Source organism: Micromonospora sp. CA-249363, assembly GCF_050950185.1.
Lineage (GTDB): Bacteria > Actinomycetota > Actinomycetes > Mycobacteriales > Micromonosporaceae > Micromonospora.
Genome location: NZ_CP192020.1, coordinates 6,204,753 through 6,261,387, shown reverse-complemented (window position 1 = coordinate 6,261,387; position 56,635 = coordinate 6,204,753). Strand labels below are relative to the sequence as shown.

Annotated in this window: 60 protein-coding genes and 1 riboswitch (2 of these 61 only partly in view); of the genes, 56 read left to right on the top strand and 4 right to left on the bottom strand. The window is 70.0% G+C overall.

All coding sequences use genetic code 11. The annotated features are described in order from the left end of the window. From rplA to truA, 46 genes are all read left to right on the top strand, one after another. On the top strand, positions 1–177 hold the 3' portion of the coding sequence (gene rplA / locus ACQPZK_RS28025) for a 50S ribosomal protein L1 (RefSeq protein WP_433535770.1). 540 nt of this gene lie to the left of the window's left edge; only the last 177 of its 717 coding nucleotides appear in the window; its start codon lies beyond the left edge, outside the window; it ends in the stop codon at positions 175–177. An 81-nt stretch (positions 178–258) separates the two neighbouring features. Continuing rightward, positions 259–1,125 carry an ABC transporter ATP-binding protein gene (locus ACQPZK_RS28020; protein WP_433535769.1) on the top strand — a complete coding sequence of 289 codons (867 nt, stop codon included), beginning with the start codon at positions 259–261 and terminating at the stop codon, positions 1,123–1,125. Then, on the top strand, positions 1,122–1,811 hold the full coding sequence (locus tag ACQPZK_RS28015) for a hypothetical protein (protein ID WP_433535768.1): 690 nt from the start codon (positions 1,122–1,124) through the stop codon (positions 1,809–1,811). The genes ACQPZK_RS28020 and ACQPZK_RS28015 overlap by 4 nt, the downstream gene beginning before the upstream one ends. A gap of 338 nt (positions 1,812–2,149) precedes the next feature. Then, positions 2,150–2,695 (top strand): 50S ribosomal protein L10, encoded by a 546-nt coding sequence (gene rplJ / locus ACQPZK_RS28010; RefSeq protein ID WP_433535767.1) that lies wholly within the window; start codon positions 2,150–2,152, stop codon positions 2,693–2,695. Positions 2,696–2,749: 54 nt separating this feature from the next. Then, positions 2,750–3,136, top strand: coding sequence for a 50S ribosomal protein L7/L12 (rplL, locus tag ACQPZK_RS28005; RefSeq protein WP_355242181.1), 387 nt, complete (start codon positions 2,750–2,752; stop codon positions 3,134–3,136). A gap of 572 nt (positions 3,137–3,708) precedes the next feature. Continuing rightward, positions 3,709–7,140, top strand: a complete 3,432-nt coding sequence (locus ACQPZK_RS28000) for a DNA-directed RNA polymerase subunit beta (RefSeq protein ID WP_421473223.1) — start codon at positions 3,709–3,711, stop codon at positions 7,138–7,140. Between the two features lie 78 nt (positions 7,141–7,218). Beyond that, positions 7,219–11,106 (top strand): DNA-directed RNA polymerase subunit beta', encoded by a 3,888-nt coding sequence (locus ACQPZK_RS27995; RefSeq protein ID WP_422736968.1) that lies wholly within the window; start codon positions 7,219–7,221, stop codon positions 11,104–11,106. 93 nt (positions 11,107–11,199) lie between these two features. Beyond that, entirely contained in the window at positions 11,200–11,568 is a 369-nt protein-coding gene (locus tag ACQPZK_RS27990) for a hypothetical protein (RefSeq protein WP_433535766.1), read from the top strand. An 842-nt stretch (positions 11,569–12,410) separates the two neighbouring features. Beyond that, positions 12,411–12,782: a hypothetical protein gene (locus ACQPZK_RS27985; RefSeq protein ID WP_433535765.1), complete on the top strand. Its 372-nt coding sequence runs from the start codon at positions 12,411–12,413 to the stop codon at positions 12,780–12,782. 499 nt (positions 12,783–13,281) lie between these two features. Then, positions 13,282–13,656, top strand: a complete 375-nt coding sequence (gene rpsL / locus ACQPZK_RS27980; RefSeq protein WP_007465318.1) for a 30S ribosomal protein S12 — start codon at positions 13,282–13,284, stop codon at positions 13,654–13,656. 1 nt (position 13,657) lies between these two features. Further along, positions 13,658–14,128 carry a 30S ribosomal protein S7 gene (rpsG, locus tag ACQPZK_RS27975; protein ID WP_007465317.1) on the top strand — a complete coding sequence of 157 codons (471 nt, stop codon included), beginning with the start codon at positions 13,658–13,660 and terminating at the stop codon, positions 14,126–14,128. A gap of 76 nt (positions 14,129–14,204) precedes the next feature. Then, positions 14,205–16,301 (top strand): elongation factor G, encoded by a 2,097-nt coding sequence (gene fusA / locus ACQPZK_RS27970; protein WP_421473219.1) that lies wholly within the window; start codon positions 14,205–14,207, stop codon positions 16,299–16,301. 213 nt (positions 16,302–16,514) lie between these two features. Further along, complete coding sequence (tuf, locus tag ACQPZK_RS27965) at positions 16,515–17,708, top strand: elongation factor Tu (RefSeq protein ID WP_433535764.1); 1,194 nt, start codon at positions 16,515–16,517, stop codon at positions 17,706–17,708. A 350-nt stretch (positions 17,709–18,058) separates the two neighbouring features. Next, a complete protein-coding gene (rpsJ, locus tag ACQPZK_RS27960) occupies positions 18,059–18,367 on the top strand; it encodes a 30S ribosomal protein S10 (RefSeq protein ID WP_007073037.1) in 309 nt (102 codons plus the stop codon). An 11-nt stretch (positions 18,368–18,378) separates the two neighbouring features. Continuing rightward, a complete protein-coding gene (gene rplC / locus ACQPZK_RS27955) occupies positions 18,379–19,044 on the top strand; it encodes a 50S ribosomal protein L3 (protein WP_433535763.1) in 666 nt (221 codons plus the stop codon). Further along, positions 19,041–19,691 (top strand): 50S ribosomal protein L4, encoded by a 651-nt coding sequence (gene rplD / locus ACQPZK_RS27950; RefSeq protein ID WP_433535762.1) that lies wholly within the window; start codon positions 19,041–19,043, stop codon positions 19,689–19,691. Before rplC ends, rplD begins: the two co-directional genes overlap by 4 nt. After that, on the top strand, positions 19,688–19,990 hold the full coding sequence (rplW, locus tag ACQPZK_RS27945) for a 50S ribosomal protein L23 (protein ID WP_088998352.1): 303 nt from the start codon (positions 19,688–19,690) through the stop codon (positions 19,988–19,990). The genes rplD and rplW overlap by 4 nt, the downstream gene beginning before the upstream one ends. A gap of 12 nt (positions 19,991–20,002) precedes the next feature. Continuing rightward, on the top strand, positions 20,003–20,842 hold the full coding sequence (rplB, locus tag ACQPZK_RS27940; protein WP_030329891.1) for a 50S ribosomal protein L2: 840 nt from the start codon (positions 20,003–20,005) through the stop codon (positions 20,840–20,842). A gap of 12 nt (positions 20,843–20,854) precedes the next feature. Next, the gene (rpsS, locus tag ACQPZK_RS27935; RefSeq protein WP_007465299.1) at positions 20,855–21,136 is read left to right on the top strand and encodes a 30S ribosomal protein S19; all 282 of its coding nucleotides are present in this window, start codon (positions 20,855–20,857) and stop codon (positions 21,134–21,136) included. A 41-nt stretch (positions 21,137–21,177) separates the two neighbouring features. Beyond that, positions 21,178–21,636 carry a 50S ribosomal protein L22 gene (gene rplV, locus ACQPZK_RS27930; protein ID WP_007465297.1) on the top strand — a complete coding sequence of 153 codons (459 nt, stop codon included), beginning with the start codon at positions 21,178–21,180 and terminating at the stop codon, positions 21,634–21,636. Next, entirely contained in the window at positions 21,636–22,505 is an 870-nt protein-coding gene (gene rpsC / locus ACQPZK_RS27925) for a 30S ribosomal protein S3 (protein ID WP_091402401.1), read from the top strand. Before rplV ends, rpsC begins: the two co-directional genes overlap by 1 nt. A 3-nt stretch (positions 22,506–22,508) precedes the next feature. Beyond that, positions 22,509–22,934, top strand: coding sequence for a 50S ribosomal protein L16 (gene rplP / locus ACQPZK_RS27920; RefSeq protein WP_073834927.1), 426 nt, complete (start codon positions 22,509–22,511; stop codon positions 22,932–22,934). Continuing rightward, on the top strand, positions 22,934–23,170 hold the full coding sequence (gene rpmC, locus ACQPZK_RS27915; protein WP_007465283.1) for a 50S ribosomal protein L29: 237 nt from the start codon (positions 22,934–22,936) through the stop codon (positions 23,168–23,170). Before rplP ends, rpmC begins: the two co-directional genes overlap by 1 nt. Continuing rightward, a complete protein-coding gene (rpsQ, locus tag ACQPZK_RS27910) occupies positions 23,167–23,445 on the top strand; it encodes a 30S ribosomal protein S17 (protein WP_355050759.1) in 279 nt (92 codons plus the stop codon). The genes rpmC and rpsQ overlap by 4 nt, the downstream gene beginning before the upstream one ends. Before the next feature lie 97 nt (positions 23,446–23,542). Further along, entirely contained in the window at positions 23,543–23,911 is a 369-nt protein-coding gene (rplN, locus tag ACQPZK_RS27905; RefSeq protein ID WP_007073026.1) for a 50S ribosomal protein L14, read from the top strand. Then, the gene (gene rplX / locus ACQPZK_RS27900) at positions 23,908–24,228 is read left to right on the top strand and encodes a 50S ribosomal protein L24 (protein ID WP_007465276.1); all 321 of its coding nucleotides are present in this window, start codon (positions 23,908–23,910) and stop codon (positions 24,226–24,228) included. Before rplN ends, rplX begins: the two co-directional genes overlap by 4 nt. Beyond that, positions 24,228–24,794, top strand: a complete 567-nt coding sequence (gene rplE / locus ACQPZK_RS27895; protein WP_124776994.1) for a 50S ribosomal protein L5 — start codon at positions 24,228–24,230, stop codon at positions 24,792–24,794. Before rplX ends, rplE begins: the two co-directional genes overlap by 1 nt. Before the next feature lies 1 nt (position 24,795). Next, complete coding sequence (locus ACQPZK_RS27890) at positions 24,796–24,981, top strand: type Z 30S ribosomal protein S14 (protein ID WP_007073023.1); 186 nt, start codon at positions 24,796–24,798, stop codon at positions 24,979–24,981. 115 nt (positions 24,982–25,096) lie between these two features. After that, positions 25,097–25,504, top strand: coding sequence for a 30S ribosomal protein S8 (gene rpsH, locus ACQPZK_RS27885; RefSeq protein WP_007465270.1), 408 nt, complete (start codon positions 25,097–25,099; stop codon positions 25,502–25,504). A 16-nt stretch (positions 25,505–25,520) separates the two neighbouring features. Continuing rightward, positions 25,521–26,063, top strand: a complete 543-nt coding sequence (gene rplF, locus ACQPZK_RS27880) for a 50S ribosomal protein L6 (RefSeq protein ID WP_433535761.1) — start codon at positions 25,521–25,523, stop codon at positions 26,061–26,063. Continuing rightward, positions 26,060–26,449 (top strand): 50S ribosomal protein L18, encoded by a 390-nt coding sequence (gene rplR, locus ACQPZK_RS27875; protein WP_088998360.1) that lies wholly within the window; start codon positions 26,060–26,062, stop codon positions 26,447–26,449. The genes rplF and rplR overlap by 4 nt, the downstream gene beginning before the upstream one ends. A gap of 33 nt (positions 26,450–26,482) precedes the next feature. Then, complete coding sequence (gene rpsE / locus ACQPZK_RS27870) at positions 26,483–27,097, top strand: 30S ribosomal protein S5 (protein ID WP_013288621.1); 615 nt, start codon at positions 26,483–26,485, stop codon at positions 27,095–27,097. Continuing rightward, on the top strand, positions 27,097–27,279 hold the full coding sequence (gene rpmD / locus ACQPZK_RS27865; protein WP_030329904.1) for a 50S ribosomal protein L30: 183 nt from the start codon (positions 27,097–27,099) through the stop codon (positions 27,277–27,279). Before rpsE ends, rpmD begins: the two co-directional genes overlap by 1 nt. Beyond that, positions 27,279–27,722 carry a 50S ribosomal protein L15 gene (gene rplO, locus ACQPZK_RS27860; RefSeq protein WP_433535760.1) on the top strand — a complete coding sequence of 148 codons (444 nt, stop codon included), beginning with the start codon at positions 27,279–27,281 and terminating at the stop codon, positions 27,720–27,722. The genes rpmD and rplO overlap by 1 nt, the downstream gene beginning before the upstream one ends. A gap of 231 nt (positions 27,723–27,953) precedes the next feature. Continuing rightward, complete coding sequence (gene secY / locus ACQPZK_RS27855) at positions 27,954–29,282, top strand: preprotein translocase subunit SecY (protein WP_355050755.1); 1,329 nt, start codon at positions 27,954–27,956, stop codon at positions 29,280–29,282. After that, the gene (locus ACQPZK_RS27850) at positions 29,283–29,936 is read left to right on the top strand and encodes an adenylate kinase (RefSeq protein ID WP_433535759.1); all 654 of its coding nucleotides are present in this window, start codon (positions 29,283–29,285) and stop codon (positions 29,934–29,936) included. It abuts the gene before it with no gap. 88 nt (positions 29,937–30,024) lie between these two features. After that, positions 30,025–30,876: a type I methionyl aminopeptidase gene (gene map, locus ACQPZK_RS27845; RefSeq protein ID WP_433535758.1), complete on the top strand. Its 852-nt coding sequence runs from the start codon at positions 30,025–30,027 to the stop codon at positions 30,874–30,876. A gap of 61 nt (positions 30,877–30,937) precedes the next feature. Next, entirely contained in the window at positions 30,938–31,519 is a 582-nt protein-coding gene (locus ACQPZK_RS27840) for a DUF1707 SHOCT-like domain-containing protein (protein ID WP_433535757.1), read from the top strand. Positions 31,520–31,835: 316 nt separating this feature from the next. Further along, positions 31,836–32,057, top strand: a complete 222-nt coding sequence (gene infA / locus ACQPZK_RS27835; protein ID WP_007073013.1) for a translation initiation factor IF-1 — start codon at positions 31,836–31,838, stop codon at positions 32,055–32,057. 91 nt (positions 32,058–32,148) lie between these two features. Further along, positions 32,149–32,262, top strand: a complete 114-nt coding sequence (rpmJ, locus tag ACQPZK_RS27830; protein ID WP_012184307.1) for a 50S ribosomal protein L36 — start codon at positions 32,149–32,151, stop codon at positions 32,260–32,262. Between the two features lie 267 nt (positions 32,263–32,529). Further along, positions 32,530–32,910 carry a 30S ribosomal protein S13 gene (gene rpsM / locus ACQPZK_RS27825; protein ID WP_007465236.1) on the top strand — a complete coding sequence of 127 codons (381 nt, stop codon included), beginning with the start codon at positions 32,530–32,532 and terminating at the stop codon, positions 32,908–32,910. 87 nt (positions 32,911–32,997) lie between these two features. Continuing rightward, complete coding sequence (gene rpsK / locus ACQPZK_RS27820; protein WP_007073011.1) at positions 32,998–33,405, top strand: 30S ribosomal protein S11; 408 nt, start codon at positions 32,998–33,000, stop codon at positions 33,403–33,405. Between the two features lie 13 nt (positions 33,406–33,418). Further along, positions 33,419–34,045, top strand: coding sequence for a 30S ribosomal protein S4 (gene rpsD, locus ACQPZK_RS27815; protein ID WP_088987589.1), 627 nt, complete (start codon positions 33,419–33,421; stop codon positions 34,043–34,045). A gap of 98 nt (positions 34,046–34,143) precedes the next feature. Next, entirely contained in the window at positions 34,144–35,166 is a 1,023-nt protein-coding gene (locus ACQPZK_RS27810; protein ID WP_007465227.1) for a DNA-directed RNA polymerase subunit alpha, read from the top strand. A 34-nt stretch (positions 35,167–35,200) separates the two neighbouring features. Next, positions 35,201–35,761, top strand: coding sequence for a 50S ribosomal protein L17 (gene rplQ, locus ACQPZK_RS27805; RefSeq protein ID WP_433535756.1), 561 nt, complete (start codon positions 35,201–35,203; stop codon positions 35,759–35,761). 71 nt (positions 35,762–35,832) lie between these two features. Continuing rightward, positions 35,833–36,663, top strand: coding sequence for a tRNA pseudouridine(38-40) synthase TruA (gene truA / locus ACQPZK_RS27800; RefSeq protein WP_433535755.1), 831 nt, complete (start codon positions 35,833–35,835; stop codon positions 36,661–36,663). 73 nt (positions 36,664–36,736) lie between these two features. On the opposite strand, the gene ACQPZK_RS27795 is transcribed toward truA, so the two are convergent. Continuing rightward, positions 36,737–37,777, bottom strand: a complete 1,041-nt coding sequence (locus tag ACQPZK_RS27795; RefSeq protein WP_433535754.1) for a hypothetical protein — start codon at positions 37,775–37,777, stop codon at positions 36,737–36,739. A 102-nt stretch (positions 37,778–37,879) separates the two neighbouring features. On the opposite strand from ACQPZK_RS27795, the gene ACQPZK_RS27790 reads away from it, so the two are divergent. The 3 genes from ACQPZK_RS27790 to ACQPZK_RS27780 are packed head-to-tail and all read left to right on the top strand — an operon-like array spanning position 37,880 to position 41,206. Continuing rightward, the gene (locus tag ACQPZK_RS27790; RefSeq protein WP_433535753.1) at positions 37,880–38,485 is read left to right on the top strand and encodes a class I SAM-dependent methyltransferase; all 606 of its coding nucleotides are present in this window, start codon (positions 37,880–37,882) and stop codon (positions 38,483–38,485) included. Between the two features lie 41 nt (positions 38,486–38,526). Beyond that, positions 38,527–40,206: an ABC-F family ATP-binding cassette domain-containing protein gene (locus ACQPZK_RS27785; RefSeq protein ID WP_433535752.1), complete on the top strand. Its 1,680-nt coding sequence runs from the start codon at positions 38,527–38,529 to the stop codon at positions 40,204–40,206. 37 nt (positions 40,207–40,243) lie between these two features. After that, on the top strand, positions 40,244–41,206 hold the full coding sequence (locus ACQPZK_RS27780; RefSeq protein WP_433535751.1) for an aldo/keto reductase: 963 nt from the start codon (positions 40,244–40,246) through the stop codon (positions 41,204–41,206). A 167-nt stretch (positions 41,207–41,373) separates the two neighbouring features. Here the strand turns inward: ACQPZK_RS27780 and ACQPZK_RS27775 are convergent, their stop codons facing one another. Both ACQPZK_RS27775 and ACQPZK_RS27770 read right to left on the bottom strand, forming a co-directional pair. Further along, positions 41,374–41,898 (bottom strand): hypothetical protein, encoded by a 525-nt coding sequence (locus ACQPZK_RS27775; protein WP_433535750.1) that lies wholly within the window; start codon positions 41,896–41,898, stop codon positions 41,374–41,376. Between the two features lie 69 nt (positions 41,899–41,967). Then, positions 41,968–47,811, bottom strand: a complete 5,844-nt coding sequence (locus ACQPZK_RS27770; RefSeq protein WP_433535749.1) for a ThuA domain-containing protein — start codon at positions 47,809–47,811, stop codon at positions 41,968–41,970. 290 nt (positions 47,812–48,101) lie between these two features. Next, positions 48,102–48,211, top strand: a riboswitch (TPP riboswitch). On the opposite strand from ACQPZK_RS27770, the gene thiE reads away from it, so the two are divergent. From thiE to thiC, 7 genes are all read left to right on the top strand, one after another. After that, the gene (gene thiE / locus ACQPZK_RS27765; protein WP_433535748.1) at positions 48,206–48,829 is read left to right on the top strand and encodes a thiamine phosphate synthase; all 624 of its coding nucleotides are present in this window, start codon (positions 48,206–48,208) and stop codon (positions 48,827–48,829) included. (Overlaps the previous riboswitch by 6 nt.) Beyond that, positions 48,826–49,920 (top strand): glycine oxidase ThiO, encoded by a 1,095-nt coding sequence (thiO, locus tag ACQPZK_RS27760; protein ID WP_433535747.1) that lies wholly within the window; start codon positions 48,826–48,828, stop codon positions 49,918–49,920. The genes thiE and thiO overlap by 4 nt, the downstream gene beginning before the upstream one ends. After that, positions 49,920–50,120 carry a sulfur carrier protein ThiS gene (gene thiS, locus ACQPZK_RS27755; protein ID WP_433535746.1) on the top strand — a complete coding sequence of 67 codons (201 nt, stop codon included), beginning with the start codon at positions 49,920–49,922 and terminating at the stop codon, positions 50,118–50,120. The genes thiO and thiS overlap by 1 nt, the downstream gene beginning before the upstream one ends. Then, the gene (locus ACQPZK_RS27750) at positions 50,117–50,896 is read left to right on the top strand and encodes a thiazole synthase (protein WP_433535745.1); all 780 of its coding nucleotides are present in this window, start codon (positions 50,117–50,119) and stop codon (positions 50,894–50,896) included. The genes thiS and ACQPZK_RS27750 overlap by 4 nt, the downstream gene beginning before the upstream one ends. Further along, positions 50,893–51,642 carry a thiamine phosphate synthase gene (locus ACQPZK_RS27745; RefSeq protein ID WP_433535744.1) on the top strand — a complete coding sequence of 250 codons (750 nt, stop codon included), beginning with the start codon at positions 50,893–50,895 and terminating at the stop codon, positions 51,640–51,642. Before ACQPZK_RS27750 ends, ACQPZK_RS27745 begins: the two co-directional genes overlap by 4 nt. After that, on the top strand, positions 51,639–52,424 hold the full coding sequence (thiD, locus tag ACQPZK_RS27740) for a bifunctional hydroxymethylpyrimidine kinase/phosphomethylpyrimidine kinase (protein WP_433535743.1): 786 nt from the start codon (positions 51,639–51,641) through the stop codon (positions 52,422–52,424). The genes ACQPZK_RS27745 and thiD overlap by 4 nt, the downstream gene beginning before the upstream one ends. A gap of 17 nt (positions 52,425–52,441) precedes the next feature. Further along, on the top strand, positions 52,442–54,034 hold the full coding sequence (gene thiC, locus ACQPZK_RS27735; RefSeq protein WP_433535742.1) for a phosphomethylpyrimidine synthase ThiC: 1,593 nt from the start codon (positions 52,442–52,444) through the stop codon (positions 54,032–54,034). A gap of 156 nt (positions 54,035–54,190) precedes the next feature. On the opposite strand, the gene ACQPZK_RS27730 is transcribed toward thiC, so the two are convergent. Next, positions 54,191–56,635 carry the 3' portion of a hypothetical protein gene (locus tag ACQPZK_RS27730; protein WP_433535741.1) on the bottom strand. 321 nt of this gene lie beyond the right edge of the window, so only the last 2,445 of its 2,766 coding nucleotides appear in the window; its start codon lies off the right edge, out of view; the stop codon is at positions 54,191–54,193.

Below are 56,635 nucleotides of genomic sequence, written 5' to 3'. Positions count from 1 at the left end.
GAGAGCCAGCTGGTGGACAACTACGCCGCGGTGCTCGACGAGGTGCTGCGCGCCAAGCCGTCCGCGGCCAAGGGCAAGTACCTCCGCAAGGTCATCCTCACCACCACGATGGGCCCGGGCGTTCCGGTCGACCCGAACCTGGTGAAGAACCTGACCGAGGACTCGGCCGACGCCTGAGTCGACCGTCCGCTCGTACCGGGGCGCCGCCACGATCGTGGCGGCGCCCCGGCGCGTTCCGGGTGTGGCAAGCTCGACCGCATGCGGCTGGAGAACGTCTGGTTGCGGTACCACCGGCGGGGTCCGTGGGTGCTGCGGGGCGTGGACGCGCGGATCGGCCCGGGTGAGGTCGCGGTCGTCCTGGGCCGCAACGGGGTGGGCAAGTCCACCCTGCTCCAGGTGGCCGCCGGGGTGCTGCGCCCGGCCCGGGGTCGGGTCGTCGACCGGCCGGCCCGGGTGGGGTGGGTGCCGGAGCGCTTCCCGGCCGACCAGCCCTTCACCGTGTCCCGCTATCTGACCGGCATGGCCCGCGCGGCCGGGCTGGGGCGCACGGCCGCCGACGAGGCGGTGGCGACCTGGACGCAACGGCTCGGGCTCGACGCGTTCCGCTCGGTGCGGCTCGCGGAGCTCTCCAAGGGCACCGCGCAGAAGGTGGGCCTCGCCCAGGCCATGCTGCGGGCGCCGGGCCTGCTGGTGCTCGACGAGCCGTGGGAGGGCCTGGACGCCGCGACCCGCGAGCTGGTTCCCGAGCTTATCGACGAGGTGCTGACCGACGGTGGCACGGTCCTGGTCAGCGACCACCGGGGGGAGACGGTCCGGTTGCCGGCCGCGCGCCGCTGGTCGGTGGCTGCCGGCTCGCTGACCGAGGAGACCGCGCCCACCGACGAGGAGGCCATCGCGGTGGTCGAGGTCGCGGTGCCGGCCGCGCGGGTCGCCGGCGCCGTCGCCCGCCTGCGGGCCGAGGGCCACCAGATTCTTCGGGTACGCGCCGACGACTCCACCGCCCCACCCCAGGCGCTCCCGCCCACCCCGTCGCCCTCCACGGCGCTGCCGACCCCGTCGGCCTCCACGGCGCGGCCGGGATCAGCCGACGAGATGGTCGAGCCCACCACGGGGGAGGGCCGGTGAGCGCGCTGGTGTGGATGCGGCTGGCGGGTCTCCTGCGTACCGGGCGGGCGTTGGCGCCCCTGCTCGCGGGGCTCGTCGTGCTCGGCACGCTCTACGGCGGCGGCCGGTCCCAGCCGGCGGAGGCGTACGGGGTCTCGGCCGTGGTGCTCTTCCCGGTGCTCGCCTGGCAGACCAAGATCCTGCTGGACATCGAGCCGGACGTGCAGCGCCGGCTGGCCCAGGTGACCGTCGGGGTGGCCCGGGAGCGTCTCGCCGGGCTCCTGGCGGCCGGCGTGGCGGCGCTGGTCGCGGTGGCTGTCGCGCTGCTCTTTCCGTGGCTGGTGGGCGGGGTCACCGGGCCGGTCGAGCCGGGGGACCGGTCGGTGCCGGTCGGCATCGCGCTGGGGTTGTGGGCGCATCTGCTGGCCGTACCCGCGGCGGTTGCTCTTGGCGCGTTCGCCAGCCGGGCGTCGGTGGGCGGCGCCGCGTACGGCGTCGCGGTGCTGGCCCTCGGCGGTGTCGGCGCGGTGGCGCTCGGCCTGCGTGGATCGGTCGCGCCCTGGCTGGTACCGCCGATCATGGCGACCGCCCGGACGACCGCGGGTGACGCCGCCGCGCTGACCCTGCTCGGGCTCACGGCCTGGGCCCTGGCGTGGAGCGTGGCGGTCACCGCCGGCTACCTCTGGCGGCGGCGGGCCCGGGGCTGACCGGTCCGGCGGCGTGACCCGGGTCACCGGGGGCGATTTGGCGCGGGGAGCGCGGGCGCGTACTCTTCAAACGTCATCCGTGTTGTCATGGATGAGGAACCACCCAGAGACCGCTGGTCACCGTGCTTCGGCACGGTCGAAGGTCCCGCGACGACGGGCGACCCGCGTAGGGCGGCAAGCGTAACTCGGCAGTGAGCATGGTCCGCCGACCGTGACTTCCCGCCGGCCCTCGCCCCGTGCGCCCTGCGCCCGGGGCTTTTCGTTGTCGTGTTGCCTCCGCCCCCGCTCCGGCTTCGGCCGTGTCGGGGACCAGCCTCGAGTAACGAGAGAGGAGGGACATGGCGGACAAGCCGATCCGAGCCGACAAGGCCACGGCCGTCGCTGAGCTGACCGAGAGCTTCCGCAGCGCGGGCGCCACCGTGCTGACCGAGTACCGCGGTCTGACGGTTTCCCAGCTCACCCAGCTGCGGCGCTCGCTCGGTGCCGAGACCAGCTACACGGTCGCGAAGAACACGCTGGCGAAGCGTGCCGCGACGGACGCGGGCATCACCGGCCTCGACGAGCTGTTCACCGGTCCTACCGCGCTGACTTTCGTTTCGGGCGACGTCGTCGAGGCGGCGAAGGGGCTTCGCGACTTCGCGAAGGCCAACCCGAAGCTCGTCATCAAGGGCGGTGTCTTCGAGGGCAAGGCCATTTCCGCGGCCGAGGTCACGAAGCTCGCCGACCTGGAGTCCCGCGAGGTGCTGCTGGCCAAGCTGGCCGGCGCGATGAAGGGCAACCTGAGCAAGGCCGCGGCCCTGTTCCAGGCCCCGCTGGCGAAGACCGCCCGTCTGGCGGCCGCCCTGCAGGACAAGCGCGAGAAGGAGGGCGCCGAGGCGGCCTGAGGCCCTCCCGGCGCACCAGTTCTTACTTAACAGATTCAGGAAAGGACGCCAGACATGGCGAAGCTCAGCACCGACGAGCTGCTCGACGCGTTCAAGGAGATGACGCTGATCGAGCTCTCCGAGTTCGTGAAGCAGTTCGAGGACACCTTCGAGGTCACCGCCGCGGCTCCGGTCGCGATCGCCCAGGGTGGCGGCGGCGGTGCCACCGCGGCTCCGGTCGAGGAGGAGAAGGACGAGTTCGACGTCATCCTCGAGGCTGACGGCGGCAAGAAGATCCAGGTCATCAAGGTCGTGCGTGAGCTGACCGGCCTGGGCCTCAAGGAGGCCAAGGACGCGGTCGAGTCCGCGCCGAAGGCCATCCTGGAGAAGGTCAACAAGGAGACCGCCGAGAAGGCGAAGGCCAAGCTCGAGGGTGAGGGCGCCAAGGTCACCCTCAAGTGACCTGAGCTCCACCTGCGCGTACCCGGCTCGGTGAGCTGGGACACGATCGCGTCGCGGCGGGCGGTGATCCGACACGGATCACCGCCCGCCGTGTTTCGCGGACCGGGCGACAACGGTCCTGAGCTGGGCAGTAATGGCTCGGTGACGGACCACCCGCACGGGTGCCCGGATCGCCCTCAGGTGGGAAAGAACCGACGACCCGGATACCGGCCCTTGACGCGGCCCCGGCCTGCCAGGCACCCTGACAGCAGCAAGACACCGCGCTTGCGACGGCCACGATGTGGGTAATGACAGCGACGGCACCATCGGTCGCGGTTACCCGAGCGGCCCAGTGGGGAGTTGCGTTCCGAGCGGCCCGGCTGACCCCGGTGAAACGGGGGCCGAGGCGCGTTCCGCAAACGACCTGCGGGGTGGGCTGGACAGCGGTTAGCCTCTCGGCTACACTGCTAGTTTGCGCTGCCTTCCGACTTGACCCCTGCTCGGAAATGTCCGTTTACGGATAATTCTGGTGGGGTCATTGGAGTGCACGCGTACCAGCCGTTCTGCAGCACCGGTCCTCGGAAGGACGCATCTTGGCAGCTTCCCGCCCTGCGAAGACCAGTCGTACGTCGAGCGCATTCGCTCCCCGCCGAGTTTCATTCGGCAGGATCACCGAACACCTCGAGGTCCCCAACCTCCTTGCCATCCAGAACGAGTCCTTCGACTGGCTCGTCGGCAACGAGGCTTGGCAGGGCCGGTCGGCGGACGACCCGCACGCACGCTCGGGTCTCGCGGAGATCCTTGAAGAGATCAGTCCCATTGAGGACTTCTCCGGCACCATGTCGCTCTCCTTCTCGGCGCCGCGCTTCGACGAGGTCAAGGCCTCGATCGAGGAGTGCAAGGAGAAGGACCTGACCTACTGCGCTCCGCTCTTCGTGACCGCGGAGTTCACCAACAACACCACTGGCGAGATCAAGAGCCAGACGGTGTTCATGGGTGACTTCCCGATGATGACGCCCAAGGGCACCTTCGTCATCAACGGCACCGAGCGCGTCGTGGTCAGCCAGCTCGTCCGGTCCCCGGGCGTCTACTTCGACAAGCAGCCGGACAAGACCTCCGACCGCGACCTCTCCAGCGTCAAGGTCATCCCGAGCCGGGGTGCCTGGCTGGAGTTCGACATCGACAAGCGCGACACGGTCGGCGTACGCATCGACCGCAAGCGCCGGCAGGCCGTCACGGTCCTGCTCAAGGCCATCGGATGGTCGGCCGAGCGGATCCGTGAGCGGTTCGGCTGGTCCGAGCTGATGATGACCACGCTCGAGAAGGACCACATCGCCGGCCAGGATGAGGCCCTGCTAGACATCTACCGCAAGCTCCGCCCTGGCGAGCCGCCGACGCGCGAGAACGCCCAGACCCTGCTCGACAACCTCTTCTTCAACCCGAAGAGGTACGACGTCGCCAAGGTCGGGCGCTACAAGTTCAACAAGAAGCTCGAAGTGGACGTGCCGATCACCACCGGCACGCTCACCGAGGACGACATCGTCGCCACCGTCGAGTACCTCTGCCGGCTGCACGCCGGTGAGGAGGGCTACGAGGCCGACGACATCGACCACTTCGGCAACCGGCGCCTGCGCACCGTGGGTGAGCTGATCCAGAACCAGGTTCGGGTCGGCCTCTCCCGCATGGAGCGGGTCGTCCGCGAGCGGATGACCACGCAGGACGTCGAGGCGATCACGCCGCAGACCCTGATCAACATCCGCCCGGTGGTGGCGGCGATCAAGGAGTTCTTCGGTACGTCGCAGCTGTCCCAGTTCATGGACCAGACCAACCCGCTGGCGGGCCTGACCCACCGGCGTCGGCTGAGCGCGCTCGGCCCGGGCGGTCTGTCCCGGGAGCGGGCCGGCTTCGAGGTCCGTGACGTGCACCCGTCCCACTACGGCCGGATGTGCCCGATCGAGACGCCGGAAGGCCCGAACATCGGCCTGATCGGCGCCCTGTCCACCTTCGCCCGGGTCAACCCGTTCGGCTTCATCGAGACGCCGTACCGGAAGGTCGTCGAGGGTCGGGTCACCGACCAGATCGACTACCTGACCGCGGACGAGGAGGACCGGTTCGTCAAGGCGCAGGCCAACGCGCCGCTGCGGGCCGACGGGACGTTCGCCGAGGACCGGGTCCTCGTCCGTCGTAAGGGCGGCGAGACCGAGGACGTGGCGCCGGGCGCCGTCGACTACATGGACGTCTCGCCGCGGCAGATGACCTCGGTCGCGACCGCCATGATCCCGTTCCTCGAGCACGACGACGCCAACCGGGCACTGATGGGCGCGAACATGCAGCGCCAGGCGGTGCCGCTGGTCAAGGCCGAGGCGCCGCTCGTGGGTACGGGCATGGAGTACCGGGCCGCGGTCGACGCGGGCGACGTGGTGGTCGCCGAGGTCGGCGGTGTGATCGAGGATCTCTGCGCCGACTACGTCACCATCCACCAGGACGACGGTCACCGCCGGACGTACCTGCTGCACAAGTTCCGTCGCTCGAACGCCGGCTCCTGCGTCAACCAGAAGCCGGTGGTCTTCGAGGGCGACCGCGTCGAGGCCGGTCAGGTCATCGCCGACGGTCCGTGCACCGACGAGGGCGAGATGGCACTCGGGCGCAACCTGCTCGTGGCCTTCATGACCTGGGAGGGGCACAACTACGAGGACGCGATCATCCTGTCGCAGCGCCTCGTGCAGCAGGACGTGCTCACCTCGATCCACATCGAGGAGCACGAGGTCGACGCCCGGGACACCAAGCTCGGCCCGGAGGAGATCACCCGCGACATCCCGAACGTCAGCGAGGAAATGCTCGCCGACCTCGACGAGCGCGGCATCATCCGGATCGGCGCCGAGGTCGTTCCCGGCGACATCCTGGTCGGCAAGGTCACGCCCAAGGGTGAGACCGAGCTGACCCCGGAGGAGCGGCTGCTCCGCGCGATCTTCGGTGAGAAGGCGCGTGAGGTTCGGGACACCTCGCTGAAGGTGCCGCACGGCGAGACCGGCACGGTCATCGGTGTGCGCACGTTCTCCCGCGAGGACGGCGACGAGCTGCCGCCGGGCGTCAACGAGCTGGTCCGGGTCTACGTCGCCCAGAAGCGCAAGATCCAGGACGGTGACAAGCTCGCCGGCCGGCACGGCAACAAGGGCGTCATCTCGAAGATCCTGCCGATCGAGGACATGCCGTTCCTGGAGGACGGCACCCCGGTCGACATCGTGCTCAACCCGCTGGGTGTGCCGTCCCGGATGAACATCGGCCAGGTCCTGGAGACCCACCTCGGGTGGGTGGCCAAGACCGGCTGGAGTGTGGACGGCGACGACGCCGAGTGGAAGCGCCAGCTTCGCTCGATCGACGCGCACGAGTCCGAGCCCGACACCAACGTGGCCACTCCGGTCTTCGACGGTGCGCGCGAGGAGGAGATCTCCGGTCTGCTCGAGTCGACCCTGCCCAACCGGGACGGCAAGCAGCTGATCGGGCGCACGGGTAAGGCGCAGCTGTTCGACGGTCGTTCCGGTGAGCCTCTGCCGGACCCGATCGCGGTCGGCTACGTCTACATCCTGAAGCTCAACCACCTGGTCGACGACAAGATCCACGCTCGGTCGACCGGCCCGTACTCGATGATCACGCAGCAGCCGCTGGGTGGTAAGGCGCAGTTCGGTGGTCAGCGCTTCGGTGAGATGGAGTGCTGGGCGATGCAGGCGTACGGCGCCGCGTACGCCCTGCAGGAGCTTCTCACGATCAAGTCCGACGACGTGCTCGGCCGGGTGAAGGTCTACGAGGCCATCGTCAAGGGCGAGAACATCCCGGAGCCGGGCATCCCGGAGTCGTTCAAGGTGCTGCTCAAGGAGCTGCAGTCGCTGTGCCTCAACGTTGAGGTGCTGTCCAGCGACGGTGTGGCCCTGGAGATGCGCGAGACCGACGACGAGGTGTTCCGGGCCGCGGAGGAGCTGGGCATCGACCTGTCCCGGCGCGAGCCGAGCTCGGTCGAAGAGGTGTAAGTGGTGCGGGTCGGGGGCCTCCGGGCCCCCGACCCCCGCCCGTGATCTAGCTGTAAAGACGACGACATAGGGGACATAGTGCTCGACGTCAACTTCTTCGACGAGCTGCGCATTGGTCTCGCCACGGCCGACGACATCCGTCAGTGGTCGCACGGCGAGGTCAAGAAGCCTGAGACCATCAACTACCGCACCCTGAAGCCGGAGAAGGACGGGCTCTTCTGCGAGAAGATCTTCGGTCCGCAGCGGGACTGGGAGTGCTACTGCGGTAAGTACAAGCGCGTCCGGTTCAAGGGCATCATCTGCGAGCGCTGCGGCGTCGAGGTGACCCGCTCCAAGGTCCGTCGTGAGCGGATGGGGCACATCGAGCTCGCCGCTCCGGTGACCCACATCTGGTACTTCAAGGGCGTCCCGAGCCGGCTGGGCTACCTGCTGGACCTCGCCCCCAAGGACCTCGAGAAGATCATCTACTTCGCCTCGTACGTCGTGACGAGCGTGGACGCGGAGTCGCGTCACCGTGACCTCTCGACGATCGAGAACGAGATCCTGGCCGAGAAGCGGCAGTCCGAGAACAGCCGCGACTCGGAGATCGAGAAGCGGGCCGCCAAGCTCGAGGCCGACCTGGCCGAGCTGGAGGCCGAGGGTGCCAAGGCGGACGTCCGGCGCAAGGTCAAGGAGGGCGGAGAGCGCGAGATGCGCCAGATCCGCGACCGGGCCCAGCGCGAGATCGACCGCCTGGACGAGGTGCTGGACACCTTCCGCAAGCTGGAGCCGAAGCAGCTGGTCACCGACGAGCTGCTCTACCGCGAGCTGCGCGACCGGTTCGGTGAGTACTTCACCGGCTCGATGGGCGCCGAGGCCATCAAGGCGCTGGTCCAGAACATGGACCTCGACGCCGAGGCCGAGAGCCTGCGCGAGACCATCCGGTCCGGCAAGGGCCAGCGGAAGATCCGGGCGCTCAAGCGGCTCAAGGTCGTGGCGGCGTTCCTGAACACCCGCAACTCGCCGCTCGGCATGGTGCTGGACTGCGTCCCGGTCATCCCGCCGGACCTGCGCCCGATGGTGCAGCTCGACGGTGGTCGGTTCGCGACCTCGGACCTCAACGACCTGTACCGCCGCGTGATCAACCGGAACAACCGCCTCAAGCGGCTGATCGACCTCGGCGCGCCCGAGATCATCGTCAACAACGAGAAGCGGATGCTCCAGGAGGCCGTCGACGCGCTGTTCGACAACGGCCGTCGTGGCCGGCCGGTCACCGGTCCGGGTAACCGTCCGCTCAAGTCGCTGTCCGACATGCTCAAGGGCAAGCAGGGCCGGTTCCGCCAGAACCTGCTGGGCAAGCGCGTCGACTACTCCGGCCGTTCGGTCATCGTGGTCGGCCCGAAGCTCAAGCTGCACCAGTGCGGTCTGCCCAAGCAGATGGCCCTGGAGCTGTTCAAGCCGTTCGTCATGAAGCGGCTGGTCGACCTCAACCACGCGCAGAACATCAAGTCCGCCAAGCGGATGGTCGAGCGTCAGCGCCCGGTCGTGTGGGACGTGCTGGAAGAGGTCATCGGCGAGCACCCGGTGCTGCTCAACCGGGCGCCCACCCTGCACCGTCTGGGCATCCAGGCGTTCGAGCCGCAGCTGGTCGAGGGCAAGGCCATCCAGATCCACCCGCTGGTCTGCACCGCGTTCAACGCCGACTTCGACGGTGACCAGATGGCGGTGCACGTGCCGCTGTCCGCCGAGGCCCAGGCCGAGGCGCGGATCCTGATGCTGTCGTCGAACAACATCCTCAAGCCGGCCGACGGCAAGCCGGTCACCATGCCCACCCAGGACATGGTCATCGGCCTGTACCACCTCACCCACCTCACCGCCGGTGAGAAGGGCGAGGGCCGGGCGTTCAGCTCGGACGCCGAGGCGCGGATGGCGTTCGACAACGGCGAGCTGCACCTGCAGGCGCCGGTGAAGATCCGCCTGCGCGACGTGATCGGTGTCGACAACGGCGCCGGCGCCGAGCCGTGGACCGCCCCGGAGGGCTGGGTCGAGGGTGAGCCGCTGACCGTGGAGACCACCCTCGGTCGGGTGCTGTTCAACGAGACGCTGCCGCAGGGCTACCGCTTCGTGAACTACGAGATCCGCAAGGGTCAGCTCTCCGCGATCGTCAACGACCTCGCCGAGCGCTTCCCCAAGGTGGCGCTGGCCGCCACCCTGGACGGGCTCAAGGAGGCCGGCTTCCACTGGGCCACCTGGTCCGGCGTGACGATCGGCATGGAGGACGTCATCGCACCGCCGCGCAAGGCGGAGATCCTGGCGAAGTACGAGAAGGAAGCCGACCGGATCGACAAGCAGTACCAGCGTGGTCTGATGACCGCCGAGGAGCGTCGCGGCGAACTCATCGAGATCTGGACCAAGGCGACCAACGAGGTCGCCAAGGAGATGGACACCGCGCTGCCGCAGGAGAACCCACTGTGGAAGATGATCAACTCGGGTGCTCGCGGTAACCTGCTTCAGCTCCGGCAGATCGCGGCGATCCGTGGTCTGGTGGCCAACCCGAAGGGCGAGATCATCCCGCGGCCGATCAAGGCCAGCTACCGGGAGGGTCTGTCCGTGCTGGAGTACTTCATCTCCACGCACGGTGCCCGTAAGGGTCTCGCCGACACCGCGCTGCGGACCGCCGACTCGGGTTACCTGACCCGTCGTCTGGTGGACGTCTCCCAGGACGTCATCATCCGCGAGGAGGACTGCGGCACCGACCGGGCGATCCCGATGCAGATCGGCGAGCGTCTGGACGGCAAGCTCGTCGTCCACACCCACGCGGAGACCAGCGTGCACGCCCGTACGCTGGCCGACGACATCAAGGGGCCGGACGGCACCGTGGTGGCCGAGCGCGGCCAGGACATCAACTCCATCGGGGTCGACAAGATCGTCGCCGCCGGCGTGGAGACGGTCCGGGTGCGCAGCGTGCTCACCTGCGAGTCGAAGCTGGGCGTCTGCGCGGCCTGCTACGGCCGTTCGCTGCCGACCGGCAAGTCGGTCGACATCGGTGAGGCCGTCGGCATCATCGCCGCCCAGTCCATCGGTGAGCCGGGTACGCAGCTGACGATGCGTACCTTCCACACCGGTGGTGTCGCGGGTGAGGACATCACCCAGGGTCTGCCGCGTGTGCAGGAAATCTTCGAGGCCCGGGTTCCGAAGGGTAAGGCGCCCATCGCCGACACCCCCGGCCGGATCCGCATCGAGGACGGCGAGCGCTCGCGGAAGATCATCGTGGTGCCGGACGACGGCAGCGACGAGATCGTCTACGACAAGATCTCGAAGCGGGTCAAGCTCCGTACCCACGACGGCGGTCACGTCGAGGTCGGCGAGAAGCTCACCGAGGGCACCATCGACCCGCACGAGCTGCTGCGCATCCTCGGTCCGCGCGCGGTCCAGGTCCACCTGACCCAGGAGGTCCAGGAGGTCTACCGCTCGCAGGGCGTGCTCATCCACGACAAGCACATCGAGATCATCATCCGCCAGATGCTCAAGCGGGTGACGGTCATCGACTCCGGCTCGACCGAGTTCCTGCCGGGTGTGCTCGTCGACCGGGCGCTGTTCGAGTCGGAGAACCGCCGGCTCGTGTCGGAGGGTGGCGAGCCCGCCGCCGGCCGCCCGGTGCTGATGGGTATCACCAAGGCCTCGCTGGCCACCGACTCCTGGCTCTCCGCGGCCTCCTTCCAGGAGACCACGCGGGTGCTGACCGACGCTGCGATCAACTCGCGCAGCGACTCGCTGGTCGGCCTCAAGGAGAACGTGATCATCGGTAAGCTCATCCCGGCCGGTACGGGCATCAGCAAGTACCGCAACGTCCGGGTCGAGCCGACCGAGGAGGCCAAGGCCAAGGTCTACTCGATGACCGGTTACCCGGAGACCGACTACGGTTTCGGGCCGGCCAGCGGGCAGGCTGTGCCGCTGGACGACTTCGACTTCGGGTCGTACCGCTAAGCACCAGACAACGACGAGGCCCCCGGCATCCGCCGGGGGCCTCGTCGTTTCCGGACCGCCCTGCGAGCGGACCGGGTTGGGCATGATGGAGGCATGACGACCGCATCCGGGCAGGTGTCCGTCGCCTCTTCGGACCCGCGCCACCCGCTCGATCCGGATCCGGCCCGTGCCACCAAGGCGCGGGCGGTCTTCGCGCTGGGGTTGCTCGGCATGCTGACCGGGCTGTTCATCGGCGGGGTGGTGCCGGCGACGGTGGCGCTCCAGCTGGCCCGGCAGGCGCGCCGGGAGGCGTACGCCTCGGGGGGTTTTCTGACCGGGAGTGTCTGGCTGCGGCGAGGGGAGCGGATGGCCTGGACCGGCCTGGTGCTGGTCGCGGTCAGCGTGGTCGTCGTCGTGGTGATCGGCGTGGTCCGGCTGGCCGGCACGCCGCTCGGGCACGACTACCCGGCGAACATGGACTGATCCGACCGGCGACCGCGCCCGGCGCGGATGGCGCCGCCTCCGGCGGTAGCCTGGCCGGTGTCCGCCGCGCGCGCTGGCGGCCCTGTCGACAGGAGGACCTCGTGACGGAACCGGCGCGGCCCCCGGCGGATGAACCAGCCGGGCATCCTGACGCGCCGGCTTCGGGCGCGACTTCCGGCTCGCCGGCTCCGGACGCGACTCCCGGTGTGGATTCCTCCGCGCCGGTTTCGGGCGCGGCTCCCTCGGGACGAGCTGTTGAGGCCACCTCCGGCCCGATTCCGGGCGCAGAGTCGTCCCCGGGCGCTGAATCGCCTGCCTCCGCCCCGGACACCGGTACGACCGTGCCGGCGGCCTCGTCCGCACCGGTCACGGACTTCGGGCCGGTGCCCCCGGCGCGGAGTGAGTGGGCGCAACCCCAGGCGGGTGGGCAGTCGACCCCGACGACCGGCGGCCCCGGTGCGGGTGCGCCGTCGCCGGCGGGCTGGGGCCCGCCACCCTCGCCCGCGTGGGGTCCGCCCACGGCCGAGTGGGGCGGGGTCTTCCCGCCCGGTCACCAGCAGTCCCATCCGGCCTCCGGTACGCCCGTGCCGTACGGCTGGGCCCAACCACCGCCGGGGCCTTCCGCGCCGCACGGGTGGGGCCAGCCGCCGTCCGGGCCCGGCACGCCGGCCGGCTGGGGCCACCCACCGTCGGGACCGCCCGGCTGGGGGCAGCCCTCGGCGGGACCGCCCGGCTGGGGGCAGCCGGCGCCGGGGCACTTTCCCGCCTGGGGTACGCCTGCCCCGCGGCCGGTGCCGCCGCCCACCGATGACCAGCGGAGGCCGCCGAAGCGGGTCGAACCGGTGCCCGGTACGCCGTTCGGCGTGGTGCACCTGGACGTGCCGCCGGTGACCGCCGGGCTGGCGACCGGATCGCTGGTGGCCGGTATCGCGTCGATCCTGGTCTCGCTGTTGGTGATCTGCGTCGGTGTGGCCTTCGCGACCCGCGGAGGAGTGTGGGTCTCCGGCGCGTTCGCGGTGCTGGGGGTGCTGGCGGGGTTGGCGGCGGTCGGCACCGGTCTGCTGGCCCAGCGACAGATCCGCCGGCCGGCCGCGCCGTCGGCGGTGCGGTTCACCGGTCGAGGGCTCGCGGTGGCCGGTGTCAGCTGCGGCGCGGCGGGTGCCCTGCTGAGCCTGTTGGGTCTGGGGCTGGGGTTGCTGATCAGTCTGACGTGACAGGCGCGCCGGGACGTAGGCGTGGCTCAGGTGATGCGTGGGGGCCTGCCCGGGGGCGACGGGTGCTTCGGCGGGGAAGCCGGTACACTTGTGTTCGTAGGTGCCCATCGCGGGTGCCGAGGCGGGACGCGATCCGGCCGGTGAGTGTGAGACGTTCGCCGACCCATTCCGTTTTGACCTGGGCGGCTGTGGTAGGTACTCTTTCCCCTTGCGCCCGGGCGTGCCCGGGCGACTCGTGCGTGCGCTGGTTCCGGAATCCGGACGGCGGCACGACAAGCCAAAGATCCGGAGCGGGGCGATCCGCGTGCCGGGGACAGAAACCCGGTACGCCCGCGACAGCGTCCGCACCGGGACCGTGAGTTGGGCGACACGCCCGACCGCGGGTGCCGGGGCCGCCGCAAGGTGACCCTGGTCGGAATGTAGGAGAGCCGGTCAGCAGGCTGGCTAACGAGCAGACGGCGCGGCCGCGGAAAGCGGCCGAAGGGAGCGGAGAAACCCGGTGCCCACCATTCAGCAGCTGGTCCGAAAGGGCCGTCAGGCCAAGACGACCAAGACCAAGACCCCTGCGCTCAAGGGGTCTCCCCAGCGGCGCGGCGTGTGCACCCGCGTGTACACCACCACCCCGAAGAAGCCGAACTCGGCGCTGCGCAAGGTCGCTCGTGTCAAGCTCAGCAGCCAGATCGAGGTAACCGCCTACATCCCGGGTGTCGGCCACAACCTGCAGGAGCACTCGATCGTGCTCGTGCGTGGCGGTCGTGTGAAGGACCTCCCCGGCGTGCGTTACAAGATCGTCCGCGGCTCGCTGGACACCCAGGGTGTCCGCAACCGCAAGCAGGCGCGCAGCCGTTACGGCGCGAAGAAGGAGAAGAGCTGACATGCCGCGTAAGGGACCCGCTCCGCGGCGGCCGCTGGTCGCTGACCCGGTGTACAACTCGCCGCTGGTCACCCAGCTGGTGAACAAGATCCTGCTGCGCGGCAAGCGTCAGCTCGCCGAGTCGATCGTGTACGCGGCCCTCGAGGGCTGCCGCGAGAAGTCCGGCACCGACCCGGTCGTCACCCTCAAGCGGGCGATGGACAACGTCAAGCCGACCCTCGAGGTGCGCAGCCGTCGTGTCGGTGGCGCCACCTACCAGGTGCCGGTCGAGGTTCGCCCCACCCGGGCGACCACGCTGGGCCTGCGCTGGCTGGTCACCTACTCCCGCGCCCGTCGCGAGAAGACCATGGTCGAGCGGCTGATGAACGAGCTGCTGGACGCGAGCAACGGCCTCGGTGCCGCCGTCAAGCGGCGCGAGGACACGCACAAGATGGCCGAGTCCAACAAGGCCTTCGCGCACTACCGCTGGTAACACCTGAGGTTCCGGCGCCCACCGGGCGCCGGAACCGCCACCAGTTGAGTCGAGACGACGATAAGTAGGGATTGAAGTGGCCGCCGCAGACGCGCTCGCCAACGTACGCAACATCGGCATCATGGCGCACATCGATGCCGGTAAGACCACGACCACCGAGCGAATCCTGTTCTACACCGGCATCACGTACAAGATCGGTGAGGTCCACGAGGGCGCCGCCGTCATGGACTGGATGGAGCAGGAGCAGGAGCGTGGTATCACCATCACCTCCGCTGCCACCAAGTGTGAGTGGAAGGGCCACACGATCCAGATCATCGACACGCCTGGCCACGTCGACTTCACGGTCGAGGTCGAGCGGTCGTTGCGTGTCCTGGATGGTGCGGTCGCGGTCTACGACGGTGTCGCCGGCGTGGAGCCGCAGACGGAGAACGTCTGGCGGCAGGCCGACAAGTACAACGTCCCGCGGATGTGCTTCGTCAACAAGCTCGACCGGACCGGCGCCGACTTCTTCCGCTGCGTGCAGATGATGATCGACCGGCTGAACGCCACCCCGCTGGTGCTCCAGATCCCGATCGGGCTCGAGGGCGACCACATCGGTGTCGTCGACCTGATCGGCATGCGCGCCCTCACCTGGCGCGGGGAGACCCAGAAGGGTGAGGACTACGCGATCGAGGAGATCCCGGCCGAGCTGGCCGACTCCGCGGCCGAGTGGCGCGAGAAGCTGATGGAGACCCTCGCCGACGTCGACGACTCGGTGATGGAGAAGTACCTGGAGGGCGAGGAGGTCTCCGTCGAGGAGATCAAGGCCGCCATCCGGCGTGCCACCATCGCCGGCAAGGCCAACCCGGTGCTGTGCGGCTCGGCGTTCAAGAACAAGGGCGTCCAGCCCATGCTCGACGCCGTGGTCGACTTCCTGCCGTCGCCGCTGGACGTTCCGGCGATCGAGGGCACGGCCACCGACGGCGAGACGCCGATGCTGCGCAAGCCGTCGAAGTCCGAGCCCTTCTCCGGCCTGGCGTTCAAGATCCAGACCGACAAGCACCTTGGCAAGCTGACCTACGTCCGGGTCTACTCCGGCGTGGTCGAGACCGGCACCCAGGTGGTCAACTCCACCAAGGACCGCAAGGAGCGCATCGGCAAGATCTACCAGATGCACGCCAACAAGCGGGAAGAGCGCAGCTCGGCCCAGGCTGGCGACATCATCGCGGTGCAGGGTCTCAAGCAGACCACCACCGGCGACACGCTGTGCGACCCGGCGAACCCGGTCATCCTGGAGTCGATGACCTTCCCGGAGCCGGTCATCGAGGTCGCCATCGAGCCGAAGACCAAGGCCGACCAGGAGAAGCTCAGCACCGCCATCCAGCGGCTGGCCGAGGAGGACCCGACCTTCCGCGTCAAGCTGGACGAGGAGACCGGTCAGACGGTCATCGCCGGCATGGGCGAGCTGCACCTGGACATCCTGGTCGACCGGATGCGCCGCGAGTTCAACGTCGAGGCGAACATCGGTAAGCCGCAGGTGGCGTACCGCGAGACGATCCGCCGCAAGGTGGAGAAGATCGAGTACACCCACAAGAAGCAGACCGGTGGTTCCGGCCAGTACGCCCGCGTCATCGTGAGCGTCGAGCCGCTGCCGCTGGACAACGACTCGCCGACCTACGAGTTCGCCAACGCCGTCACCGGTGGTCGCATCCCGCGGGAGTTCATCCCGTCGGTCGACGCCGGTGCCCAGGACGCCATGCAGTACGGCATCCTGGCGGGCTTCCCGCTCGTCGGTGTCAAGCTGACGCTGCTGGACGGCCAGTACCACGAGGTCGACTCCTCGGAAATGGCATTCAAGATCGCCGGCTCGATGGTGATGAAGGAGGCGGCCCGCAAGGCCGACCCCGCGCTGCTCGAGCCGATGATGGCCGTTGAGGTCACCACTCCTGAGGAGAACATGGGTGACGTCATCGGCGACCTCAACTCCCGCCGCGGCATCATCCAGGCGATGGAGGAGCGCAGCGGCGCCCGCATCGTGAGGGCTCTGGTGCCGTTGTCGGAGATGTTCGGCTACGTCGGCGACCTGCGGTCGAAGACCCAGGGCCGGGCTAGCTACAGCATGCAGTTCGACTCCTACGCCGAGGTTCCGCAGAGCGTCGCGAAGGAGATCATCGCGAAGGCGACGGGCGAGTAACTGCCGCGAGCAGGTGATTCGTGGTCGGTCGCGGGTGACTCAACCCGCCCGCGGCCACCACGATCGGATCGCGTGAGACCGGGCCTGTAGGCTTCATCGCCGCAGAACCCACAAAAGCTCTCCGGCCGCCAGGCCGGAAAGGCTGTCGACAGAGTCCTAAGCGCCGACCGGCGCGCCGGGCGTACGAACCAAGAAGTCCACAGGAGGACACCAGTGGCGAAGGCGAAGTTCGAGCGGACTAAGCCGCACGTCAACATCGGCACCATTGGTCACATCGACCACGGTAAGACGACGCTGACGGCGGCCATCACCAAGGTCCTGCACGACCAGTACCCGGACCTGAACCCGTACACGCCGTTCGACGAGATCGACAAGGCGCCGGAGGAGAAGGCCCGCGGCATCACGATCTCGATCGCGCACGTCGAGTACCAGACCGAGGCGCGGCACTACGCGCACGTGGACTGCCCCGGCCACGCGGACTACATCAAGAACATGATCACCGGTGCCGCGCAGATGGACGGCGCGATCCTGGTGGTCGCGGCGACCGACGGCCCGATGCCGCAGACCCGTGAGCACGTGCTGCTCGCGCGTCAGGTTGGCGTGCCGTACATCGTCGTGGCGCTCAACAAGAGCGACATGGTCGACGACGAGGAGCTCCTGGAGCTCGTCGAGCTCGAGGTCCGTGAGCTGCTCTCCTCGCAGGAGTACCCGGGTGACGACCTGCCGGTCGTCCGGGTCTCGGCGCTGAAGGCCCTCGAGGGTGACCCCGAGTGGACCGGCAAGCTCCTGGACCTGATGACCGCGGTCGACACCGCGATCCCGCAGCCGGAGCGCGAGACCGAGAAGCCGTTCCTCATGCCCATCGAGGACGTCTTCACGATCACCGGTCGTGGCACCGTCGTCACCGGTCGCGCCGAGCGCGGCATCCTCAAGCCGAACGAGGAGGTGGAGATCGTCGGTATCCGCGAGAAGTCGCAGAAGACGGTCTGCACCGGTATCGAGATGTTCCGCAAGCTGCTCGACGAGGCCCGCGCGGGTGAGAACGTCGGTCTGCTGCTGCGTGGCATCAAGCGCGAGGACGTCGAGCGCGGCATGGTGGTCGTCAAGCCGGGCACCACGACCCCGCACACGGAGTTCGAGGCGACGGTCTACATCCTCTCCAAGGAGGAGGGCGGCCGGCACACCCCGTTCTTCCAGAACTACCGCCCGCAGTTCTACTTCCGGACCACGGACGTCACCGGTGTCGTCACCCTCCCCGAGGGCACCGAGATGGTCATGCCGGGTGACAACACCACCATGTCGGTGAAGCTGATCCAGCCCATCGCCATGGAGGAGAACCTCAAGTTCGCGATCCGCGAGGGTGGCCGCACCGTCGGCGCCGGGTTCGTCACCAAGATCCAGAAGTGACCTGGGTAACCCCGATTAGACCCGCCGCCGGTCGTGCGGCATACTAGTCAGGTTGCGTAACGACAGTTCGTCGCCTGTGTTCGGCTTTCGCTGAACCTCCGGGTGACGAGACAGTCGAGCGTAGGGTGGTTGGCGGCCCAGTCGCCAACCACCCTCGCACGGCGTTCAGGTCGCGGTAGTGCGATCGGCGCCTTGACCCACCGCGCGGTCAGCACCACTCCGGAACCTCGGGGCGGAGCCTGGCCCGAGGGCGCGACACGCCCGACCGCGGGGGTCGGCGAAGTGGGCCTGTGCCAGCCGGTACAGGCGCCCGCAACACAGCGGCATCGAGAGAAGGAACAGAAGCCACCATGGCGGGACAGAAGATCCGCATCCGGCTCAAGGCCTATGACCACGAGGTCGTCGACTCCTCGGCTCGGAAGATCGTCGAGACGGTGACGCGTACCGGGGCGCAGGTCGCGGGCCCGGTGCCGCTGCCCACGGAGATCAACCGTTTCTGCGTTATCCGCTCGCCGCACAAGTACAAGGACTCGCGCGAGCACTTCGAGATGCGCACGCACAAGCGGCTGATCGACATCATCGACCCGACCCCGAAGACGGTCGACTCGCTCATGCGCCTCGACCTGCCGGCTGGCGTCGACATCGAGATCAAGCTGTAGGGACCGGACAAATGGACAGGCAAGTCAAGGGGATCCTGGGCGCCAAGCTCGGCATGACCCAGGTCTGGGACAACAACAAGGTTGTTCCCGTGACCGTGGTCGAGGCCGGCCCGTGCGTCATCAGCCAGGTTCGTAGCGCCGAGAAGGACGGTTACTCCGCGGTCCAGCTCGCCTACGGCACGATCGACCCGCGCAAGGTCAAGAAGCCGGTCAGCGGGCACTACGCGAAGGCGGACGTGGCGCCGCGCCGGCACATCGTCGAGCTGCGCACCACGGACGCGTCGGAGTACTCGCTCGGCCAGGAGATCACGGTCGAGGAGTTCCCGGTGGGCGTCACGATCGACGTCACCGGCAAGACCAAGGGCAAGGGCTACGCCGGCCCGATGAAGCGGCACGGCTTCCACGGTCTGCGCGCCAGCCACGGTGTCGAGCGCAAGCACCGCTCGCCCGGCTCCATCGGCGCCTGCGCCACCCCGGGTCGTGTCTTCAAGGGCACACGGATGGCCGGTCGCATGGGTGGCGTGCGCTACACCGTGCAGAACCTCACCGTCCAGGCGGTCGACACCGAGAACAACCTGCTGCTCGTCCGGGGTGCCATTCCTGGTCCCAAGGGCGCGCTCGTTCTGGTCCGTACCGCGGCGAAGAGCAAGGTGAAGAAGGGCGGTGCGGCCAAGTGACCACCGTTGACGTGCGCACCGTCGAAGGCACCACCAGCGGCTCGGTCGAGCTGCCGGCGGACATCTTCGACGTGCAGGCCAACGTCGCGCTGATGCACCAGGTCGTGGTGGCCCAGCTCGCGGCGGCCCGACAGGGCACGCACAAGGCCAAGACCCGCGGCGAGGTCGCCGGTGGCGGCAAGAAGCCGTACAAGCAGAAGGGCACCGGTCGCGCCCGGCAGGGCTCGATCCGCGCGCCGCAGTTCGCCGGAGGTGGCGTGGTGCACGGTCCCGTGCCGCGCGACTACAGCCAGCGGACCCCGAAGAAGATGAAGGCCGCCGCGCTGCGGGGTGCCCTCTCCGACCGGGCCCGCGCCGGGCAGGTGCACGTCGTCGAGGCGTTCGTCTCGGGCGAGAAGCCGTCGACCAAGGCCGCCCTGGCCACGCTCGCCAAGCTCACCGAGGCCCGTCGGGTCCTGGTCGTGCTGAGCAGCACCGACGAGCTGAACTGGGTGTCGCTGCGCAACGAGCAGCGGGTGCACCTGATCGAGTCCGGCCAGCTGAACACGTACGACGTGCTGGTGGCCGACGACGTGGTCTTCACCAAGGACGCCCTGGACGAGTTCCTGGGCGTGCCCGCCGAGACCACCGAGGAGGGTGGCAAGTGAGCACGATCGCCGACCCGCGCGACATCATCGTGGCGCCGGTCGTCTCGGAGAAGAGCTACAGCGAGCTGAACCGGAACTGGTACACCTTCCTGGTGCACCCGGACGCGAACAAGACCGAGATCAAGATCGCTATCCAGCAGATCTTCGACGTCCGCGTCCTGACGGTCAACACGCTCAACCGCCAGGGCAAGCGCAAGCGCACCAAGACCGGCTTCGGTCAGCGCAAGGCGACCAAGCGGGCGATCGTGAAGCTGGCTGACGGTGACCGTATCGAGGCCTTCGGCGGCCCGGTCAGCTGAGGGGTGTAGACAATGGCTATCCGTAAGTACAAGCCGACGACGCCGGGCCGTCGTGGCTCCAGCGTCGCCGACTTCGCCGAGATCACCCGGTCCACGCCGGAGAAGTCGCTGCTGGCTCCGCTGCCGAAGAAGGGCGGGCGTAACGCCCACGGCCGGATCACCACGCGGCACCACGGCGGCGGTCACAAGCGCCAGTACCGTCTGATCGACTTCAAGCGGGTCGACAAGGACGGCGTGCCGGCGAAGGTCGCTCACATCGAGTACGACCCGAACCGCACCGCGCGCATCGCGCTGCTGCACTACGCCGACGGCGAGAAGCGGTACATCATCGCGCCGAAGGACATGAAGCAGGGCGACCGCGTCGAGTCCGGTCCGGGCGCCGACATCAAGCCGGGTAACAACCTGCCGCTGCGCAACATCCCGGTCGGTACCACGATCCACAACGTGGAGCTGCGTCCGGGCGGCGGGGCCAAGCTCGCCCGCTCCGCCGGCGTCGGTATCCAGCTGCTCGGCCGCGAGGGCGCGTACGCGACCCTGCGTATGCCGTCCGGCGAGATCCGGCGGGTGGACGTGCGCTGCCGCGCCAGCATCGGCGAGATCGGCAACGCCGACCAGTCGAACATCAACTGGGGTAAGGCCGGCCGTATGCGGTGGAAGGGCAAGCGCCCGACCGTCCGTGGTGTCGCCATGAACCCGGTCGACCACCCGCACGGTGGTGGTGAGGGTAAGACCTCCGGTGGTCGCCACCCGGTCAACCCGCAGGGTAAGCCCGAGGGCCGCACCCGCCGTAAGGGCCAGCCGAGTGACCGGCTGATCGTCCGCCGTCGCTACGCCACGCGTAAGCGCGGCTGAGGGAGATAAGACATGCCTCGCAGCCTGAAGAAGGGCCCGTTCGTCGACGACCACCTGCTCAAGAAGGTGGAGGTCCAGAACGACAAGGGCTCCAAGAACGTGATCAAGACCTGGTCGCGGCGCTCGACGATCATCCCGGAGATGCTGGGGCACACGATCGCCGTGCACGACGGACGCAAGCACGTCCCGGTGTTCGTGACCGAGGCGATGGTCGGGCACAAGCTCGGCGAGTTCGCGCTGACCCGCACGTTCAAGGGTCACGAGAAGGACGACCGGAAGAGCCGTCGGCGCTGACGCCGCGGGCATACGGATAGAGGGAACAAGGGGTTACAGCGATGCCAGGAAAGGGCGACGCTCCGGTGCTTCCGGGCGCGCGGGCGGTTGCGCGGCACGTGCGCATCTCGCCGATGAAGGCGCGCCGGGTGGTCAACCTCGTCCGCGGCCTGCCCGCGAAGGAGGCTCTCACGGTGCTGCAGTTCGCGCCGCAGGCTGCGAGCGAGCAGGTGTACAAGGTGCTCGCTAGCGCGATCGCCAACGCGGAGAACAACGAGCGGCTGGACCCCGACGCGCTGCTCGTCAGCGAGGCGTTCGTGGACGAGGGCCCGACGATGAAGCGGTTCCAGCCGCGGGCGCAGGGTCGGGCGTACCGGATCCGCAAGCGCACCTGTCACATCACCGTGGCGGTCGAGGCGGTCGCGCCGGCAGCGCCGAGGAAGGCCGCGGCGAAGAAGGCCGCCCCGGCCACGGAGGCCGCACCGGCCGAAGCGCAGAGCAAGACGGAGGACGCCGAGTAATGGGTCAGAAGGTTCACCCCACTGGGTTCCGGCTCGGCATCTCGACCGACTGGAAGTCCCGCTGGTTCGCGGACAAGCTCTACAAGGACTACATCGGCGAGGATGTCAAGATCCGCCGCATGATGTCCAAGGGCCTCGAGCGTGCCGGGATCTCCAAGGTCGACATCGAGCGCACCCGCGACCGCGTCCGCGTCGACATCCACACCGCCCGGCCGGGCATCGTCATCGGCCGTAAGGGTGCGGAGGCCGACCGGATCCGCGGCGAGCTGGAGAAGCTCACCGGCAAGCAGGTCCAGCTGAACATCATCGAGGTGAAGAACCCCGAGTCGGACGCTCAGCTCGTCGCGCAGGGCGTGGCCGAGCAGCTGTCCAGCCGGGTCAGCTTCCGTCGGGCGATGCGCAAGGCCATGCAGTCGGCCATGAAGAACCCGGTCTGCAAGGGCATCCGGGTTCAGGTCTCGGGTCGCCTCGGCGGCGCCGAGATGAGCCGGACCGAGTTCTACCGTGAGGGCCGGGTTCCGCTGCACACGCTGCGGGCCAACATCGAGTACGGCTTCTTCGAGGCCCGTACCACGTTCGGCCGGATCGGCGTGAAGGTCTGGATCTACAAGGGCGACGCCGTCCCGGGCCGGGAGGCTCCGGCCGAGGCCGGTCCGTCCCGCCCGCGTCGTGGTGAGCGCGGCGACCGTCCCGAGCGTCCGCGCCGTGGCCGGTCGGGTTCGTCCGGCACCACGGCTGGTGGCACCGAGGCCGGTCGGGCTGCTGCGACCACCATCGCGCAGCAGGCCGAGACGCCGAGCGGCGAGCCGGTCGACAGCGCTGCTGTCGCGGCCACTGCTGCTCCGGCAGAAACGCAGCAGGAGGGCTGACAGATGCTGATGCCGCGCAAGCCCCCGAAGGGCTTCCGCAAGCCGCACCACCCGGACCGCCACGGCGCGTCCAAGGGTGGTAACCGGGTGGTGTTCGGCGAGTTCGGGATCCAGGCTCTCGAGCCGGCGTACGTGACCAACCGCCAGATCGAGTCGGCGCGTATCGCGATGACCCGTCACATCAAGCGTGGCGGCAAGGTCTGGATCACGATCTTCCCGGACCAGGCCCTCACCAAGAAGCCTGCCGAGACCCGGATGGGTTCCGGTAAGGGTTCGCCCGAGTGGTGGGTCGCCAACGTCAAGCCGGGACGGGTTCTCTTCGAGATGTCGTTCCCCAACGAGCAGATCGCGCGTGAGGCCATGCGTCGCGCGATCCACAAGCTCCCGATGAAGTGCCGCATTGTTACGCGCGAAGTGGGTGAATCCTGATGGCAGCGGGCGTTAAGGCGACCGAGCTGCGTGAGCTCTCCGAGGAGGAGCTGGTCACGAAGCTGCGGGAGGCCAAGGCGGAGCTGTTCAACCTCCGCGTGCAGGCCGCAACCGGGCAGCTGGACAACAACCGGCGGCTGCAGGTCATCCGTCGGGAGATCGCCCGGATCTACACGATCATGCGCGAGCGCGAGCTGGGGCTCTCGGCCGCGCCGACTGAGGTGACTGCATCATGACCGAGAACACCACCGCCGACGCCACCCGCGCGCGCCGCAAGGTTCGCGAGGGCCTGGTGGTCAGCGACAAGATGGACAAGACCGTCGTGGTCGAGGTCGAGGACCGGGTTCGGCACGCGCTGTACGGCAAGATCATGCGTCGTACCAGCAAGCTGAAGGTGCACGACGAGCAGAACGCCGCTGGCACCGGCGACCGGGTCCTGATCATGGAGACCCGGCCGCTGAGCGCCACCAAGCGTTGGCGGATCGTGGAGATCCTGGAAAAGGCCAAGTAGCGAAGGCTCGAGCTCGCCCGGCGTTGCGTCGGGCGTAGGTTCCGCCAGGCTCCGGCCGCCACGGCGGCCGGAGAACCGGCAGACATAGGAGATAGACGTGATTCAGCAGGAGTCGCGACTGCGTGTCGCCGACAACACGGGTGCTCGGGAGATCCTGTGCATCCGGGTTCTCGGTGGCTCCGGTCGGCGCTACGCGAGCATCGGCGACGTCATCGTGGCCACGGTCAAGGACGCGATCCCGGGTGCCGGTGTGAAGAAGGGCGACGTCGTCAAGGCGGTCGTCGTTCGCACGGCCAAGGAGAAGCGGCGGCCGGACGGCTCGTACATCCGCTTCGACGAGAACGCCGCCGTCATCATCAAGGACGGTGGGGACCCGCGCGGTACCCGCATCTTCGGCCCGGTGGGCCGGGAGCTGCGGGACAAGCGGTTCATGAAGATCATTTCCCTCGCGCCGGAGGTGTTGTGACCGTGAAGGTCAAGAAGGGCGACACGGTCGTCGTCATCGCCGGCAAGGACAAGGGTGCCAAGGGCAAGGTCATCGCGGCCTACCCGCGGCAGGACAAGGTCCTGGTCGAGGGCGTGAACCGGGTCAAGAAGCACACCCGCATCAGCACCACCCAGCGTGGCGCCAAGACCGGCGGCATCGTCACCCAGGAGGCCCCGATCCACGTCTCGAACGTGCAGGTCCTGGACTCCGACGGCAAGCCGACCCGCGTCGGTTACCGGATCGACGACAACGGCCAGAAGGTCCGCATCGCGCGTAGCACCGGTAAGGACCTGTGATGACCACGGCTACCGAAAAGACCCTGCCGCGCCTCAAGGAGCGGTACCGCAACGAGATCGTGGCCCAGCTGCGTGAGCAGAACAGCTACGGCAACCCCATGCAGGTGCCGCGGCTGGTCAAGATCGTCGTCAACATGGGTGTCGGCGAGGCTGCTCGCGACGCCAAGCTGATCGACGGCGCGGTCCGCGACCTCGCCACGATCACCGGCCAGAAGCCGCAGGTGCGGCGGGCGACCAAGTCCATCGCGCAGTTCAAGCTCCGCGAGGGCATGCCGATCGGCGCGAAGGTGACCCTCCGCGGCGACCGCATGTGGGAGTTCCTGGACCGGCTGCTGTCCATCGCGCTGCCCCGTATCCGCGACTTCCGCGGTCTGGACGGGCGCAAGCTGGACGGGCACGGCAACTACACGTTCGGTCTGACCGAGCAGTCGGTGTTCCACGAGATCGACCAGGACAGGATCGATCGCCAGCGGGGCATGGACATCACGGTGGTCACCACCGCCACGACCGACGACGAGGGCCGGGCGCTGCTCAAGCTCCTGGGCTTCCCGTTCAAGGAGAACTGAGATGGCCAAGAAGGCGCTGATCCTCAAGGCGGCCGCGAAGCCGAAGTTCTCGGTTCGCGCGTACACCCGCTGCCAGCGGTGCGGGCGTCCGAAGGCGGTCTACCGCAAGTTCGGGCTCTGCCGGGTCTGCATCCGGGAGATGGCCCACCGCGGTGAGCTGCCGGGTGTGTCCAAGGCTTCCTGGTAAGGGCGACCGCGTCCCGGCTCCGGCCGGGAACTCCTGCACCGATTAGGTATTGCTCTTCGCCGTAGGCCCGGGGCTGATGCCCCGGGAACCCCGGCGAGAAAGGCTGACGAAATCCATGACGATGACCGACCCGATCGCAGACATGCTCACGCGTCTGCGTAACGCCAACCAGGCGTACCACGATCAGGTGAAGATGCCCTACTCCAAGATCAAGGCGAACATCGCCGAGGTCCTGAAGGCCGAGGGTTACATCGCCACCTGGTCGGTCGAGGAGCCCGAGGAGGGCGCCGTCGGCAAGCGACTGGTCGTCGAGCTGAAGTACGGCCAGAACCGCGAGCGGAGCCTGGCCGGCATCAAGCGCGTGTCCAAGCCCGGTCTCCGGGTGTACGCCAAGTCGGACGGGCTCCCGCGGGTGCTCGGTGGGCTGGGCGTGGCGATCATTTCGACGTCCCAGGGACTGCTGACCGACCGGCAGGCCCGCAAGCGGAGTGTTGGCGGGGAAGTCCTCGCCTTCGTCTGGTAACGGGAGACTGGTAGAAATGTCGCGAATTGGACGTAAGTCGATCCCGGTGCCAGCCGGCGTCGACATCACGATCGACGGGCAGACCGTCAAGGTCAAGGGCCCGAAGGGCGAGCTCCAGCACACGATCGCCGAGCCGATCACGATCGAGCGTGCGGACGACGGGCAGCTGAACGTCAACCGCCCGAACGACGAGCGCAAGGCCAAGGAGCTGCACGGCCTGAGCCGTACCCTGGTCGCCAACATGATCGTCGGCGTGACCGAGGGCTACCGTAAGAGCCTGGAGATCGCCGGCACCGGTTACCGGGTCACCGCCAAGGGTTCGGACCTCGAGTTCGCGCTCGGGTTCTCGCACCCGGTGGTCGTTCCCGCCCCGGCGGGCATCACCTTCACGGTGGAGCGGCCGACCCTGTTCCACGTGGCCGGCATCGACAAGCAGCAGGTCGGTGAGGTCGCCGCCAACATCCGGAAGATCCGTCCGCCGGAGCCCTACAAGGGCAAGGGCGTGAAGTACCAGGGCGAGGTCATCCGCCGCAAGGCCGGAAAGGCAGGTAAGAAGTGAGCGCCACGCTGCTCAAGCGCCGCCGCGGCGTCGCCGCCAAGCGCGCCGTTGGGCGTGCGCGTCGGCACTTCCGCGTCCGCAAGAACGTCAGCGGTACGGCCGAGCGTCCGCGCCTGGTCGTCACCCGTTCGCTGCGGCACATCGTCGCCCAGATCGTCGACGACACCAAGGGCCACACCCTGGCGTCGGCGTCGACCCTGGACGCCTCGCTGCGCGGTACGGAGGGCGACAAGAGCGCCCTCGCCGGCAAGGTGGGCGCCCTGCTCGCCGAGCGGGCCAAGGCCGCCGGCGTCTCCAAGGTCGTCTTCGACCGCGGTGGCAACCGGTACGCGGGGCGGGTCGCCGCGCTTGCCGACGCCGCCCGCGAAGCCGGGCTCGAGTTCTAACAACCCCGTCACGAGAGATAAGGAAGGCTGCTGATGCCAGGTCAACAGCGCCGTGGCGGCGGGTCCGGTGGCAACGAGGGTGGTCGCCGCGACAACCGCCGTGAGGGCGGCCGCGGAAACGCGCCCGTCGAGAAGACCCCGCACCTTGAGCGGGTCGTCGCGATCAACCGCGTCGCCAAGGTCGTGAAGGGTGGTCGTCGCTTCAGCTTCACCGCCCTGGTGATCGTGGGCGACGGCGACGGCACGGTCGGCGTGGGCTACGGAAAGGCCAAGGAGGTGCCCGCGGCCATCGCCAAGGGTGTCGAGGAGGCCAAGAAGCACTTCTTCAAGGTCCCGCGGATCGGTCAGTCGATCCCGCACCCGGTGACGGGTGAGGACGCCGCCGGCGTCGTGCTGCTCAAGCCGGCCTCGGCCGGTACGGGTGTCATCGCCGGTGGTCCGGTGCGTGCCGTTCTGGAGTGCGCCGGTATCCACGACGTGCTCTCCAAGAGCCTCGGCTCGTCCAACCCGATCAACATCGTGCACGCCACCGTGGCGGCCCTGAAGGGGCTCGAGTCCCCCGAGCAGGTCGCGGCGCGTCGTGGTCTGCCGGTGGAGGACGTCGCGCCGGCCGCCATGCTGGCGTCGCGGGCGGGGGTGGCGTCCTGATGGCACGCCTGAAGGTCACCCAGCTCCGGTCCGGTATCGGGACCAAGCAGAACCAGCGTGACTCGCTGCGTTCGCTCGGTCTCAAGCGGATCAACGACGTGGTGGTCAAGGAGGACCGGCCCGAGATCCGCGGCATGATCTTCACGGTCAACCACCTCGTGAAGGTCGAGGAGGTCGAGTAATGACGATCAAGGTGCACCACCTGCGCCCGGCGCCCGGTTCCAAGACCGCGAAGACCCGTGTGGGTCGCGGTGAGGGTTCCAAGGGCAAGACCGCCGGTCGCGGTACCAAGGGCTCCAAGGCCCGCAAGAACATCTCGGCGGCGTTCGAGGGTGGGCAGATGCCCATCCACATGCGCCTGCCGAAGATGAAGGGCTTCAAGAACAGGTTCAAGGTGGTCTTCCAGGTGGTCAACCTGGACCGGCTCGCCGAGCTGTTCCCGAACGGCGGCCAGGTCGGCCCGCTCGAGCTGGTCGAGGCCGGCGCGGTCCGCAAGGGCCAGCCGGTCAAGATCCTCGGCACCGGGGACCTTGGCGGTGTGGCGCTCCAGGTGTCGGCGCAGGCGTTCAGCGCGTCGGCCAAGGAGAAGATCGCCGCTGCCGGTGGCTCCGTCACCGAGCTGTAAGGCGTACGACCTCGGCGCCCGCCAGTTGCGAGCAACTGGCGGGCGCCTAGGTCTGCCCAGGGCCTCAGCGCCCGGTAATATCGGAATCGGTTTATGTAGCCGGGCACACCTGCCCGGAGCGGGAGAGGGCTGTTAGAGTCCCTTCCCAGCCATGGATTCCGGGCACTCGCCCGGGATGCACCCCGACCCGCCAGGGATCACCGGCGGCCCGCCTCGCGCAGGAGGAAGAAGTTGCTGTCCGCCTTTCTCAGTGCGTTCCGTACGCCTGACCTGCGCAAGAAGCTGCTGTTCACAGTAGGCATCATCGCGGTCTACCGGCTGGGTGCCACGCTGCCCAGCCCGGGCGTCTCGTACGGCAACGTGCAGAAGTGCCTCGACTCCATCTCGGGCGACACGACGGGCCCGCTGAATCTGCTCAACCTCTTCTCCGGCGGAGCGCTGCTTCAGCTCTCGGTCTTCGCGCTGGGCATCATGCCCTACATCACCGCGTCGATCATCCTGCAGCTGCTGACCGTCGTGATCCCGCGCCTCGAGCAGCTCCGCAAGGAGGGCCAGGCCGGCCAGGCGAAGATCACGCAGTACACCCGCTACCTGACCCTGGGTCTCGGTGTCCTGCAGGCGTCCGCGTTCGTGGCCCTGGCCCGCTCCGGTCAGCTGTTCCAGAACCGTTGCGACCAGTTCCCGATCATCCCCGAGGGCACCGGCATCCCGGACTGGCTGACGCTGTCCATCCTGGTGATCACCATGACCGCCGGTACCGGCATGGTCATGTGGCTCGGCGAGCTGATCACGGACCGCGGCGTCGGCAACGGCATGTCCGTCCTGATCTTCACCTCGATCGCGGCCCGCCTGCCCAGCGAGGGCTGGCAGATCAAGACCAGCAAGGGCTGGGACATGTTCGCCCTGGTCATCGCGCTGGTTCTGGTGGTCATCACCGCGGTCACCTTCATCGAGCAGGCGCAGCGCCGGATTCCGGTGCAGTACGCCAAGCGGATGATCGGCCGGCGGATGTACGGCGGCACCTCGACCTACATCCCGCTGAAGGTCAACCAGGCGGGTGTCATCCCGGTCATCTTCGGCTCGTCGCTGCTCTACCTGCCGCAGCTGGCGCTCCAGTTCTTCGACCAGAACGACCCGGGCAAGGTCCAGGCCTGGATCCAGAACAACCTGGTCGCCCCGGACAGCCCGATCTACATCACGGTCTACTTCCTGTTGATCATCTTCTTCACGTACTTCTACGTGTCGATCACGTTCAACCCGACCGAGGTCGCGGACAACATGAAGAAGTACGGCGGTTTCGTGCCGGGCATCCGTCCGGGCAAGCCGACCGCCGACTACCTGGACTTCATCCTCAGCCGGATCACCCTGCCCGGTGCGCTCTACCTGGGCGTCATCTCGATCCTGCCGAACTTCTTCTTCATCTGGCTGGACAACCAGCAGTACCAGAACTTCCCGTTCGGTGGCACCGCTGTGCTCATCATGGTCGGCGTCGGTCTGGAGACCGTGAAGCAGATCGAGAGCCAACTCATGCAGCGGAACTACGAAGGGTTCCTGCGGTAGATGAGACTCGTTCTGGTTGGCCCGCCGGGCGCGGGCAAAGGCACGCAGGCCGAGTTCATCGCCGCCCACCTCGCGGTGCCCAAGATCTCGACCGGGGACATCTTCCGGTCGAACGTCACCCAGGGCACGCCGCTCGGCGTCGAGGCGAAGCGCTACATGGACGCCGGCGAGCTGGTTCCGGACGAGGTCACCATCAACATGGTCCGGGATCGGCTCGCCGAGCCCGATGCCAGCGAGGGCTTCCTCCTCGACGGCTTCCCGCGGACCACTCCGCAGGCAGCCGCTCTGGACAAGCTCCTCGCCGACCTGGGCACCGCTCTGGACCTGGTCCTGGAGCTGGTGGTCGACGACGACGAGGTGATCCGGCGGCTCTCCGGCCGGCGCACCTGCCGGGGCTGCGGCAAGATCTGGCACGTCGAGTTCGACGCCACCACCCGGCCGGGCATCTGTGACCGGTGCGGCGCCGAGCTGTTCCAGCGCGACGACGACAAGCCGGAGACCATCGCCACCCGCCTGCGGGAGTACAGCGAGAAGACCGCACCCCTGGTCGACTACTACGGCGCCCAGGGCAAGCTGGTCGGGATCGACGCCACCGGCCCGGTGGAGGACGTCACGACCCGGGCCATCGACGCGCTGCGGTCGTACGGCGGCTGAGGCCCGGCCGCACTGCGGCGGATAGAGTGCGAACAGCGGGGTACGCGAGACGTGCCCCGCTGTTTCGGCAACGAAAGGTAACCGCTCCATGCGTCGTCCCCAGCTGGACATCCAGCTGAAGACCCCTGACCAGATCGAGAAGATGCGGGCGGCCGGCCTGGTGGTCGCCGAGGCCCTGCGCCGGATGCGCGAGGCCGTGGCGCCCGGCGTCAGCACCGCCGATCTGGACGCCATCGCCGAGTCGACGATCCGCGAGGCGGGTGCCGTCCCGTCGTTCAAGGGGTACCACGGCTTCCCGGCGTCTATCTGCTCCTCCGTGAACGAGCAGATCGTGCACGCCATCCCCTCGCCGAACCAGGTGCTCGCCGCCGGCGATCTCATCTCGATCGACTGCGGCGCGGTGTTGAACGGGTGGCACGGCGACTCGGCGATCACCGTCGGGGTCGGCGAGGTCGATCCGGCGCTGCTGAGGATGGCCGAGGTCGCCGAGGACGCCATGTGGGCCGGTATCGCCGCCGCCGCCCGTGGAGCGGCCAGCGGCAAGGGCCGGCTCACCGACATCTCGCACGCCGTCGAGACCGCGGTCCGCAAGGGCGGCCGGTACGGCATCGTCGACGGGTACGGCGGGCACGGGATCGGCACCGAGATGCACCAGGACCCGCACGTGCTCAACCACGGCCGGCCGGGCAAGGGGCCGCGTCTGGTACCGGGCATGGCACTGGCGATCGAGCCGATGATCACCATGGCCTCGCCGCGTACGGTCGAACTGGCCGACGGGTGGACGGTCGTGACCCGGGACGGCTCGATCGCGGCGCACGTCGAGCACTCGATGGCGCTCCTGCCCGATGGCGTCTGGGTGCTCACCGCCTTCGACGGGGGCCGGGCCCGGCTCGGTGACCTCGTGACAGCCCGTCAGCCGGCCGAGTCGACGGCCCCCTGACGGCCCGTCTCGCCGCAGGGCTGGCGGGTGCGACTGGCGGGGCGGTGGCATGCTTGCCGGCATGGACGGGCGCGACGAGATGCGGGCGGCGGACGCGGACCGGGAGACCGTGGCCGAGCGGCTGCGGGTGGCGCTCAACGAGGGCCGTCTGGACCTGCACGAGTACGACGAGCGGTTGCAGCGGGCGTATGCCGCGCGCACGTACGGCGAGTTGGACGTCCTGCTGACGGATCTGCCGCCGGTGACGCCCGCGCAGCGCTCAGCCCTGGCGCCGGTGCCGGCAGCCGCTGTGCCGGTCGGCCCTGCGGACGAGCCCAGCGCGCTCGTGGCGCGTGGGGTGACCGCCCGGTGGATGGCTGAGGTCTGGCTGCCGTACCTGCGGGTGATCGCCATCGTGGTGACCATCTGGGCGGTGACCTCGCTGCTCAGCGGGGATCTGCTGTACTTCTGGCCGATCTGGGTGGCCGGCCCGTGGGGAGCGGTGCTGGTGGTCCGCACGGTGGGGGGCCTGACCAGGGGCGAACCCCGACGCCAGGCCATCGAGCGGGAGCGCCGCCGCGAACGCAAACGTGCCAAGCGCGAGCGCCGCGAACAACAAGCCCAGAATTCCGAAGAACCGAACGATCCGCCCACAACAGCCTGACCCACCCGCCGCCCCGACCGGTGATCATGAAGTTGGTGTCGCGACACGCCGTGATCGAGGGCGATAACTTCATGATCAACGGGTCCGGGGCGGGGGAGGTGCGGCCGGATCGGCGTGGGTGGGGTGGGTGGTTTGGCGGCAGGCCGCAGGCGGGCGTACACTTTCTGATCGGCGCACAGCGTCCACTCCGGCATGCCCACCCTGCGCTTCGGTGGGAGCTGGAGCCGCGGCTGGCGCGGTCTTCTGATTCTGGTCAGATTTCCGTGTAAGGCGTTGTGGGTCGCCCGGAGCAATCGACGTCAGGACAGCGGAGGACATGCCGAAAAAAGACGGAGCCATTGAGATCGAGGGTCGGGTCATCGAGCCCCTGCCGAACGCCATGTTCCGGGTGGAGCTCGCGAACGGCCACAAGGTGTTGGCTCACATCAGCGGCAAGATGCGGCAGCACTACATCCGCATCCTGCCGGAAGACCGGGTCGTCGTCGAACTTTCGCCGTACGACCTGACCCGCGGGCGCATCGTCTACCGCTACAAGTAGTCCTGACGACGACCGGGAAGTCCCGTGTCCGTCTTCGACGTCCGGTATCGCGGATGCCGCGCTGCCGGGCCAGATGGGAAGTAAGGCAACCGTGAAGGTCAAGCCGAGCGTCAAGAGGATCTGCAACAAGTGCCGGGTTATCCGCCGGCACGGCCGGGTCATGGTCATCTGCACCGACCCGCGCCACAAGCAGCGCCAGGGCTGACTCAGCCCGTCCGGCCGGAACACGGCCGGGTGGTGTTGGTCCAGGCAGTTCCTCAGCGACACACACATCACACATGCTCGTCCCAGCCGCGAGCGGTACGCGAGACGTACTTCTTTCGTGGCTGACCCCCGGTCGGAGGCCGGGGCCCGCTTGGGCAGCGACCGATCCCGGTCGCCGGCGCTGACGGCGTCGGAAAGACGGGACGGCCGGTAGCGGGGTGGGACGGGTCCACACCTCCGCCACATATCACAAGGAGTACGCCCGCACATGGCACGTCTAGTCGGCGTGGATCTCCCCCGCGAGAAGCGGATGGAGATCGCGCTCACCTACATCTTCGGGGTCGGTCGTACCCGCGCCCTGGAGACGCTCGCCGCCACCGGCATCTCGCCGGACAAGCGCGCTCGGGACCTCACGGACGAGGAGCTCGTGCAGCTCCGCGACCACATCGAGGGCAACTACAAGGTTGAAGGTGACCTGCGCCGCGAGGTCGCCGCTGACATCCGCCGCAAGGTTGAGATCGGCTGCTACGCCGGTATCCGGCACCGCCGGGGCCTGCCCGTTCGTGGCCAGCGGACCAAGACCAACGCCCGGACCCGCAAGGGCCCGAAGCGGACCGTCGCCGGCAAGAAGAAGCCCGGCAAGAAGTAAGACGTAGACCGGAATACGGGTCTGGGTCCGCCGAGCTAGGCCAGGCCGCAACCTGTATCGGAAAGTCAACTAGGAGCGCACAGACTTATGCCACCGAAGGCTCGTGCCGGAGCCGCTGTCAAGAAGGTCCGGCGCAAGGAACGGAAGAACGTCGCCCACGGGCAGGCGCACATCAAGAGCACGTTCAACAACACCATCGTGTCCATCACGGACCCGACCGGTGCGGTCATCTCCTGGGCCTCCGCGGGCCAGGTGGGCTTCAAGGGCTCCCGCAAGTCGACTCCGTTCGCCGCGCAGCTGGCCGCCGAGGCCGCCGCGCGTCGCGCCATGGAGCACGGCATGCGCAAGGTCGATGTGTTCGTCAAGGGCCCCGGCTCCGGCCGGGAGACCGCCATCCGTTCGCTGCAGGCCGTGGGCCTCGAGGTCGGGCAGATCTCCGACGTCACCCCGCAGCCGCACAACGGATGCCGTCCGCCCAAGCGTCGCCGGGTCTGAGAGGTAGAGAGAGATGGCTCGTTACACCGGTGCTGACTGCCGCCGTTGCCGGCGGGAGAAGATGAAGCTGTTCCTCAAGGGCAGCAAGTGCGATGGCCCGAAGTGCCCGTTCGAGTCCCGGCCGTTCCCGCCCGGGCAGCACGGCCGCGGCCGTACCAAGGAGACGGAGTACCTGCTCCAGCTCCGCGAGAAGCAGAAGGCCCGCCGCGTGTACGGCGTGCTGGAGAAGCAGTTCCGTGGCTACTACGAGGAAGCCGTCGGCAAGCAGGCCAAGACCGGTGAGGTCCTCCTGCAGATCCTCGAGTCGCGGCTGGACAACGTCGTTTACCGGGCCGGGTTCGCCCACTCGCGGGACATGGCCCGCCAGCTGGTCAAGCACGGTCACTTCACGGTGAACGGCAAGAAGGTCGACATCCCGTCGTACCGCGTCAAGGAGCACGACATCATCGAGGTCCGGGGCAAGAGCAAGGAGCTCACCCCGTTCGTGGTGGCGCAGGCTCAGGCCGGTTCGAAGACGGTGCCGGCCTGGCTCGAGGCCATTCCGAGCCAGATGAAGGTGCTCGTGCACTCCCTCCCGGCCCGGCAGGTCATCGACACGCAGGTCCAGGAGCAGCTGATCGTCGAGCTCTACTCCAAGTAGTCGGGCTCGTTGCGGTGGCCCGTCCTTCGGGGCGGGCCACCGGAACAGTTTGTGTCGTGGACGTCAAATAGCGGGCGTCCCGGAAGAGAAGAGACAACATGCTCATCAGCCAGCGACCCTCCCTCTCCGAGGAGTCGATCAACGAGACCCGGTCGCGGTTCGCCATCGAGCCGCTCGAGCCGGGCTTCGGCTACACCCTGGGCAACTCGCTGCGGCGCACGCTGCTGTCGTCGATCCCGGGTGCGGCGGTCACCTCGATCAAGATCGACGGCGTGCTGCACGAGTTCACCACGATCCCCGGTGTCAAGGAGGACGTGGTCGAGCTCGTCATGAACATCAAGGAGCTGTGCGTCAGCTCCGAGCACGACGAGCCGGTCAGCATGTACCTGCGCAAGCAGGGCCCGGGCGACGTGACGGCGGGCGACATCCAGCCCCCGGCCGGCGTCTCGGTGCACAACCCGGACCTCAAGCTCGCGACCCTGAACGGCAAGGGCCGGCTCGACATGGAGCTGACCGTCGAGCGGGGCCGGGGCTACGTGACGGCCGCCCAGAACAAGCAGTCCGGCGCCGAGATCGGCCGTATCCCGGTCGACTCGATCTACTCGCCGGTGCTGAAGGTGACCTACCGCGTCGAGGCGACCCGCGTCGAGCAGCGTACCGACTTCGACCGGCTCATCATCGACGTCGAGACCAAGCCGTCGATGGGCCCGCGTACCGCGCTGGCCTCCGCCGGTTCGACGCTGGTGGAGCTGTTCGGTCTGGCCCGTGAGCTGGACGAGACGGCTGAGGGCATCGACATCGGGCCGTCCCCGCAGGACGCCCAGCTGGCGGCGGACCTCGCTCTGCCGATCGAGGAGCTGGACCTGACCGTCCGCTCCTACAACTGCCTCAAGCGCGAGGGCATCAACTCCGTTGGTGAGCTCATCGGGCGTACCGAGGCCGACCTCCTCGACATCCGCAACTTCGGTCAGAAGTCGATCGACGAGGTCAAGATGAAGCTCGCCGGGATGGGTCTCGGGCTGAAGGACTCGGCTCCGAACTTCGACCCGGCGCACGTCGTGGACACCTTCGGCGAGGCCGACTACGACACCGACGACTACCGCGAGACCGAGCAGCTCTAGTCCGCGCTGCCGCCACAACTGAGGAGCACCAAAAATGCCCACGCCCACCAAGGGCCCCCGCCTCGGCGGCAGCCCCTCGCACGAGCGGCTGATGCTCGCCAACCTGGCGACCGCGCTGTTCCAGCACGGCAAGATCCAGACCACCGAGACGAAGGCTCGGCGGCTGCGTCCGCTGGCCGAGCAGCTCATCACCAAGGCCAAGCGCGGCGACCTCGCCTCGCGGCGTCGGGTGCTGGGCGTCGTCAAGGACAAGGACGTGGTCTACGCCCTGTTCGACCAGATCGCGCCCCGGTACGCGAACCGCCCCGGCGGTTACACCCGGATCGTGAAGACCGGTCCGCGCAAGGGTGACGCCGCTCCGATGGCGATCATCGAGCTGGTGGAGGAGCTTCAGGTCGCCGAGCCGAAGGCGAACAAGAAGACCGCCGCCCGCAAGGCCGCGCAGCAGGACAAGGTCGAGGCGCTCGCCCCGGCCGAGGAGGCTCCGAAGTCGACCGACGCCGACCAGGACTCCGAGGCGCCGGTGTCGGCCTCCGGCGACACCGCCGAGGCGCGCGAGGACAGCGACCTCGCCACCGAGGAGAACAAGGCCTGACCTTCGGGCATCAGTGCGGGCCCGGCACCCCTTTCGGGGTGTCGGGCCCGACCCGTGACAGGAGGTACGAGGTGGACGAGCGGATCCGGCTGCGGCTGGACGTCTCGTACGACGGGGCGGGTTTCTCCGGGTGGGCGCCGCAGCCGACGCGGCGGACCGTCGCCGGGGTGCTCGTCGAGACCCTGGACCTGGTCCTGGGCGCGGGTACGGCGACCGGCCTGACGGTCGCCGGCCGGACGGACGCGGGGGTGCACGCCTCCGGGCAGGTGTGCCACCTGGACCTGCCCGTCGAGGTGTGGCGGGAGCACGAGGGGCGGCTGCTGCGCCGGCTTGCGCGGCTGCTCCCCACCGACGTGCGGGTACGGGCGATGACCGAGGTGCCCGCCGACTTCGACGCCCGCTTCTCGGCCACCTTCCGACGCTACGAGTACCGGGTGACCGATGCCCCGTACGGCGCGGAGCCGCTGCGCCGGCACGAGGTGCTGGCCTGGCCGCGGGCGCTGGACCTGGCGGCCCTGAACGCCGCGGCCGAGGGCCTGGTGGGTGAGCACGACTTCGCCGCGTACTGCCGACGCAAGGAGAACGCGACGACGCTGCGCGAGGTGACCCGGCTGGACTGGCGGCGGGACCCCGACGGCATCCTGGTCGCCACGGTGCAGGCGGACGCGTTCTGCCAGGCGATGGTGCGCAGCCTCGTGGGGGCGATGCTCGCGGCCGGTGACGGCCGTCGGCCGGTTCGGTGGCCGGGCAGCCTGCTGACCCGGCAGGAGCGGTCCAGCGAGGTGACGGTGGCGCCGGCGCACGGGCTGACCCTGGTCGCGGTCGGCTACCCGGACGATCCGGCGGACTACGCGCGCCGTGCCGATCTGACGCGTCGGCTGCGCGTGCCGGTCGAGGGCTGACGGGCGGACCCCGGCCCGGACGACGACGGGTGTGCCACCTGCTCGGCGGCACACCCGTCGGACGGGTCGCGGGTCAGTCGTCGTCCTCGCTGCCGCTCTGGCTGCCGCTGCCCTCGGTGGACACCCCCGTCGGCTGCCCGGCCGTGCCGATGTCGGCCCGCCGCTGGAGGACGCCCCGGCTGAGGTGCGCCTCGAGCATGTCGAAGAGGACTTCCCGGATCTTGGTGTCGCCGGACTTGACGGCGGTTCCGTCGGCGCGGACCACCAGCGCGTACGCCAGGTAGTGGCCCCGGACCTGCCAGCCCACCCGCGCCGGGGCGCTGGTGAGCGCATCGGTGTCGTCGCCGGCGGTGAGCCCCCGGAACCGGCCCTGCCGCTCGTCGAGGATCTGCCGGATCCGGTCCCGGGCCCGTTCGGCGTTGGCCCTGTCGGTCAGGTTGAACAGGCCGGTGGTGACCAGGTGCTCGCCGCCGGGGCTCCGCAGCGTCGCCCGGACGACCTGGTTGCAGCCGAGCCGGACCAGCAGGTCCGCGACCTCGTCCGTGGCGGCGACGGCGCAACTGCCGCTGGACTGGGTCTTGAGCACCTGGTAGGCGGGCTGGCCGTCGGCGAGCTTCAGTTCCTTGCCGGGAAAGAGTTCCTTGGCGGTGAGGGGCGCCTGGTCGGTGTCCCGCGAGTCGAGGTCCTGCTGCTGGGCGGTGGCGGACGGTGCGGCGTTCGGTTGGTACGTCGGGGTGTTGTTCGGTGGCGTCGGTTCGCGATCCACCAACAGTGCGGCGGCGCCCAGGCCGCAGAGCGCGAGGAGGACGAGGACGGCGGCGCCGCCGATCACCACCTGCCAGAGTCGCCCACCGCCGCGCCGTTTGGACGGCTCCATCGGCTGGGCCGAGGTGTAGACCCGGCTGCGGGGCGCCGCCGGCGCGGTGACGCGCGGGGCCGGCGGTGGCTGGTTCGACGGCAGCACCAACTGGTTGGGTCGGGGCAGCGACGGCGCGGGGAAGCGGGAGGGTGAGGGGCCGGCCGGTGGAGGGGGACCGGCGCCGAGCACGTCCAGGTCGGACCCGGGTTCGGGGTCCTCGAATGCGTCCTCTTCGGACTCGTACCGATACACCATGTCGCCCAGAGTAGGAGCCATTGTCCCTTTAGGGGGTAATATTGGGAAATGCGGGTGTGGGCCGTGTCGTGACCCGGCCGACCCGGTGCGAGAATTGCCGACGTGACCGGCGACCACTACTTCACCGCGCAGCCCGCCAGCGACGCACCGGAGCGCGAGGTCGAATTCTCCGTCGCCGACCGCGACTACCGACTCGCCTCGGCCGGGGGTGTCTTCTCCGCCAGCCGTCTCGATCCCGGCACCGCCGTGCTCCTGCGCAAGGCCGACCTGCCCGCCGCCGACACGACGGGTGACCTGCTCGACCTCGGCTGCGGGTTCGGACCCATCGCATGCGTCCTGGCCGACCTCGCGCCGGCCACCACCGTCTGGGCCGTCGACGTCAACGCCCGCGCCCGCGCCCTCACCGCCGCCAACGCGGCGAGGATCGGGGCCGGTGACCGGGTCCGGGTGAGCGCGCCGGACGACGTACCGGCGGAGGTGACGTTCGCCCAGCTCTGGTCCAACCCGCCGATCCGGATCGGCAAGGACGAGCTGCACGAACTGCTGCGGCGCTGGCTGCCCCGGCTCGCCCCGGACGGTGTCGGTTGGCTCGTCGTCGCCCGGCACCTGGGTGGCGACTCGCTGCACCGCTGGCTCGTCGAACAGGGCTGGCAGGTCGAGCGGCACGCCAGCCAGAAGGGCTTCCGGGTGCTGCGGGTCACCCGGTAATTGGATGTCCCTACCGGCCCCGGCTGGGGCAGGATCCCGCCGTGGGATACGTGGACGTGGCAGCGGTCGGGCACACGCTGCCCGACGGTCGGGAACTCTTCGCCGACGTGTCGTTCCGGGTCGGTGAGGGCGCCAAGGTCGCCCTGGTCGGGCCGAACGGCGCCGGCAAGACGACCTTGCTGAGGATGGTCGCCGGTGATCTTCCGGTACGCGCCGGCAGCATCGCGCGGGCCGGTGGGCTGGGCGTGATGCGGCAGTTCATCGGCATGATCGGCGACGAGACGACGCTCGCCGACCTGGCCCTGTCGCTGGCCCCGCCGGCGCTGCGCGACGCCGGCCGCCGGCTCGCCGAGACCGAGGCGGCCATGCGGACGGCCGAGGCCCACGGCAAGTTCAGCAACGCCGCGGGCAAGGCGCAGTTGGCGTACGCGGACGCGCTCGGCGCCTGGGGCGAGACCGGCGGGTACGACGCCGAGGTGCTCTTCGACACCGTCGCCACCATCGTGCTCGACCAGCCGTGGGACGCCGTACGGGACCGACCGGTGCGTACGCTCTCGGGCGGGCAGCAGAAGCGGTTCGCCCTGGAGCTGCTGCTGCGCGGCCCGGACGAGGTGCTGCTGCTCGACGAGCCGGACAACTTCCTCGACGTGCCCGGCAAACGCTGGCTCGAGGCGCGACTGCGCGAGTCCACGAAGTCGGTGCTCTACGTCTCGCACGACCGTGAGCTGCTGGCGCAGAGCGCCGACCGGGTGGTCGCCGTCGAGGGTGGCAGCGCCTGGGTGCACCCGGGCGGCTTCGCCAGTTGGCACGAGGCCCGGGTGGCCCGGCACGCCCGCCTCGACGAGCTGCGTCGACGCTGGGACGAGGAGCACCAGAAGCTGCGCGAGCTGATGGTGATGTACAAGCAGAAGGCGGCGTACAACGACGGGTTGGCGTCGCGGTACCAGGCCGCGCAGACCCGGCTGCGCAAGTTCGAGGAGGCCGGGCCTCCGCCCGTACCCCCGAAGGACCAGGACATCCGGATGCGGCTGACCGGCGGGCGGACCGGCAAGCGTGCGGTCGTCTGCGACCAGCTCGAGCTGGACGGCCTGACGTTCCCCTTCGACCTGGAGATCTGGTACGGCGACCGGGTGGCGGTCCTCGGTGCCAACGGCACCGGCAAGTCGCACTTCCTGCGGCTGCTGGCGCGCGGCGGCACCGATCCCGACCCGGCGAACGGGCCGGTCGACGGTGCGGGCGCGCTCGCGCCGGTGGCGCACGACGGTACGGCCCGGCTCGGCGCGCGGGTCCGTCCCGGGCACTTCTCCCAGACGCACGACCGACCGGAGTTGATGGGAAAGACGCTCGTCGAGATCCTGTGGCGGGGCGACGAGCACCGCCAGGGGATGGACCGGCACGCGGCGATGGGGGTGCTCAGCCGGTACGAGCTCGCCGGGCAGGGCGACCAGCGCTTCGGGACCCTCTCCGGTGGGCAGCAGGCCCGGTTCCTGGTGCTCCTGTTGGAGCTGTCCGGGGCGACCCTGCTGCTGCTCGACGAGCCCACCGACAACCTCGACCTGGCCAGCGCGGAAGCCCTCGAAGCGGGACTGAACGCGTTCGAGGGGACGGTGGTGGCCGTCACACACGACCGGTGGTTCACCCGGTCCTTCGACCGGTTCGTGCTGTTCCGGGGCGACAACGAGGTCGTGGAGACCCCGGAGCCGGTCTGGGACGTCGGCTGATCGGTCGCCGGGCAGGGGCGCGTCCGGCCGGCATAGGGTGGATCTCGTGACTGAGATGACCTATCGCCGGCTGGGCGACTCCGGGCTCGTGGTGTCCGTCGTCGGAATCGGCTGCAACAACTTCGGCCGCAAGCTGGACCTCGACGGCACCCGGGCGGTCGTCGACGCCGCCCTGGACGCCGGGATCAACCTGTTCGACACCGCCGACATCTACGGCGAGCCGCAGGGTGGCTCGGAGGAACTGCTCGGGCAGGCCCTCAAGGGTCGCCGCGACGACGTCGTGGTGGCCACCAAGTTCGGAATGGACATGCACGGCCTCAACGGGCCGGACTTCGGGGCGCGCGGCGCGCGGCGCTACATCGCCCGTGCGGTCGAGGCGTCGCTGCGCCGGCTCGGCACCGACCACATCGACCTGTACCAGATGCACGAGCCCGACGCGGGTACGCCGATCGACGAGACCCTCGCCGCCCTGGACGACCTGGTCCGTGACGGCAAGGTGCGCTACCTGGGCAACTCCAACTTCGCCGGCTGGCAGATCGCCGACGCGGACTGGGTCGCGTCGTCCAACGGACGGGCCCGCTTCATCAGCGCGCAGAACCACTACAGCCTGTTGGAGCGCTCCGTCGAGACCGAGGTCATCCCGGCGTGTGAGCGGTTCGGCCTCGGCATGCTGCCGTTCTTCCCGCTCGCCAACGGCCTGCTCACCGGCAAGTACAAGCGCAGCGAGCAGCCCCCGGCCGGCAGCCGGCTCTCCGGCGGCGGCCGGTACGCCGACCGGTTCGCGGCAGCCGACTGGGACACCATCGAGGCCATCGAGGCGTACGCGAACGAGCGCGGTCTGACCATGCTCCAGGTGGCGATCGGTGGCCTGGCCGCCCAGCCCGCGGTGACCTCGGTGATCGCCGGCGCCACCAGCGCCGAGCAGGTGCACGCCAACGCCGCAGCCGGCACCTGGGAGCCCACCGACGAGGACCTGACCGCCCTGCGCGACATCCTCTGAGCCGAGTGCCGCGCCGCGCTTGCCCCACTCGCGTTCCTTGAAGCAGGGGTGACCTGGTGCGCGGGACACCCCGACTTCAGGGGAGCCGAGTCGATCACGAGCCGGTCGGACGGCGACGGGCCGGGCCGCTCACAGCGGCCCGGCCCGGTTGGTGAAACGCCTGTCGGTCAGGTGGTGGTGCGGCGGCGGCCGAACAGCATGGCCACCCCCATCGCCAGGGCGACGACGCCCAGGCCGGCCGCCGCGTACGGCCACCAGCCCGCGCCGCCCGCGCCGTCAGCCGTCCTGGTCACCGCGACCGGCTCCGGCGGGGGCGGAGACTGCGCGGCACGGGCCTGCACCGTTGCGGTGGCCTCACCCGACAGGGGAGCGGGGGAGTTCACCTTGACCTTCCAGGTGCCGGCGGTGAGCACCGGACCGCTGCTGTAGAAGCCCTGCCCCTCGGGCTGCGGCTCCAACTGCACCGGCCCGACCTTCTGCCCGTCCGGGCCGGTGGCGGTGAGGACCAGTCGCACCACCCGGTCCAGCCGACGCCCGTCGGGGTAGGTGGCCTGGATGGTCACCCCGACGGCACCGTCACCGGCCACCACCAGCTTCAACTTGTCGGCCCGTGCGGCGGCCGGGGTCGCCGCGACAAGCGTCAGGGCCAGTCCGACGAGGACGGCGGCGACCGCCGTGCGGATACGCGTCACGGACGTCTCCTCCCTAATGAGGGAGGCCCCTCCCCGACGCCGGAGCGTCGGAGAGGGGCCTCGATCGGATCAGAGCTGGCGACCGGGCGCCAGCCGGGTGGCGTCGCCACCGAGCCGTCCCGTGCCCTTGACCGGCTCGCCGTCATTGGCCTTGACGCCGGCCTTGCTGGCCGTCCCGCCGAGCCGCACGATCATCGCGTCGGCGTCCCGGGTGAGGGTGTCCCGGATCTCGGCCTCGGCCACCAGGGTGGCGTCGGTGGCGAGGTCCCGGAACTGGGTCAGCTGCTTGATCGCCTTGTTGTCGTTGCCGGCCGCCTCGGCCTGGCGGGCCGCGTCGAGCTTGGCGGTCAACTGCTTGTGCGCCTTGGCCGACAACCGCCCCGTCGCCTTGAACCGGTCCAGCAGGAACTGCATGTCCCGGAACGAGGTGGTGACGAAGAACCGGACGTTCGAGGTCGTCTTGTTGCCGGCCTTGTCGGTCGCGGTGACGGTCAGCTCGTGCAGGCCGAGCGACAGCTCGTACATGGCCTGCAGGGTGCCGCTGACGTACGCCTTGCCGTCCAGCTGGCCGACCACGGACGCGATGCCCGAGGTCGGGTCCACGGCCTGCCAGGACACCCGGACGTCCTGGCTGTCGCCGTAGAGCTGGCCGTCGGCGATACCGGAGACCAGCAGCGTCGGCTTGGTGCCGTCGATCTTCAGGATCGCCGACTTGAGCGTCTCGACGTTGCCCGCCTTGTCGGTGGAGCGGTACAGCAGCTCGTGCTGCCCGTCACCGGTCACCTCGACCGGCTCCGTGTACGGCGTCCACGCGCCACCGTCCAGCGACCACTCGACCGTCTTGACCCCGGAACCGGCGTCGGTCGAGGCGAGCACGACCGGGATCGTCCCGTTGTGCCAGCCGTCGTCGTTCGCCGGAGCGAACGTCGCCGTGGTGACCGGGGCGGTGGTGTCGATCTTGACCGTGACGGTCTTCGTCGACTCCACGTTGCCGGCCTTGTCGGTCGAGCGGAACCGCAGCTCGTGCTCGCCGTCACCGCTGATCGCCACCGGCGCGGTGTACGCCGTCCACGCGGTGGCCCCGTCCAGCTGGTACTCCGTGCTGGCGAGGCCGCTGCCGCCGGCCTCGTCGGCGGCGGTCAGGGTGACCGTCACCGGCCCGGTGTACCACCCGTCGGTGGGGGTGCCGGACACCGTCGCCGTGGTGACCGGCGCCTTCTCGTCGGCCACCTTCGTGCTCAACCGGAAGTAGTCGAACGCGGCCGTCTTCGACGCCGTCTGGTTGGCGCCGAGGGTGAACAGACCCACCTTCGGGGTGGCGCCCACCGCGCTGTTGGTCAGCGCCTCCAGCGTGGTCCAGGTCGTCCCGTCAGCCGAGTACGACGCGGTGAAGGTGTTGCCCACCCGGGCCAGGCGCAGGTGCCACACCGCCGAGGTGAGGCTGGCCGCCTCCGGCTGTGGGCTCTGCACCGTCCCGCCGACCTCGCTGCGGAACTCGATCCGCCGCGTGACCGCCTGACCGGCCTGGTTGTCCGCGATGAAGTCGAACTTCAGGTAGTTGTCGTCGTCGGCCATGACGATCAGACCGGCCTGCTGGTACTGCTCGTTCAGCAGACTGCCGTCGACCTTCGTCTCCAGGGTCCAGTCGCCCGAGGGCGCGGTCTGGAGGATGAAGTTCTTCGGCCCGGTGTTGTCGGTGCCGTAGATGTCACCGTTCGGCACGTCGATCCGCAGCGCGCCGTCGGTCACCCGGTAGCCGTTCGGGTCCTCCCGCAGGATGGCGTCCCACCGGCACTTGTCCAGCGTGGTGCCGGTGAACTCGTCCGACGGCTCGACCGGGCCGGCCGGAGCGTCCGGCGTGACCACGAACGAGTCGAACGCGGCGTCCACCACGGGCGCCTCGGTGCCTCCGTTGAGTGCGAAGACCCCGATCCGCGGGTTGGTGATGCCGGCGAGCGCGGCCGAACGGCCGACCGGGGTGAACGTCTGCCCGTCGCCCGAGAAGGAAGCGGTCAGGTTCGTCCCGTCGCTGGTGACCCGCAGGTACACGGTGTCACCCGCCGGCGCGTTGGCGGCGTCCGCGGCGTCGTTGCGCGGCGTCCCGGCGGTCTCCCGGATGAACTCCACCCGACGGCTGCCGTTGTACAGCAGGTCCACCTTGGCGTAGTTGTCGTCGTCGCCGTACACCAGCAGACCGGCCTGCTGGTAGTTGGCCGTCACCGGAAGCGTGACCTTGGTGGTCATCTCCCAGGCGCCGGTCGGCGCCGCCTGGAGCACCAGGTTGGTGGCGTCGTTGCGGGCGCCGTAGAGGTCACCCACCGCGGTGGGCAGCTTCAGCGCGCCGCCGCTGAGCGAGTAGAGCTGGTTCTCCCGGACCACGGTGGTCCACCGGCTCTTGTCCAGCGTGTTGCCGTTGAAGTCGTCCGAACGCGCCCCGAGGCAGGACGTGTCCGGAGCGTTCACCCGCACCGGCACCGTGGCGTACGACTTGGCGCCCTTGCTGTCGGTCACCGTGAGGGTGGCCGTGAAGGAGCCGACGCTGGTGTACGTGTGGCTGGCGTCCAGGGTGGACGCCGTACCGCCGTCACCGAAGTCCCAGGCGTACGTCAGCGGGGTGTCGCCCTCGGCGTCGGTGGCCGTGCCGTCGAAGGCGACGGTGACCGGTGCGGTGCCCGTGGCCGGGGTCGCGGTGGCGGTGACCACCGGCGGCCCGTTCTCGGTGACGCCGCGTCCGACGAAGTCCATCCAGTTGACGTTGAACAGCGAACCCGTTCCGCCGTTCGGGTCGCGGGCCACGAAGTACAGCCCGCCGCTCGCGGCACCGGTCACCGGCGCGCTCACGTCCGTGTACGTCTGCCACCCGCCGGTCGCCGGAACGGTGGCCGTGGCCACGACCGGTCCGTCGACCGCACCGGCGTGGACCTCGATCCGACCGCCGGCGGCGGCCGAGGCGGCCCGGAACCGGATCTCGGTGATGTTGGTCAGGTTCGCCGGAACGACCGACCACCAGTCGCCGTCCTCGATGAACGCGATGCTCTGGCCGCCACCCGCGGTGTCGGTCGCGGCCTCGCGCTGCACGCCGGCGTCGCCGCCGCCGGTGCTGCCCGGAACCCGACCGGTGGCGCTGAAGTACTCGGCCTGCTTCTGCTTGGGCTGCAGGATCTCGATCTGCCGCCCGGTGAGCGCGCCGGAACCGCCCGCGCCACCCTTGTCGGTGTAGGTGGCCTCGAAGACCGCGAACACGTTCGCCTCGGCGCCGTGCCCGGAGGCGAGCGACGTCTGGACCGTGCCGGTGCAGCCGGTGTGCTGCTCCAGCGGGTGGGCGTGCTCGTCGTGACCCAGCAGCACCTGGAGGTTGACCTTGGAGCAGTCGATCTGCCCGTCCTCGGGGTCGGTCACCTTGACCGTGTAGCGGACCTGGTCACCCCAGTTGAAGAAGCCACCGTCCGGCGGGAACTCGATGGTCACCGTCGGCGCGGTGTTGCCCACGGTGACCGGTACGTTGGCCACCGCCGTGCGGCCCTTCGGGTTGGTCACGGTGAGCTGCGCCGTGTAGTTGCCCGCCGTGGCGTACGTGTGCGTCGGGTTGGCCTCGGTGGAGGTCTGCCCGTCGCCGAACGCCCAGGCGTAGGTGAGCGTGCCACCGTCCGGGTCCCGGGAGCCGGCGCTGGAGAACTCCACCGTCAGCGGGGCCGGACCCGAGGTCGGGTTGGCGGCCGCCGCCGCGATCGGCGCACGGTCACCGGCGATGTAGTCGATCCGGTAGACGCCGGAGTTGTCGTTGTTGCCGCCGAAGCCGCTGCCCCACTCGATCAGGTACAGCGCGCCGTCCGGACCGAACTCGAAGTCCATGGGCCGGATCATCGACATGCCGGGGAGCAGCTGGTTGATGTCCACCAACGACTTGCCGTCGGGGGTCATCTGCATCGTGTACATCTTGTTCTGGTTCCACTCGCCCAGCAGCGCCTTGCCGTCGTAGTAGGCCGGCCACTTGCGGGTCGAGTTGAGGTTGGCGTCGTACCGGTAGGCCGGGCCGCCCATCGGGGCGCCACCGCCACCGATCTCCGGGTACCGCGCGTCGCCGGCGTAGCCGTAGTCGACGGTGGCCGGAACGACCGGCGGGAGGTTGGTCAGACCGGTGTTGTTGGGCGAGTTGTTCACCGGCGCGGCGCAGTCGAACTTCGGACCGCTCGGGCCGGACGGGAACGTGTAGTCGTTGTACGCCTCGTTCGTGCCCGTGCAGTACGGCCAGCCGTAGTTGCCGGGGGTCACGACGTTCCACTCGACCAGACCGCGCGGGCCCCGGTCCGGGTTGTTGGAGTTGGCGTCCGGCCCGTAGTCACCGACGTAGAGCGTGTCGGTCTTCGGGTCGGTGCCGATCCGGAACGGGTTGCGGAAGCCCATCGCGTAGATCTCGGGACGGGTCTTCTCAGTGCCCGCCGCGAAGAGGTTGCCCGACGGCACGCTGTACGTCCCGTCGTCCTCCGGGTGGATCCGGAGCACCTTGCCGCGCAGGTCGTTCGTGTTGGCCGAGGTGCGCTGCGAGTCGTAGTCCTGGCGACCCGGACGCTCGTCGAGCGGCGCGTACGCGTTCGACTCGAACGGGTTGGTGTTGTCACCGGTGGCCAGGTAGAGGTTGCCGGCGCTGTCGAAGGTCATGCTGCCGCCCGCGTGGCAGCAGGTGTTGCGCTGGGTGTCGACCCGCAGCACCTGCTTCTCGCTCGCCAGGTCGATGGTGTCGCCGGTCACGGTGAACCGGGACAGCAGGTTCCGCGCCACGTTGTCGTTCGGGGCGTAGTACAGGTACACCCACTTGTTGGTGGCGAAGTCCGGGTCGAGCCTGATGCCGATCAGGCCGTCCTCGTTGCCGGTGAAGACGTCCAGGTCGACGGCGGTGACGGTGTTGCCGGTGTCCGGCTTGATGATCTGCACCCGACCGTCGCGCTCGATGTAGAAGACCCGCCCGTCGGGGGCGATGTCCAGCTCCATCGGGTTGCTGGTGTTGCTGTCCAGCGTGACCTTCTCGAAGCTGGCGGTCTTCGACGCGCCGCAGTCGGCGTCGACCACGCCGGCCGCCGTCTGGATGCCGCCGAGCAGGTGCTTGAGGAACTCGGGCTCGGCGTACGACTCACGGGTGTGCCCGCCGCCGGTGTACCAGGAGCGGCCACCGTCGAAGTCCTGGCACCACGCCGTCGGGTGGTCGGCGCCCATCGCGCCGGCGCCCGGGGTGTAGCTCTTCTCGTCCAGGCTGGCCAGCACGTGCACGTCCGGCCGCGGGTTGGTCTGGAAGTTGTACCACTCGTCGAACCGGGACCAGCGGTCCGGAAGCTCGGCGGTGGACGGGTGCGCGTGGTCCTCCACCTTGACCGTGGCCTGCTGGTTCTGCGGGTGGTTGGCGAAGTACGCGCCGACCAGGTCGCCGTACCAGGCCCAGCTGTACTCGGTGTCCGAGGCGGCGTGGATGCCGACGTAACCGCCGCCGGCCTTCACGTAGCGCTCGAAGGCGGCCTGCTGGTCGGCGTTGAGGACGTCGCCGGTGGTGGAGAGCCAGATCACGGCCTTGTACTTGGCCAGGTTGGCGTCGCTGAACGCGGCGCCGTCCTCGGTGGTGTCCACCGTGAAGCCGTTGGTCGCGCCGAGCTGCTGGATGGCGGCGATACCGGTGGGGATGGAGTCGTGGCGGAAGCCGGCGGTCTTCGAGAAGACCAGGACGGAGTAGGGGTCGGCCGCTGCGGCCTTCGGTGCTGCCGGCGCCGCCTGGGAGAGCGGAGCCGCGACAGGCACGTCTCGCGCGGGGATCTGCGCTCCGGTCGGAGCCGCCTGCGCCGGGGACCCGATCAGGGCCGTCGACGTCAGCGCGAGGGACAACAGGGTAGCGGTGAGTGGTACACGGGCACGACGAGAACGGGACACGCCGCCTCCAATGTCGCGGTGGACAGGGCTCGCGGGGCCGGCTCGCCGAAGACCGTCCCAGATGGAGCCGGTGGAGACGCCGTGCCAGGGCGTCCACGCCGGCATTTTGTCGAATCGCTGAACAAATTAGTTCTGCTGCATCGATGTCCGGCAAGATGCCGGCGGGTAACGGTTCTGCAACGGCGGGCGACATTCCGAACAGGACCGGAGAAAGCACCCCGATCGATGCGTCGCCTCGGGCCCGTCGACCCTCTCTTGGCAGAGGGACGGAACTGTCGTACGGTGACACGCAAGTAACCCACGGGAGCCCGGTGTACCGGGCTGAGAGGGGGGCTGACAGCCCCCGACCGTCGAACCTGATCCGGGTAATGCCGGCGCAGGGAGGAGCGTTGCCGTGCCGTCCCTTGGGCGACTGCATCTGATCACCGACACCCGACCCGGGCGCGATCCACTCACCGTGGTCCGGGCCGCCCTCGCGGCAGCCCAGGCCGACCTCGTCGTGCAGGTCCGGGTCGAGGACTCCGCCACCGACCGCGAGGCGTACGACCTGGCCGCCCGGGTGCTGGCGCTCTGCGCCCCGTACGGGGCGACGTGCCTGGTCAACGACCGGCTGCACGTGGCGCTCGCGATCGGCGCCGCGGGTGGACACGTCGGCGCCGACGACCTGCCGGTCGCCGCGGCCCGCCACGTGCTCGGCCCCACCGGCGTGCTGGGCGTCACCGCCCGCGAGCCGCGATCCGCGGTGCAGGCCGTCCTCGCCGGGGCCAACTACCTGGGCGTCGGCCCGTGCCACGCCACCAGCACCAAGACCGGTCTGCCCGACCCCATCGGGTCGGTCGGAATACGCGACGTCGCCGACGCCGTCGACGTGCCGGTCATCGCGATCGGGGGAGTGACCGCCGACCGGGTGCCGGCGCTGCGGGCCGCCGGGGCGTACGGGGTGGCCGTGGTCGGCGCGATCGCCTCGGCCGCCGATCCCGGGCGGGCGACCACCGAGCTGCTGCGGGCGCTCGCGTGACCCGCGCCGACGTGGCGGTGGTGGGCGCGGGCCCGATCGGGCTGGCCATCGCGTGGCGCTGTGCCAGCCGCGGGCTGCGCGTCGAGGTGCACGACCCGACGCCCGGCTCGGGGGCGTCCGCCGTCGCCGCCGGGATGCTCTCCCCGGTCGCCGAGGCGTACTTCGGGGAACGGCGGCTGACCGAACTGCTGGTGGCGTCCGCCGCGCGGTGGCCCGCGTTCGCCGCCGAGCTGACCGAGGCCAGTGGCACGCCGATCGGCTACCGGACCGAGGGCACCCTGATGGTCGGGCTGACCGGCGACGACCTGGCCGAGGCGCGTCGGCTGTGGGCGTACCAACAGGGTCTTGGCCTGCCGGTGACGCCGCTGCGCCCCAGTGAGCTGCGCGACCGCGAGCCGGCGCTCGCGCCCCGGGTGCGCGGCGGCGCGCTCGCGCCCACCGACCACCAGGTCGATCCTCGGCGGCTGGTGCCGGCGCTGCGCACGGCCGCGCGACGGGCCGGCGCGGCGTTCGTGCCGCAGCCGGTCCGTCGCCTGGCCGAGGTGGACGCCAAGGTCACCGTGGTCGCGGCCGGTTGCGGCGCCGCCGCCCTCACCGGCCTGCCCGTGCGGCCGGTGAAGGGCCAGATCCTCCGGCTGCGCGCGCCCGGCGGCGTCGCGCCGGGCTTCCGGCACGTGATCCGGGGGTACGCCGACGGCGAGCACGTCTACCTGGTGCCCCGCGCCGACGGAGAGGTGGTGCTCGGCGCGACGGTCGAGGAGCGGTCCGACACCACCGTCACCGCCGGCGCGGTGCAACGACTGCTGCGCGCCGGCGTCGACCTGCTGCCCGAACTGGCCGAGTACGAGCTGGTGGAGGCCGTCGCCGGTCTGCGGCCCGGTACCCCGGACAACGCCCCGATCCTCGGGCCGCTGCCCGGCCGGCCGGACGTGCTGGCCGCGACCGGGCACCACCGCCACGGCATCGTCCTCACCCCGATCACCGCCGAGGCGATCACCGACCTGGTGCTCACCGGGACGTCCGATCCGCTGCTCGCCGGCTTCGGCGCCGACCGGTTCGCCGGCCCGAACAGCAGTTTCGAGGAGGAGTGATGGAGCTGACGGTGAACGGCGCCGGGCGCAGCGTCCCCGGCGGCGCGTCGGTGGCCGACCTGGTCCGTGACGTCGCGCCGCACCAGCGTGGTGTCGCGGTCGCGGTCAACGGCGAGGTGGTGCCCCGGGCCGGCTGGCCGGCCACGGTGCTGCGCGACGGCGACCGTGTCGAGGTGCTCACCGCCGCACAGGGCGGGTGAGCGGCGTGCCGTTCGAACTGGCTGGAGAGACGTTCGGCTCGCGGTTGATCCTCGGCACCGGCGGCGCGGCGAACCTGCACGTCCTGGAACAGGCGATCCGCGCGTCCGGCACGGAACTGGTCACGCTCGCGCTGCGCCGGGTGGACACCGCGCCGGGCACCGGCGGCGGGCTGCTGGACCTGCTGGACCGGTGCGGCGTACGGCTGCTGCCCAACACCGCCGGCTGCCACACCGCGACCGAGGCGGTGAAGGTGGCCCGGCTGGCGCGCGACGCGTTCGACACCGACTGGGTGAAGTTGGAGGTCATCGGCGACGAGCGGACGCTGCTGCCCGACGGGGTGGAGTTGCTCCGCGCCGCCGAGGAACTCGTCGCCGACGGCTTCACGGTGCTGCCGTACACCAGTGACGACCCGGTGCTCGCCCGCCGCCTCGCCGACGTGGGCTGCGCCGCGGTGATGCCCGCCGGGGCGCCGATCGGCTCGGGACTCGGCATCGGCAACCCGCACCACATCCGGCTGATCCGGCAGAGCGTGGACGTGCCGGTGATCCTCGATGCCGGCATCGGCACCGCCTCCGACGCGGCGCTCGCCATGGAGCTGGGCTGCGACGCCGTTCTGCTGGCCAGCGCGGTGACCCGGGCCGCCGACCCGGTGGCGATGGCCACGGCGATGCGGTACGCCGTCGAGGCCGGCCGCCTCGCCGCGGGCGCGGGTCGGATCGCCCGGCGCTTCCACGCCCTCGCGTCCACTCCCGACGAGGGACGACCGGACCTGTGACGGGATTGCCGCCGTCAGGTGTTGTTCTCCTCACCGATCGTCTGGTCGCGTCCCGTGGGCTCGCGGGGATCGTGGCGGAGGCGGTGGCCGGGGGAGTGCGCTGGGTCGTGCTGCGGGAGAAGGACCTGCCGCGCGCCGAGCGGGTCGCCCTCGCCGCCGACCTGCGCGCGATCCTCACCGACGTCGGCGGGACCCTCATCGTGGCCGGCCCCGACCCGCTGGGTGGCGACGCCGTCCACCTGCCGGCCGCCGGCCCGTACCCGCCGCCACCCCACCGCCTGGTCGGCCGCTCCTGCCACGACGAGACCGAACTGCACCGCCTGACCACCGAGCACTACGCGACCCTCTCCCCGATCTGGCCCACCAGAACCAAACCCGGCTACGGCCCACCCCTCCAAGCAACAGGCCTGCGCAAGCTGATCGACATCAGCCCAATACCCGTCCTGGCCCTGGGGGGAGTGGAAACCCCAGAGCAGGTAACCGCCTGCGTCGAGGCAGGAGCCGCCGGAGTAGCCGTGCTCGGCGCCCTAATGCGAGCAGAAAACCCGAGAAAAACAGCCCACCAACTGACCAGCGCTTTCGAAGAGGCGGTCACCCAGAAGGTGCAAAGAAGCCGGCACGGACGCACGGAGGTCCCCCGGTCAGGGCTGCGGCCGACCGTGCCCACGCAGGGATCAAGCCTGACCGCCCGGAGTGGGCACGGTCGGCCGCAGCCCTCAACCGCAACCAAAGAGGGAAGCCAGTGACGCCAAAAACCACGTTAACCATCGCCGGCTCCGACTCCGGTGGCGGCGCGGGAATCCAGGCGGACCTCAAGGTCTTCGCGGCGCTCGGCGCGTACGGCACGAGTGTCCTCACGGCGGTCACCGCGCAGAACACCCGGGGTGTCGACGCCGTCCTGCCGTTGCCGCCGCGCACGGTCGCGGAGCAGTTGGACAGCGTGCTCGCCGACTTCACGGTGGGCGCGGTCAAGACGGGAATGCTCGGCACTCCGGCCGTCGCCGACGTGGTGGCGCAGGCCGCCCGGGACGGCCGGCTGCCGCAGCTCGTCGTCGATCCGGTGCTGGTCGCCACGAGTGGCCACCGGCTGGGCGTGGTGGGCGCGGTGGAGCGGCTGCTCCCGTACGCCCGGGTGGCGACACCGAACTGCGCGGAGGCCGCGGCCATCACCGGACGCGGAGTGGACGACGTGGCGGGGATGGTCGTGGCGGCCGAGGCCCTCGCGGCCGGCGGCCCGGAGTTCGTGGTGGTCACCGGCGGCGACATCGGTGGGGACGAGGCGGTCGACGTGCTGCACGGCGACGGCGTCACCACCCTGCTGCGGGGTCCCCGGGTGGACACCCGGCACACCCACGGCACCGGCTGCTCGTTCTCGGCAGCCATGGCCGTGCGGCTCGCGCTGGGCGATCCGGTGCCGGCGGCGGCGCAGGCCGCCAAGGAGTACGTGTTCCGCGCGCTGACCGGCGGGCGGAGCTGGGAGCTGGGCGCGGGGCGCGGGCCGCTGGATCACTTCGGCTGGTCCGCCTGATCACCAGGGAGGTTGTCATGCAGGCACGAGGCAAGGTGTACGTCGAGGGGTCGCGGCCGGATGTGCGGGTGCCGTTCGCGGAGGTGACGCTGACCGGTGACCATCCGCCGGTACGGCTCTACGACACGTCCGGCCCCGGGTCGGATCCGGATGTGGGGTTGCCGGCGCTGCGCGGCCCGTGGATCGCCGAGCGTGGTGACGTGGCCCCGGTGCGGGGCGCGGGCACGCCGCTGGCCGGCGCGGGCGGTCGTCGACCCACGCAACTCGCGTACGCACGGGCCGGGGTGGTGACGCCGGAGATGGAGTTCGTGGCGATCCGGGAAAACGTCGACCCGGAGCTGGTACGGACCGAGATCGCCGCCGGTCGGGCGGTGCTGCCGTTGAACGTCAACCACCCGGAGTGCGAGCCGGCGATCATCGGCAAGGCGTTCCTGGTCAAGGTGAACGCCAACATCGGCACGTCGGCGGTCAGCTCGTCGGTGGCCGAAGAGGTCGAGAAGCTGACCTGGGCGACCCGCTGGGGCGCGGACACCGTGATGGACCTGTCCACCGGCAAGCGCATCCACGAGACCCGCGAGGCGATCGTGCGCAACTCCCCGGTGCCGATCGGGACGGTGCCGATCTACCAGGCCCTGGAGAAGGTCGGCGGCGATCCGGTGAAGTTGAGCTGGGAGGTGTTCCGGGACACCGTGATCGAGCAGGCCGAGCAGGGCGTGGACTACATGACGGTGCACGCCGGGGTGCTGCTGCCGTACGTGCCGCTGGCCGTGGACCGGGTGACCGGGATCGTGTCGCGCGGTGGCTCGATCATGGCGGCCTGGTGCCTGGCGCACCACGAGGAGAACTTCCTCTACACCCACTTCGCGGAGTTGTGCGCGATCCTCGCGCGCTACGACGTGACGTTCTCGCTCGGTGACGGGCTGCGGCCCGGCTCGATCGCGGACGCCAACGACGAGGCGCAGTTCGCCGAGCTGCGCACCCTCGGCGAGCTGACGAGCGTCGCCTGGGAGCACGACGTCCAGGTGATGATCGAGGGTCCGGGCCACGTGCCCATGCACAAGATCAAGGAGAACGTGGACCTCCAGCAGGAGTGGTGCCACGAAGCGCCGTTCTACACGCTCGGGCCGCTGACCACCGACATCGCCCCCGCGTACGACCACATCACCTCGGCGATCGGCGCGGCGATGATCGGCATGTTCGGGACCGCCATGCTCTGCTACGTCACCCCGAAGGAGCACCTCGGCCTGCCGGACCGGGACGACGTGAAGGCCGGCGTGATCGCGTACAAGATCGCCGCCCATGCGGCCGACCTGGCCAAGGGCCACCCGGGCGCGCAGGCGTGGGACGACGCGCTGTCGAAGGCGCGGTTCGAGTTCCGCTGGGAGGACCAGTTCAACCTCTCGCTGGACCCGGAGACCGCGCGCTCGTACCACGACGCGACCCTGCCGGCCGAGCCCGCGAAGACGGCCCACTTCTGCTCGATGTGCGGCCCGAAGTTCTGCTCCATGAAGATCACCCAGGAGCTGAAGGAGTACGCCGCCCGCGGCATGAAGGACAAGTCGGAGGAGTTCGTCTCCGGCGGCGGCAGGGTCTACCTGCCGCTCGCCTGACGTGGTGCGCTCCGGTCGGGCGGGCCGGATCGATCGCCCGACCGGAGCGGCCCGTTCGGCATGGTCAACTCGGGTTCCGGTAAGTCGGGGTGTCCCGGCCGGCAGGAAGGCCCGGATTTCCGGAACCCGAGTCGATCAGCCCGGGCGCGCGGGTGTTCACTCCCGGTGGTGACGGCCGGTGGAGCGCAGCGAGCGACGGCTGTTCTCCTGCTCGGGTTCGTTGTCGGTGACGGGCTTGCTGAGGCCGGCGACCCAGTCGACGAACTCCTCGTCCTGCGCGGGCAGCGGCTCCGCCGCATCGGGGGCGGGCCGGCTCTCCTCGTCGGCCCGCACCCGGTTACGCCGGAACAGGCCGCCGAGCCGCCCCCGGCGGGAGGACTGCCGCCCGTCGTCCGTGGACGTCCGCGTGGGGTCGTCCTTCGGCTCGGCACCCTCGGCGGTGGCGGACGTGCCGCCCTGCCCCGGTACGACCGGAGCGATCGACGGCGGCACGATGGACCTCGCCAGGGCGGCCATCGCGCTGGCCTCGTCGGCCCGGCCGGTCGTGTTGCTGGACGTCGGGGTGGACGACGCGCTCTGGTCCGCCGCCTCGGTGCTCGGGTCCGGTGTCCTGGTACGACGGGTGGTGTCGAAGGCGTCCCAGGTGGGGACGCGGCTCAGATCGGGCAGGGGCGGCCGTTGCCGGAAGCGGGGTGTCCCGTCGGTCGGCTCCTCGGCATCGGCGGGGGCGTCCGCGGCGGACGGTTCACGGTCGGCCGGCGTGGTGGTCCGCGAGGAGGTCGCCGGCCAGGCCGGTGCCGCGGGCGTCCACCGGTCGGCCCCCGCGACCTCGCCGAACAGCGAAGCGCCCGTGCCACCCTCGGTCGCGGCTCGTTCGGTGCGGCCGGCTCCGGATGCCGTGGCCGGCGCGGAACTGTCGACGGGGGTGGCCGGCGACTCGACGCGCGGGCTCCTCGCGCTCTTTCCGGTGGTTGGGGCCTGCGGGTCCGCCCCGCTGGTCCGTGCCGTTTCGTCGGGCTCGGTGCTCGGACCCTGCTGGTCGGGGTGGGAGGCGTCCTGTTCGGCAGGCTCGACGCTCGCGGCGCCCTTGCCGGCGCGGGTCGCCCGCCGGGCGCGTACGCCGGTCGGCCGGTCGGCTGCCGTCTCGGTGGCTGCCGTGTCGCCGCTGGTCGTCGCCGAGGTTGCGGCCGTGTCGCCGGTGGTCGTCGCCGAGGCTGCTGCCGTGCCGTCGACGGTCGGGTCCGCCGAGGTGGCGGTCGGCACGGATTTCGGTTTGCGCGAACGGCGCGGCTTGGGCGCGGGCTCGGCCGTGCCGTCCGTGGCCGACGTGCCCGTGCTGCCCGCGACCGGGCCAACGGTCGCCTCCGGGGTCGGGGTGGTGTCCGAGGTGGCGATCATGTCGGCGGTCGGAGCGCCCGTGTCACCGGAGGCCGGAGTGTCGGTGCCGCCCGTGGCGAGCGCGGCGGCCGTGGTGCTGGTCGTCGTGCGGTCGCTGGCCGGCTCGTCCCGGCGAGCCGTGTCGCTGCCGGTCGGGCGGCCGTCGCCCGCGTCGGGCGTCCGGCTGACGGCCGCCGTTGCGCGCGTGGCAGAGGTCGGGCCGGTGGAGGCCGGGTCGGCCGTACCGCCGGTCGCGTCCTCGTCGCGGCTCGACGGCTGCCGCCCGGCGGTGAACTCGCCCGTCGGATCGGTCAGCCAGGAGGCACGGGCCGGCGCGCGGTCCTGGTCCGCGCTCGTACCCGACGGGTCGGAGGTCGCGGCGTCGGACCGCTGGCGGGGGCCGGCGGGTCGCGGGGCCCCGTCCGGGCGCGTCGCGTCGGCGGGGACCGGGCCGTGCTGGCCGCTCGCCGTGGCCGACGGCCAGTCCCAGTGGGCGGGGACGGTGCGTACACCGGGGGTGTCGTCACCGGCGCGCGGACCCGGAGCCGTCGGGGCCAGCTGTCCGCCGGCGTGCCCGCTCTGGTCCTCTGCCGGATTCGTCGACGTCGCCGGGTCGCCACCCGGCGGCGTCGGGCCGGCGGGCAGCGGACGCAGGATGTCGGTGGGCGCGATCGCTGCGGAGTCGGCGGTGCGGACGCCGACGGGCCAGCGCAGCAGGGCGGCCGCCGCGGCTCCGAGGGCACCGGCGAGGACGGCGATCAGCGCGCCGTAGTACGGGGTCGTCTGGTAGCGGTCGACGGCGTCGCCGGGGCCGGCGGTCAGGTAGGCGAACGCCACCAGCACCGGACCCGCCACCCCGGTCGCCGCGCTGATCAGCGGGATCTGACCGCGCCACCGGGCCAGTCCGGCGGTTGCCGCGCCCGCGAGCAGCGCCACCAGGGGCAGCACGAGCAGCGCCAGGCGCTGCGCGGCCGCGTCGTCGAGCCAGTTCGGTTCGAGTACGCCGAGTCGGACCGTGGGCAGCGGGCCGGTCGTGCCGAGCGACGGCAGGACGGAGAGCAGCGCCAGCAGCCAGATCGTCCCGGCCACGGCCGCCATGTTCCAGCCCAGTTCCGGCCGGAGCAGTACGGCGATGGCCGCGCCCGCTCCGATGACCGCGCCGAGGATGGCGCAGATGCCGACCGCCCAGACCGGGTCCACCGAGATCAACTCGGCGGCTCGGGC

Bases quoted from the DNA above. Each gene is read 5' to 3' on its own strand.
- ACQPZK_RS27840 (WP_433535757.1), top strand. From the start codon at position 30,938: ATGGACGGGCGCGACGAGATGCGGGCGGCGGACGCGGACCGGGAGACC.
- ACQPZK_RS27850 (WP_433535759.1), top strand. From the start codon at position 29,283: ATGAGACTCGTTCTGGTTGGCCCGCCGGGCGCGGGCAAAGGCACGCAG.
- rpsK (WP_007073011.1), top strand. From the start codon at position 32,998: ATGCCACCGAAGGCTCGTGCCGGAGCCGCTGTCAAGAAGGTCCGGCGC.
- ACQPZK_RS27990 (WP_433535766.1), top strand. From the start codon at position 11,200: ATGACGACCGCATCCGGGCAGGTGTCCGTCGCCTCTTCGGACCCGCGC.
- rplC (WP_433535763.1), top strand. From the start codon at position 18,379: ATGGACAGGCAAGTCAAGGGGATCCTGGGCGCCAAGCTCGGCATGACC.
- rplL (WP_355242181.1), top strand. From the start codon at position 2,750: ATGGCGAAGCTCAGCACCGACGAGCTGCTCGACGCGTTCAAGGAGATG.
- rplP (WP_073834927.1), top strand. From the start codon at position 22,509: ATGCTGATGCCGCGCAAGCCCCCGAAGGGCTTCCGCAAGCCGCACCAC.
- rpmC (WP_007465283.1), top strand. From the start codon at position 22,934: ATGGCAGCGGGCGTTAAGGCGACCGAGCTGCGTGAGCTCTCCGAGGAG.
- rpsD (WP_088987589.1), top strand. From the start codon at position 33,419: ATGGCTCGTTACACCGGTGCTGACTGCCGCCGTTGCCGGCGGGAGAAG.
- thiS (WP_433535746.1), top strand. From the start codon at position 49,920: ATGGAGCTGACGGTGAACGGCGCCGGGCGCAGCGTCCCCGGCGGCGCG.
- rpmD (WP_030329904.1), top strand. From the start codon at position 27,097: ATGGCACGCCTGAAGGTCACCCAGCTCCGGTCCGGTATCGGGACCAAG.
- rplQ (WP_433535756.1), top strand. From the start codon at position 35,201: ATGCCCACGCCCACCAAGGGCCCCCGCCTCGGCGGCAGCCCCTCGCAC.
- rpsG (WP_007465317.1), top strand. From the start codon at position 13,658: ATGCCGCGTAAGGGACCCGCTCCGCGGCGGCCGCTGGTCGCTGACCCG.
- rpsJ (WP_007073037.1), top strand. From the start codon at position 18,059: ATGGCGGGACAGAAGATCCGCATCCGGCTCAAGGCCTATGACCACGAG.
- rplB (WP_030329891.1), top strand. From the start codon at position 20,003: ATGGCTATCCGTAAGTACAAGCCGACGACGCCGGGCCGTCGTGGCTCC.
- ACQPZK_RS27795 (WP_433535754.1), bottom strand. From the start codon at position 37,777: ATGGTGTATCGGTACGAGTCCGAAGAGGACGCATTCGAGGACCCCGAA.
- ACQPZK_RS27810 (WP_007465227.1), top strand. From the start codon at position 34,144: ATGCTCATCAGCCAGCGACCCTCCCTCTCCGAGGAGTCGATCAACGAG.
- rplV (WP_007465297.1), top strand. From the start codon at position 21,178: ATGCCAGGAAAGGGCGACGCTCCGGTGCTTCCGGGCGCGCGGGCGGTT.
- rpsC (WP_091402401.1), top strand. From the start codon at position 21,636: ATGGGTCAGAAGGTTCACCCCACTGGGTTCCGGCTCGGCATCTCGACC.
- ACQPZK_RS27890 (WP_007073023.1), top strand. From the start codon at position 24,796: ATGGCCAAGAAGGCGCTGATCCTCAAGGCGGCCGCGAAGCCGAAGTTC.
- thiC (WP_433535742.1), top strand. From the start codon at position 52,442: ATGCAGGCACGAGGCAAGGTGTACGTCGAGGGGTCGCGGCCGGATGTG.
- rplJ (WP_433535767.1), top strand. From the start codon at position 2,150: ATGGCGGACAAGCCGATCCGAGCCGACAAGGCCACGGCCGTCGCTGAG.
- rpsM (WP_007465236.1), top strand. From the start codon at position 32,530: ATGGCACGTCTAGTCGGCGTGGATCTCCCCCGCGAGAAGCGGATGGAG.
- rpsQ (WP_355050759.1), top strand. From the start codon at position 23,167: ATGACCGAGAACACCACCGCCGACGCCACCCGCGCGCGCCGCAAGGTT.
- rplF (WP_433535761.1), top strand. From the start codon at position 25,521: ATGTCGCGAATTGGACGTAAGTCGATCCCGGTGCCAGCCGGCGTCGAC.
- rpsH (WP_007465270.1), top strand. From the start codon at position 25,097: ATGACGATGACCGACCCGATCGCAGACATGCTCACGCGTCTGCGTAAC.
- rplE (WP_124776994.1), top strand. From the start codon at position 24,228: ATGACCACGGCTACCGAAAAGACCCTGCCGCGCCTCAAGGAGCGGTAC.
- ACQPZK_RS28020 (WP_433535769.1), top strand. From the start codon at position 259: ATGCGGCTGGAGAACGTCTGGTTGCGGTACCACCGGCGGGGTCCGTGG.
- rpsE (WP_013288621.1), top strand. From the start codon at position 26,483: ATGCCAGGTCAACAGCGCCGTGGCGGCGGGTCCGGTGGCAACGAGGGT.
- map (WP_433535758.1), top strand. From the start codon at position 30,025: ATGCGTCGTCCCCAGCTGGACATCCAGCTGAAGACCCCTGACCAGATC.
- infA (WP_007073013.1), top strand. From the start codon at position 31,836: ATGCCGAAAAAAGACGGAGCCATTGAGATCGAGGGTCGGGTCATCGAG.
- rpsS (WP_007465299.1), top strand. From the start codon at position 20,855: ATGCCTCGCAGCCTGAAGAAGGGCCCGTTCGTCGACGACCACCTGCTC.
- rplO (WP_433535760.1), top strand. From the start codon at position 27,279: ATGACGATCAAGGTGCACCACCTGCGCCCGGCGCCCGGTTCCAAGACC.